The organism is Bradyrhizobium sp. WCU1 (assembly GCF_053474805.1).
The window spans coordinates 4482501-4540171 of the sequence record NZ_CM130280.1; the positions used below are offsets into that span (position 1 = coordinate 4482501).

The 57671-nt window shown below is 64.3% G+C and carries 47 protein-coding genes and 1 tRNA gene (2 of these 48 cut by a window edge); 20 read left to right on the forward strand and 28 right to left on the reverse strand.

The features are described from left to right. Positions 1–248: the end of an NAD-dependent epimerase/dehydratase family protein gene (locus ACTUWL_RS20700; RefSeq protein WP_021082196.1), read on the forward strand. Its footprint begins 838 nt before the window's first position; only the last 248 of its 1086 coding nucleotides appear in the window; its start codon lies beyond the left edge, outside the window; it ends in the stop codon at positions 246–248. Positions 249–446: 198 nt separating this feature from the next. On the opposite strand, the gene ACTUWL_RS20705 is transcribed toward ACTUWL_RS20700, so the two are convergent. The 5 genes from ACTUWL_RS20705 to ACTUWL_RS20725 form a co-directional block, all read right to left on the reverse strand. Next, positions 447–1754: an NAD(P)H-dependent oxidoreductase gene (locus ACTUWL_RS20705; protein ID WP_021081890.1), complete on the reverse strand. Its 1308-nt coding sequence runs from the start codon at positions 1752–1754 to the stop codon at positions 447–449. 166 nt (positions 1755–1920) lie between these two features. Continuing rightward, positions 1921–2721, reverse strand: coding sequence for a phytanoyl-CoA dioxygenase family protein (locus ACTUWL_RS20710; RefSeq protein ID WP_021081889.1), 801 nt, complete (start codon positions 2719–2721; stop codon positions 1921–1923). 57 nt (positions 2722–2778) lie between these two features. After that, positions 2779–3453 (reverse strand): GntR family transcriptional regulator, encoded by a 675-nt coding sequence (locus ACTUWL_RS20715; RefSeq protein ID WP_021081888.1) that lies wholly within the window; start codon positions 3451–3453, stop codon positions 2779–2781. 405 nt (positions 3454–3858) lie between these two features. Then, on the reverse strand, positions 3859–5115 hold the full coding sequence (locus ACTUWL_RS20720; RefSeq protein ID WP_021081887.1) for a M20/M25/M40 family metallo-hydrolase: 1257 nt from the start codon (positions 5113–5115) through the stop codon (positions 3859–3861). A gap of 112 nt (positions 5116–5227) precedes the next feature. Further along, on the reverse strand, positions 5228–6037 hold the full coding sequence (locus ACTUWL_RS20725) for an alpha/beta fold hydrolase (protein ID WP_021081886.1): 810 nt from the start codon (positions 6035–6037) through the stop codon (positions 5228–5230). Between the two features lie 146 nt (positions 6038–6183). Here ACTUWL_RS20725 and ACTUWL_RS20730 point away from each other — a divergent pair, with 146 nt between their 5' ends. Continuing rightward, complete coding sequence (locus tag ACTUWL_RS20730; protein ID WP_021081885.1) at positions 6184–6726, forward strand: methylated-DNA--[protein]-cysteine S-methyltransferase; 543 nt, start codon at positions 6184–6186, stop codon at positions 6724–6726. A gap of 88 nt (positions 6727–6814) precedes the next feature. Here ACTUWL_RS20730 and ACTUWL_RS20735 read toward each other — a convergent pair whose 3' ends face one another. From ACTUWL_RS20735 to ACTUWL_RS20755, 5 genes are all read right to left on the reverse strand, one after another. Continuing rightward, a complete protein-coding gene (locus ACTUWL_RS20735; protein ID WP_021081884.1) occupies positions 6815–7684 on the reverse strand; it encodes an MBL fold metallo-hydrolase in 870 nt (289 codons plus the stop codon). A 74-nt stretch (positions 7685–7758) separates the two neighbouring features. Continuing rightward, complete coding sequence (locus ACTUWL_RS20740) at positions 7759–8949, reverse strand: serine hydrolase domain-containing protein (protein WP_021081883.1); 1191 nt, start codon at positions 8947–8949, stop codon at positions 7759–7761. Between the two features lie 22 nt (positions 8950–8971). Next, positions 8972–9586, reverse strand: coding sequence for a glutathione S-transferase family protein (locus ACTUWL_RS20745; RefSeq protein WP_021081882.1), 615 nt, complete (start codon positions 9584–9586; stop codon positions 8972–8974). 127 nt (positions 9587–9713) lie between these two features. Further along, on the reverse strand, positions 9714–10556 hold the full coding sequence (locus ACTUWL_RS20750) for a fumarylacetoacetate hydrolase family protein (protein ID WP_021081881.1): 843 nt from the start codon (positions 10554–10556) through the stop codon (positions 9714–9716). A gap of 156 nt (positions 10557–10712) precedes the next feature. Continuing rightward, positions 10713–11261 (reverse strand): TetR/AcrR family transcriptional regulator, encoded by a 549-nt coding sequence (locus ACTUWL_RS20755; RefSeq protein ID WP_291736946.1) that lies wholly within the window; start codon positions 11259–11261, stop codon positions 10713–10715. A 228-nt stretch (positions 11262–11489) separates the two neighbouring features. Between ACTUWL_RS20755 and ACTUWL_RS20760 the strand changes: the two genes are divergently transcribed. Together ACTUWL_RS20760 and ACTUWL_RS20765 are read left to right on the forward strand one after the other, a co-directional pair. Next, entirely contained in the window at positions 11490–13010 is a 1521-nt protein-coding gene (locus ACTUWL_RS20760) for an MFS transporter (RefSeq protein ID WP_021081879.1), read from the forward strand. 32 nt (positions 13011–13042) lie between these two features. Further along, on the forward strand, positions 13043–13414 hold the full coding sequence (locus ACTUWL_RS20765; protein ID WP_021081878.1) for a hypothetical protein: 372 nt from the start codon (positions 13043–13045) through the stop codon (positions 13412–13414). 1 nt (position 13415) lies between these two features. On the opposite strand, the gene ACTUWL_RS20770 is transcribed toward ACTUWL_RS20765, so the two are convergent. The 7 genes from ACTUWL_RS20770 to ACTUWL_RS20800 all read right to left on the reverse strand — a co-directional run bounded on the left by ACTUWL_RS20770 (position 13416) and on the right by ACTUWL_RS20800 (position 20156). After that, positions 13416–14267 (reverse strand): MBL fold metallo-hydrolase, encoded by an 852-nt coding sequence (locus ACTUWL_RS20770; RefSeq protein WP_021081877.1) that lies wholly within the window; start codon positions 14265–14267, stop codon positions 13416–13418. 21 nt (positions 14268–14288) lie between these two features. Continuing rightward, positions 14289–15278: an NADPH:quinone reductase gene (locus ACTUWL_RS20775; protein WP_021081876.1), complete on the reverse strand. Its 990-nt coding sequence runs from the start codon at positions 15276–15278 to the stop codon at positions 14289–14291. Then, entirely contained in the window at positions 15275–16057 is a 783-nt protein-coding gene (locus ACTUWL_RS20780) for an SDR family oxidoreductase (RefSeq protein ID WP_021081875.1), read from the reverse strand. Before ACTUWL_RS20780 ends, ACTUWL_RS20775 begins: the two co-directional genes overlap by 4 nt. 136 nt (positions 16058–16193) lie before the next feature. After that, on the reverse strand, positions 16194–16709 hold the full coding sequence (locus ACTUWL_RS20785; RefSeq protein WP_021081874.1) for a CvpA family protein: 516 nt from the start codon (positions 16707–16709) through the stop codon (positions 16194–16196). Between the two features lie 115 nt (positions 16710–16824). Next, positions 16825–16986 carry a hypothetical protein gene (locus ACTUWL_RS20790; protein ID WP_158267776.1) on the reverse strand — a complete coding sequence of 54 codons (162 nt, stop codon included), beginning with the start codon at positions 16984–16986 and terminating at the stop codon, positions 16825–16827. After that, complete coding sequence (locus tag ACTUWL_RS20795) at positions 16983–18590, reverse strand: GMC family oxidoreductase (RefSeq protein ID WP_021081873.1); 1608 nt, start codon at positions 18588–18590, stop codon at positions 16983–16985. Before ACTUWL_RS20795 ends, ACTUWL_RS20790 begins: the two co-directional genes overlap by 4 nt. A gap of 132 nt (positions 18591–18722) precedes the next feature. Continuing rightward, on the reverse strand, positions 18723–20156 hold the full coding sequence (locus tag ACTUWL_RS20800) for an aldehyde dehydrogenase family protein (protein WP_021081872.1): 1434 nt from the start codon (positions 20154–20156) through the stop codon (positions 18723–18725). Between the two features lie 316 nt (positions 20157–20472). Between ACTUWL_RS20800 and ACTUWL_RS20805 the strand changes: the two genes are divergently transcribed. Beyond that, a tRNA-Met gene (locus tag ACTUWL_RS20805) sits at positions 20473–20549 on the forward strand. A 72-nt stretch (positions 20550–20621) separates the two neighbouring features. On the opposite strand, the gene ACTUWL_RS20810 is transcribed toward ACTUWL_RS20805, so the two are convergent. Continuing rightward, on the reverse strand, positions 20622–23621 hold the full coding sequence (locus tag ACTUWL_RS20810; protein ID WP_415027994.1) for a hypothetical protein: 3000 nt from the start codon (positions 23619–23621) through the stop codon (positions 20622–20624). Positions 23622–24075: 454 nt separating this feature from the next. Between ACTUWL_RS20810 and ACTUWL_RS20815 the strand changes: the two genes are divergently transcribed. Both ACTUWL_RS20815 and ACTUWL_RS20820 read left to right on the forward strand, forming a co-directional pair. Then, on the forward strand, positions 24076–26217 hold the full coding sequence (locus ACTUWL_RS20815; protein ID WP_021082234.1) for a type I secretion system permease/ATPase: 2142 nt from the start codon (positions 24076–24078) through the stop codon (positions 26215–26217). Then, positions 26201–27616 (forward strand): HlyD family type I secretion periplasmic adaptor subunit, encoded by a 1416-nt coding sequence (locus tag ACTUWL_RS20820; protein WP_021082233.1) that lies wholly within the window; start codon positions 26201–26203, stop codon positions 27614–27616. The genes ACTUWL_RS20815 and ACTUWL_RS20820 overlap by 17 nt, the downstream gene beginning before the upstream one ends. Before the next feature lie 22 nt (positions 27617–27638). Here ACTUWL_RS20820 and ACTUWL_RS20825 read toward each other — a convergent pair whose 3' ends face one another. Next, positions 27639–28442, reverse strand: a complete 804-nt coding sequence (locus tag ACTUWL_RS20825; RefSeq protein ID WP_021082232.1) for an FkbM family methyltransferase — start codon at positions 28440–28442, stop codon at positions 27639–27641. Between the two features lie 149 nt (positions 28443–28591). Between ACTUWL_RS20825 and ACTUWL_RS20830 the strand changes: the two genes are divergently transcribed. Both ACTUWL_RS20830 and ACTUWL_RS20835 read left to right on the forward strand, forming a co-directional pair. After that, positions 28592–29902: an autotransporter strand-loop-strand O-heptosyltransferase gene (locus ACTUWL_RS20830; RefSeq protein WP_021082231.1), complete on the forward strand. Its 1311-nt coding sequence runs from the start codon at positions 28592–28594 to the stop codon at positions 29900–29902. A gap of 51 nt (positions 29903–29953) precedes the next feature. Continuing rightward, positions 29954–36841, forward strand: a complete 6888-nt coding sequence (locus tag ACTUWL_RS20835; RefSeq protein WP_106940387.1) for a hypothetical protein — start codon at positions 29954–29956, stop codon at positions 36839–36841. A 164-nt stretch (positions 36842–37005) separates the two neighbouring features. Here the strand turns inward: ACTUWL_RS20835 and ACTUWL_RS20840 are convergent, their stop codons facing one another. The 5 genes from ACTUWL_RS20840 to ACTUWL_RS20860 all read right to left on the reverse strand — a co-directional run bounded on the left by ACTUWL_RS20840 (position 37006) and on the right by ACTUWL_RS20860 (position 41228). Then, on the reverse strand, positions 37006–38517 hold the full coding sequence (locus tag ACTUWL_RS20840; RefSeq protein WP_021078642.1) for an ATP-binding protein: 1512 nt from the start codon (positions 38515–38517) through the stop codon (positions 37006–37008). A 145-nt stretch (positions 38518–38662) separates the two neighbouring features. After that, positions 38663–39205, reverse strand: coding sequence for an alanyl-tRNA editing protein (locus tag ACTUWL_RS20845; RefSeq protein WP_021078641.1), 543 nt, complete (start codon positions 39203–39205; stop codon positions 38663–38665). A gap of 23 nt (positions 39206–39228) precedes the next feature. Beyond that, positions 39229–39372 (reverse strand): hypothetical protein, encoded by a 144-nt coding sequence (locus tag ACTUWL_RS20850; RefSeq protein WP_021078640.1) that lies wholly within the window; start codon positions 39370–39372, stop codon positions 39229–39231. 64 nt (positions 39373–39436) lie between these two features. After that, on the reverse strand, positions 39437–40609 hold the full coding sequence (locus tag ACTUWL_RS20855; protein ID WP_021078639.1) for an OpgC domain-containing protein: 1173 nt from the start codon (positions 40607–40609) through the stop codon (positions 39437–39439). A 307-nt stretch (positions 40610–40916) separates the two neighbouring features. Then, positions 40917–41228: a TetR/AcrR family transcriptional regulator gene (locus ACTUWL_RS20860; protein WP_021078638.1), complete on the reverse strand. Its 312-nt coding sequence runs from the start codon at positions 41226–41228 to the stop codon at positions 40917–40919. A gap of 18 nt (positions 41229–41246) precedes the next feature. Here ACTUWL_RS20860 and ACTUWL_RS20865 point away from each other — a divergent pair, with 18 nt between their 5' ends. Next, on the forward strand, positions 41247–42053 hold the full coding sequence (locus ACTUWL_RS20865; RefSeq protein ID WP_021078637.1) for a tRNA modification GTPase: 807 nt from the start codon (positions 41247–41249) through the stop codon (positions 42051–42053). An 89-nt stretch (positions 42054–42142) separates the two neighbouring features. Then, positions 42143–44008: a molecular chaperone HtpG gene (gene htpG, locus ACTUWL_RS20870; RefSeq protein WP_021078636.1), complete on the forward strand. Its 1866-nt coding sequence runs from the start codon at positions 42143–42145 to the stop codon at positions 44006–44008. 6 nt (positions 44009–44014) lie between these two features. On the opposite strand, the gene ACTUWL_RS20875 is transcribed toward htpG, so the two are convergent. After that, entirely contained in the window at positions 44015–44680 is a 666-nt protein-coding gene (locus ACTUWL_RS20875; protein WP_021078635.1) for a DUF2278 family protein, read from the reverse strand. Between the two features lie 259 nt (positions 44681–44939). Here ACTUWL_RS20875 and zigA point away from each other — a divergent pair, with 259 nt between their 5' ends. Beyond that, positions 44940–46145 (forward strand): zinc metallochaperone GTPase ZigA, encoded by a 1206-nt coding sequence (zigA, locus tag ACTUWL_RS20880; RefSeq protein WP_021078634.1) that lies wholly within the window; start codon positions 44940–44942, stop codon positions 46143–46145. A 295-nt stretch (positions 46146–46440) separates the two neighbouring features. After that, positions 46441–47589 (forward strand): DUF3095 domain-containing protein, encoded by a 1149-nt coding sequence (locus tag ACTUWL_RS20885; RefSeq protein WP_021078633.1) that lies wholly within the window; start codon positions 46441–46443, stop codon positions 47587–47589. A gap of 82 nt (positions 47590–47671) precedes the next feature. On the opposite strand, the gene ACTUWL_RS20890 is transcribed toward ACTUWL_RS20885, so the two are convergent. From ACTUWL_RS20890 to ACTUWL_RS20900, 3 genes are all read right to left on the reverse strand, one after another. Beyond that, positions 47672–48115, reverse strand: a complete 444-nt coding sequence (locus ACTUWL_RS20890) for a DUF2147 domain-containing protein (protein WP_021078632.1) — start codon at positions 48113–48115, stop codon at positions 47672–47674. Between the two features lie 135 nt (positions 48116–48250). Beyond that, a complete protein-coding gene (locus ACTUWL_RS20895) occupies positions 48251–49636 on the reverse strand; it encodes an MATE family efflux transporter (protein WP_021078631.1) in 1386 nt (461 codons plus the stop codon). A 140-nt stretch (positions 49637–49776) separates the two neighbouring features. Beyond that, positions 49777–50307, reverse strand: a complete 531-nt coding sequence (locus tag ACTUWL_RS20900) for a GNAT family N-acetyltransferase (RefSeq protein ID WP_021078630.1) — start codon at positions 50305–50307, stop codon at positions 49777–49779. Between the two features lie 139 nt (positions 50308–50446). Here ACTUWL_RS20900 and ACTUWL_RS20905 point away from each other — a divergent pair, with 139 nt between their 5' ends. The 7 genes from ACTUWL_RS20905 to ACTUWL_RS20935 form a co-directional block, all read left to right on the forward strand. Then, the gene (locus ACTUWL_RS20905) at positions 50447–51046 is read left to right on the forward strand and encodes a superoxide dismutase (RefSeq protein WP_021078629.1); all 600 of its coding nucleotides are present in this window, start codon (positions 50447–50449) and stop codon (positions 51044–51046) included. Between the two features lie 162 nt (positions 51047–51208). After that, complete coding sequence (gene crcB / locus ACTUWL_RS20910; protein WP_021078628.1) at positions 51209–51595, forward strand: fluoride efflux transporter CrcB; 387 nt, start codon at positions 51209–51211, stop codon at positions 51593–51595. Between the two features lie 595 nt (positions 51596–52190). Then, entirely contained in the window at positions 52191–52904 is a 714-nt protein-coding gene (gene tolQ / locus ACTUWL_RS20915; protein WP_016846954.1) for a protein TolQ, read from the forward strand. 34 nt (positions 52905–52938) lie between these two features. After that, the gene (locus ACTUWL_RS20920; protein WP_021078627.1) at positions 52939–53406 is read left to right on the forward strand and encodes a biopolymer transporter ExbD; all 468 of its coding nucleotides are present in this window, start codon (positions 52939–52941) and stop codon (positions 53404–53406) included. Positions 53407–53440: 34 nt separating this feature from the next. After that, positions 53441–54376: a cell envelope integrity/translocation protein TolA gene (locus ACTUWL_RS20925; protein ID WP_035651126.1), complete on the forward strand. Its 936-nt coding sequence runs from the start codon at positions 53441–53443 to the stop codon at positions 54374–54376. A 73-nt stretch (positions 54377–54449) separates the two neighbouring features. Further along, positions 54450–55793 (forward strand): Tol-Pal system beta propeller repeat protein TolB, encoded by a 1344-nt coding sequence (tolB, locus tag ACTUWL_RS20930; RefSeq protein WP_035651124.1) that lies wholly within the window; start codon positions 54450–54452, stop codon positions 55791–55793. Positions 55794–55976: 183 nt separating this feature from the next. After that, positions 55977–57671, forward strand: partial view of an EAL domain-containing protein gene (locus ACTUWL_RS20935; RefSeq protein WP_035651121.1) — the 5' portion only. 630 nt of this gene lie beyond the right edge of the window; 1695 of the gene's 2325 nt are visible here — the first part of the coding sequence; it begins with the start codon at positions 55977–55979; its stop codon lies beyond the right edge, outside the window.

Sequence of the window (57671 nt, forward strand, 5' to 3'; positions counted from 1 at the left end):
AATGGATTCCGCTCTGGGACGAGCTGCGCAGGACGCACGATCTGATCGCGCCTGGCCTCGAGGAGTTCGTCGGCCTGTCGTTCCAGTATGCCGATTACAGCATGCGCCATGGGCAGACCGAATCCGGTCCGCCGTCGATCGTGTCGACGGTCAAGATCAACCAGGCCGGCTTCACCGAGATGATGGATACCGAGGTGATGTTCCGGAAGTGGTTCAAGCTGGCGAAGGCGAGCCGGTTGTTGCCGTAGTTGGTCGGTGCGCGCTCTCTCTTCTCCCTCGCCCCGCTCTTGCGGGGAGAGGGTTGGGGTGAGGGGCTTCCATCCGGTGAGCACTTCGCCGCTTGTTGAGCAGCGTGCCTCGCCCCTCACCCGGATCGCATCTGCGATGCGATCCGACCTCTCCCCGCAAAGAGCGGGGAGAGGTGAAGAGCTGAGTGAAAGAGAGCGCTACCGCGAAAACGCGCGCTCCATCGCCTTGCGGGTCTTGATCGTGTCGTTCGCCTCATCGACCTCGACGTCGTTCCAGCGCACCACGGCGCCATGGGCGACGTCGTTCTTCAGCTTGACGCGATGCGCGAGCCCGATCGGCAGTGCGCCGGCGGCGAGGCTGGCGGAGGCGGGCATCAATTTGCCCCACACCGTGTAGCCGCCTTCGCCGTCGAGCATCTCGCCGGCGCGCAGATTGCGTTTGGCCACCGCTGCGACGTCGCCGCGGAAGCCGCGCGGCTGGCCGGTCGGCTCATTGCGCAGCGCCGCCGACAGCACCGAAATGTTCAGCTCGAGCCCGATCAGGTGATAGGGCTTGTACATCGCCGCATAGCGCCCGGATGCGTCAGTCTTGAGGCCGTACTGCCTGAAGCAATCGGCGGCATAGTCGTTCGGCGCTTCCAGCACGACGTAGACGCCCCAACGCAGATCGCGGAACACCGGGCGGCCGTCGCGCTCCAGCGACGACACCACCTCGACGATGCCGGATTTCTCCAGCACGCCGCCCTTGTCGCGCGGCCGCATCACATGCGGCAGATCGTCGACGCCGCACGGCGGAAACAACAATCCCTCCGACGGCACGTCGAGCGTGCAGGCGTTGGCGATCGCCGCCATCTCGATCGCGGATTTGGTGCCGTCGAGGAAGGAGTTGAACATCTGCGGATTCATGCCGGCGGATTGCGCCTCGCCCGCGGTGAGCCCGTAATGCTGCCACACGCCCTCCGGCGTCACGTCGTGATAGGCCGGCAGATATTTGGTGCCCTTGCCGGCGGCGACGACGTGGAAGCCGGTGGCGCGCGCCCAGTCGACCATTTCCGCGGTCAGCGCCGGCTGGTCGCCATAGGCGAGCGAATAGACCACGCCGGCCTTGCGCGCCTCTTCGGCGAGCAGCGGGCCGGCCAGCACGTCGGCCTCGACATTGACCATCACGACATGCTTGCCGGCCGCGATGGCCGCGCGGGCATGGCGGATGCCGACGGCGGGATTGCCGGTCGCTTCGACCACGACATCGAATGCGCCGCCGGCGATCGCGCGCGCGCCATCGTCGGTGAAGGTGGTCGCGCTAATCCGCGCGTCGTCCCAGCCGACGGTGCGGCACGCCTCGCGGGCACGCTCGCGGTCGAGATCGACAATCACGGGCACCTCGAGCCCCGGCGTATGCGGCACCTGCGACAGGAACATCGAGCCGAATTTTCCGGCGCCGATCAGGACGACGCGCACCGGCTTGCCGGCGGCGGCGCGGGTTTTGAGGAGGTGATGCAGGTTCATGATGCTTGTTACCGATGGTGTGGTCGCGCAGGACGCGACAAATTCAGAATTCGTCATTCCGGGGCGCGACAAAGTCGCGAGCCCGGAATCCATCTCACAACAAGTGCGCGGTCAAATGGATTCCGGGCTCGCCGCTGCGCGTTGCCCCGGAATGACAGTTGCGCGTTTACTCCGCCGCCTGCCGCGGCGCACGGGCGAGCCGCAGCAGCGCGTCGTCGGCGACCGTCTGGATCGGCGTGAAGTCGCGATGCGCGATGTAGTCCGGCCGCGTCGGGGTGCGGATGTAGTTCGAGACCGCGTTCAGCGTCAAATAGACGATCTTGCGCGGATAGGGCGTGATGTTGCCGCTCGACCCATGCACCAGATTGCCGTGGAACATCAGCATGCCGCCGGGCTTGCCGGTCGGCGCGACGATGCCGCCCTGCTTGACGAGGCGGGTCACCGTCTCCTCGTCCAGCGTCCACAGCGGATAGGACGTGGTTTCGAGATCGTGCGAGGCCTTGAGGTCGCCCGCGGTCTGGCTCTGCGGCACCAGCATCAGCGGGCCGTTGATCGGCATCACCTCGTCGAGGAAGATCGCGATGTTCATCGCGCGCGGCTCCGGCATGCCGTCGTCGCGCTTCCAGGTGCCGTAATCCTGGTGCCACTGCCAGACGTCGCCGGTGAAGGCCGCCTTGGCGTTGATCTTGAACTGGTGCATGTAGACCTTCTCGCCGAACAGCTGCTCGATCGGGTCGATCATGCGCGGATGCGCGCCGAGGATGCCGAACGCCTCGTTGTAGAGATGCGCGGCGAAGGCGGTGCGCGGCGCGCCGCTCTTCTCGCGCCACACCTCGGGGCGGTTGGCGTCATAGATCGCGACCGCCTCGCGGGCGAGGAAATCGACCTCTTCCTGGCTGAACAGCTCGGGCAGGAACAGCCAGCCTTCGCGATGGAAAAATTCGACCTGCTCTTGGGTCAGTTTCATGGTGCTTTCCTCCCTTGATTATTGGTCTTCGTTCTTGCGGCGCCGTCAGGTTCGGGTTCACGCCGCCACGTCGGTCGCTCTCAATCTCTCTTCGGTCATCCGTCCAGCCGTCTGCGCATGCGCCAGCGCGGCAGCCTCCGCGGCGGCGGCATTGCCGGAAAAAATCTGCGCGGCGATGGTCTCGTGCTCGGTCCAGGCACTGTCGCGGTAATCGAGTTCGGCGAGCACGGTCGCCATCGAGCGGCGCATATGCGGCCATTGCGGCGCGATCATCTCCTCGATCGCGGAATTGCCGGCGAGCCGATAGATCGCGCTGTGGAAGTCGACATCGAGCGCGATCAGGCGCGCCAGCGGTGCGTGGTCATCGATCGCGCGCCCGGCTTCGAGCGCGCTCTCGAGCTGCGCGCGGGCCGCGGCATCCTCCTTCACGCGCGTCGCGGCAAGCCGCGCCGCGAGCGCGTCGATCGCACCGCGCACTTCATAGAGCTCGCGAATGCGCTGCGGATCGAGCTGCGTCACCTCGAAGCCGCGCTTGCCGCTTTCCGCGACCAGGCCCTGGCGATGCAGCAGATGCAGCGCGTGCGAGATCGGCTGACGCGAGACGCCGAGCCGATCGGCCAGCTCGTTCTGGGTAATGCGCTGCCCGGGCAGCAGCGTGCGGTCGATGATCGCCTCGAGCAACCGCCCGTAGACTTGGTCGATGAGGTTCGGAAGCGGGTCCAACGGGATCATGCCGGCTGTCCAATTCGGAATACAGAATTCCGTATTCGGAAACAGACTACTGCCGGTTGTGCGTCCGGTCAAGGCTCCAGGTGATTGGGTCTAAGCGTTTGAAAGTGAGAAACTTTCCTGCGGCTTGAACGTGCCAGACGTTCTCACCGGGTCTGGCGCCCAGTCAACCTCGAGCTACTGTGCATGGGGTTGTTTTCGATATTTTGGCAATCCGCCTCCCGCAAGTGACGGTTGGGGGAGAGGGGGTGCCCCAGTGCCGGCGGATGATTAGCTAAGTGAGGCGAGCGCATGGGTTGGGCTCCCTCCCCCCTTGCGGGGGAGGGTGGGGAGAGGGGGGGGGGCCCGGGCGCTGGCCTAAAAGATCGGTGCTACCGTCTCAGCGCCATTGCCGCTGATCTCGCCCCGCTACTTCGCCTTGCCCAGCTCCATCAGCATCCGCGTCATCAGATAGAGCCGCGGCACGATCGAGTTGGTGTCGATGTATTCGTCGCGCGCGTGATAGCCCCAGCCGGCGAGCCCGAAGCTCTCGACGACCACCGCCTTGCCGCTGCGCGCGGCGTATCCGGCATCGGTCGCGCCGCCGGTCATCTCCGCGATATCCAGCGTGCGGTCGAGCTCGGCGTAGATCGCCTGTCCCTGCTTGGCGAGCGCGCGGCCGCGATCGTCAGCGACGAAGGGCGGGCGGCCCGCGGCGACCTTCACCGTTACCTCGGTGTCCGCGATCAGCCTGTCCTTCACCTTCTCGTCGAGCGCCGCCTGCAGCTTCTGCACGCCGTCCGGAATGGTGAGGCGGATGTCGGCACCGGCAGAGGCATGATCGGGGATCTGGTTGCGCACGGTGCCGGCCGTCGCGGTGGTCCAGTTCAGCTGCGTGCCCGGAATCGATTTCGCGACGTCCTGGGTCTGCAGCAATTGATGCGCGAGCTCGATCAGCGCGTTGCGGCCGAGCTGCGGCGCGGCGCCGGCATGCGAGGCCTTGCCCTTCACGTCCAGCGTGCCGGTCGCGGTGCCGCTGGCGCCGAGCAGCAGGCTTTCATTCTTGGCCACCGGCGGTGCGACCGTCGGCTCGCAGGACAGCACCACGTCGTGCTGGTCGGCGAGCTCGGCGATGATCTCGCCGGAGCCGATCGAGCCGACCTCTTCATCCGGATTGAACGACACCGTGAGCTTGGCGTAGTCGCGCCAGCCGGCATCGTTCAGGATCTTCAGGGAATGCAGGATGACGGCGATGCCGCCCTTGTCGTCGGCAATGCCGGGTCCATAGATCTTGTTGCCGTCGACCTTGTAGGGCTGGGTGTCGAGGATGCCGTGCTCGTAGACCGTGTCCATATGCGCGATCAGCATCAGCTTCCTGCTGCCGGTGCCTTCGAAGGTGCCGATCACCATATCGGCGCCGGCGCCCTTGGTGGTCTTGCGGCGCTCGGTCTTGGCGCCAAGCGCCTTGAGCCGCGCCTCGGTGTAGTCGGCCATCTTCTTCAGGCCTTCGACATCGCCGGAGCCCGACTCGATCAGCACCATGTCGTGCAGGCTTTCGATCACCGCCGGTTGGGCCTGTTCGGCGGCCGCGCGCAGCTTTTCATCCGCGGCGGCAAGGGCGTGGGACGAGGCGAGGGCGAGCGAAAGCAGACCGGCCGACGCGAGCAATTTGACGGATAATTTCATGATTGTCCTCCCAGGCATGAGCGGAAGGAGACACTAACGCATGATCCGGAAAAGTGCGAACAGGCGGACGATACCTCGCCCCGCAAGCGACGAGGTTCGTGCGCGCGGGCGGTCAGCTTGCCAGAAACTCCAGCACGATCTCGCAATAGCGCTGCGGGGCCTGCTCGAACATCGGATGCGTGGTGCCCGGGATCATCTCGGTGCGTGATCCCCGCACGTTTGCGGCGAGGGCGTGCAGCACCTTCGGCAGCACGCCCTTGGTGTTGGCGCCGCCGATTAACAGCGTCGGCGTCCTGATCGCCTCTGCATCGGCCTTCGAGAAGGGCGGTCGCTGGTCGCGGGTCTGGCCGATCAGCGTGGTCGCGTTGTCGCGCAACAGCTGCTTGGAGGTCGCCGGAATCCGTTTCCAGGCACCGGGACCTTCGAGCGCATCCATGAAGATCTGCAGGCCGCCGTCGATGTCGCCCTTGGCGATTTCCGCGGCGCATGCCGCGAAACGTGCCGCCAGCGGCGAGGGGCCCGGCTTGAAGTCGGGATCAAGGCTCTCGTCGAGCTCGCCGCCGGGCTCGGCCAGGATCAGCCTGCGCAGCAGGTCCGGCCGCCGCTGCGCGGCGCGGAAGCAGATATGCCCGCCGCGGGAATGCCCCATCAGGTCGACCGGTTTGGTATCGAAGGCCTCGATGAAGGCGATCACGTCGTCGACATGCTGCGCGATCGAATAGGTGTCGCCGACGCCGTCCCAATGCTCGGGGAAGAAATGCCGCAGGCTGACCGCGATCACGCGATGGTGGCGGATCAGCGGGCCGAGCACGGCCGACCAGATCCGGAAGTCGCACAGCGAACCATGCACGCAGACCAGCGGCGGCCCCGCTCCGATATCGAGATAGGGCATGTCGAAACCGTTGACGTGGAGGCTGTGCATTTGAAGGGCTCGCGGAGGGCAGGAGATGTTGTTGATTGAGCCCAAGTTCCCACGGAATTCGGGTGGATAGCAACATTCTCCAAGCCTAGATTTCAGATCAACAGCAGGCTTCAGTTTGTGAGCCTAACGAATATCTGGAGTGAGCCATGACCGGCCAGCATTTTGCAATCTTCGAGACCATGATCGGCGCCTGCGGCGTCGTCTGGGGCGAGCATGGCGTTACCGGCGTGCAGCTGCCGATGGGCAACGAAGAGAAGACCCGCAAGCGGATTGCCCAGCGTAACGGCGACCTCACCGAGGCGGCGCCGCCGGCCGAGGTGCAGCACGCGATCGACGGCATGATCGAGCTGCTCGCCGGCAAGCCGAACGATCTCGCCGACATCGTGCTCGATCTCGACGGCGTGCCGGAGTTCAACCGCGGCGTCTACGACATCGCGCGGAAGATTCCGCCGGGCAAGACCGTGACCTATGGCGACATCGCCAAGCAGCTCGGCGGCGTCGAGCTGTCGCGCGACGTCGGCCAGGCGCTCGGCCGCAACCCGTGCCCGATCGTGGTGCCCTGCCACCGGGTGCTGGCGGCGGGCAACAAGCCGGGCGGCTTCTCGGCCAATGGCGGCGTGGTCACCAAGCTGAAGATGCTGCAGATCGAAGGCGCGGCGGTGAACCACACGCCGAGTTTGTTTGATTGAGCGAATGCTCTTCTATCCTCCCCTGGAGGGCGAGAAACGATCCCTCCAGGGTTGAGTGGTTGCGAGTTCGCCGCGAATTCAGCTCACCTCACGCCGTCTCGCACACAAACCCATTCCCCTTCCGCCTGATCTTGCCGACCGATGGCGAGGGGAAGTGCGCGGGACAGCACAGCGTGTCGGTGTCGCAATAGCGCTCGAGGAAGCTGCGACGTGTCTTCGCCGCCTGCGCCGGGTCGACGTCGAATTTCGGCGACAGTTCCGGATAGAGCGTCTGGATCGGCGAGTGCATCAAATCGCCGGCAAACACCGCGTCGTCCTTGCCGCGACCGAAGGTGAAGGCGAGATGGCCCGGCGTGTGGCCGGGCGTCGGCAGGATGCGCATGTGGTCGCCGATCGCGAAATCATTGCCGACCAGCTCGGCCCGCTTGGCTTCGACCACCGGCAGCACGCTGTCGACGAATGGCGGGACTTCCGCCTTGGCATTGGTCTCGGTCCAGTAGTCGAACTCGGTCTTGTCGAACACATAGCGCGCGTTCGGGAAGGTCGGCACCCAGCGGCCGTTCTCGAGCCGCGTATTCCAGCCGACATGGTCGACATGCAGATGCGTGCACATCACGTAGTCGATGTCGCCGACCGAGAAGCCGGCGGACGCAAGGCCGCGCAGATAGCTGTCGTCGGTCTTCATGTTCCAGCTCGGCCGACCCGGCCGCGGCTTGTGATTGCCGATGCAGCTGTCGATCAGGATGGTGTGGTGCGGCGTCTTCACGACGTAGGACTGGAACGCAAGGATCAACGTGTCGCTGTCGTCGAGCGCCCGGGCCGCTTTCATCCAGGCTCGGTTCTCCGCAAGCAGCTCCGGTGTCAGTTCGGGCAACATGTCTTGCGCAGGCAGGAACTTGCCTTCCTCCTCCACGATGCGATGAATGGTGAGATCGCCGGCCGCAAATTTCAGGCTCATGGGTGATTCCTTGGCGTTAGCGTTTTCGAGCGAAGTGGAGTCCGGTTCGCGTGAAGAAAACGCGTAGAAAAGGGTCAGTGCGCGTCGCGCACGGCGGGAATGATGATGTTGGCAAGGATGTCCATCGCCGCAAGCCCTTCCTTGGGCTGGCCGTACTGGGCTGCCGTCGTCATCATCACAAGATCGAGATCGGGCACGACGATGATGCGTTGACCGCCCCAGCCAAAGGCGCCGACCCATTTCACTTCCTTGCCGTCGGACAGCGAGCGGCCCATCCACCACTGATAGCCATAGAACAGCGTGCCGCCGAAATAGCCGACGGCCTGGAAGCGCGGCACGATCGATTGCGCGATCCACTCGGCCGAGATGATCTGCTGTCCGTTCCATTTCCCGCCATTGAGCAAGAGCTGGCCGATTTTCGCGGCATCGCGCGGCCGCAAGCGGAGGCCGGCAGCGGCGGCAATCTTGCCGTTCTTCGGATAGGTCTTCCACTCAAGATCGGTGATGCCGAGCGGCTGGAACAGCGTCTCCCGCGCGAAGGCTTCGAGCGGTTTGCCGGAGACCTGTTCAATGATGTTGCCGAGCAGATCCGTGCCGCCGCCATTGTAGGTCCAGAGCGTGTCCGGCGACGCTGCGATCGGCTTGGCCAGGACATAGCCGATCGGATCGGCATCGAAGGCGAGATGCGGCTCGTCGTTGTCGGGATGGGTCCAGGGCAGCGTCTCGTCCCATTTGATGCCTGACGACATCGTCAAGAGATGGCGCAGCGTGATCGCGTCCCATCCGGCCGACTTTACCGACCGGTGTTCGGGGAAGAATTTCACCACGGGCTCGTCAACGCCGGCGATCAGCTTGCGGTCGATGGCGGTGCCGACCAGCAGCGACGTCACGCTCTTCGATGCCGAACGTATGTCGTGCCTGGTCGTCGCCGTGAATTCGGTGCGGCCTTCCTTGTACCCCCATGGCTGGTCGATGCCGGCGAAATATTGCTCGAACACCAGTCTGCCGTGCCGCGCCACAACGACGGAATGCACCTCGCTGCTGCGCAGGCCGAGCCGCGCGGCGATGCCGCACAGCCGCTCGCCATCCATGCCGACGCTGTCGGGTGACGCGATCGGCCAGCCATCGTCGAGCGCGGTCGGCGACCCGCAGGGCTGGTCATGTCCAGCTTTCATGTCGTCGGCCCTCAGTGTGGTGATGGAGGCCGTCAACGCGAGCACGAGGCTCGCGCCGATAAGCAGCAGGCGGGGGAGGCGATGGCGCATCCTCATCCCCCCACCTTGCACGCTATGCCGCTGGCGGCGCGGAAATCTTCACCGACGGCCGCTCCAGCATGCGCTGGTAGAACGCGTCGAGCTTCGGATAGGCCTTGCGCCAGCCGCAATCGGCGAAGCGGAAGTCGGCGTAGCCGAGCACGCAGACGAGGCCGATCTGCGCGATGTCGAACGACGAGCCGTCCAGCACGTCGGGGCGCTGCTCGAATCGCGCCATGCCGGCCCAGGCCCTGTTCCAGTGATCGTCATGCCAAGCCTGCCACAGCGAGCCCTGCGGTCGCACCATCTTCTCGTAACGGCACAGCAGCATGGAATCGAGCATGCCGTTGATCAGCGAATGATCGGTCTTCAGCTTCCAGCGCCGCGGGCCGTAACCCGGGATCAGCCGGCCGCCGCCGATCTCGTTGAGGTATTCGACGATGACGTAGGAATCCAAAATCACGTCGCCATGATCGAGGATCAGTACCGGCAGTTTCTTCAGCGGCGAGATCTTCGAGTATTCCTCGTTGGCCGTGCCCGGTGCGACGCTGGCCGGCACCAGCTCGATCTTGTCGATCAGGCCGAGCTCGATCGCCGCGATGCGCACCTTGCGAGCGAACGGGGAGGCGGGAGAGAAGGTGAGTTTCATGGGAGGCCCCTATGCTGTCGGATTGAACCGTCATTGCGAGCGAAGCAATCCATCTGCCCACACGCGCGGATGAATGGATTGCTTCGTCGCTTCGCTCCTCGCAATGACGGCTGGTGCTAACAGGACCTCAAGCCGCGACGATTTCCTGGCGCTGCTCGCCGAGGCCCTCGATGCCGAGCGTCACGACGTCGCCGACATTGAGGAAGGTCGGCGGCTTCATGCCGAGGCCGACGCCGGGCGGGGTGCCCGTCGTGATGATGTCGCCGGGCAGCAGCGTCATGAACTGCGAAACGTAGGAGATGCATTTCGCCATCGTGAAGATCATGGTCTTGGTCGAGCCGGTCTGGCGGCGCTGGCCGTTGACGTCGAGCCACATCGACAGGTTCTGCACGTCGGCGATTTCATCCTTGGTGACGAGCCAAGGGCCGACCGGTCCGAACGTGTCGTGCGACTTGCCCTTGGTCCATTGTCCGAGCCGCTCGGTCTGGAAGTTGCGCTCGGAGACGTCGTTGCAGACGCAATAGCCGGCGACGTGGTTGAGCGCGTCGGCTTCCGAGACGTACTTGGCGCGGCTGCCGATGATCGCGGCGATCTCGACTTCCCAGTCAAGCTTGGTCGAGCCGCGCGGCTTCTCGACCGCATCGTTCGGGCCGGACAGCGAGGTGTTCGCCTTCATGAAGATGATCGGTTCGGTCGGGATCGCTGCGCCGGTTTCCTTGGCGTGGTCGGAATAGTTCAGGCCGATCGCGACGAACTTCGAGATGCCGGTGACCGGGGCGCCGAAGCGCGGCTTGCCGGAGACGGCGGGCAGGGAGGCGGGATCGAGGGCAGCAAGCTTCTTCAGCGATTCCGGCGCGTAGGCGTCGCCGGTCAGGTCTTTCAGATGGGCCGAGAGGTCGCGCAGCTGGCCGGATTTATCGATCAGACCGGGCTTTTCCGCACCCTTTTCGCCATAACGAACAAGCTTCATGTTGATCACTCCCTACGGTGTCCTGAGGATTGTTGCTGGTATACCTCGACACGCTTCATGGAACAGCGCGGGCGGAAATTCAACCGCTTCACGGTCGCGGCATTGCAGCCATCACCTCCCAGCGTGGCGGCCTTGAACGGTTTGTTCAAATGCCTGTCATGATTGCTGGCGCGGCGCCGCCAGCATCCGTGTGAACATGTCTTCCAGCAGCCGGCATGGCGGCTCCGGATCGCGCGTGCCGGCGACGATCGCATCGTCGGCCACTGCGTGCATTCCGTCGAACACGATCAACGCTGCGCTGCGGGCATCCGGGAAGGCCCAGATGCCGGCCTTCCGGCCATCCTCCAGCACAGCAACGATCTGGGCGATCACGTCGTCCTTTTCCTGCGACTGACGCTGATGATGCGGGAAATCGTGAAACACGACGTCGTGCAGTTCGACATTGGCGAGATAGGTTCCAACCGCGCCACGCAGCCATGCCGACAGCCGCCCAGCATGATCGTCGGGAGCACGCTCGGCGATCGACGCCGCGACGCGGGCGAGGAAGTCCTGCGAGAAGCGTGCGCGCAGGCCGATGATCACGTCGGCCTTGGTCGAGAAGTAATGATAGAAGGTGCCCTTAGCGACGCCGGCTCGGGCGACGATGTCGTCGATCGTGGTGGCCTCGATGCCCTTCGCGATGAACAGGGCGGCTGCCGCCGACATCAGGTCGTCCACCCTGACCTCGGCGGGCTGAGTCCGTCTCCAACGCTGCGCTGCGCCGCGTGGCGCCGCCGTCTGCCGCTTCCCGATCATGCCGTCAGCATCCACCTGCGCCTGATGTCCGATTTTGAATCGCATATTTAGAATGACTTTGAAATAGCTTGGTTATATTGACCGACCGTCAGTCAATACGTATTTGTGCCGCCGTGTCCAACAATCGGCGGCATGCCCATGTCCCTGTCCCGCAAATCCGCGGCCGTTCTTGCGGTCTATCTCGGCACCTGCATGGCAACGGTTGCGATCAGCATCGTCACCGTGGCGCTGCCTGCCATCCAAGCCGGCCTCGGGGCTGAGCTTGCCGGGTTGCAGTGGGTGGTCGGTGCCTACGCGCTGAGCCTGTCCGCCTGCATGCTCTCGGCCGGGCCGATCGGCGATCGCTACGGCCGCAAGCGCGCCTGGCTGTTCGGCGTCGTGCTGTTCACGCTCGGCTCGGCCACCTCCGTGACCGCGCCGTCGCTTGCGGTCCTGATTGCCGGCTGCGCGCTACAGGGCGTTGCCGGCGCGCTGGTCATTCCGGGCGCCTTGTCGATCCTGGCCCAGGCGTTCCCCGATCCGGCCGGACGCGCGCATGCGATCGGCGGCTGGTCGTCCTTCAGCGCCGTGTCGCTCATCCTTGGCCCGATGCTGGGCGGCATCCTGGTCGACACCGTCGATTGGCGGAGCGTGTTCCTGATCAACCTGCCGGTCGGCGCGGTCGCACTCGGCCTCGGACTATACGGCATCGACGAGAGCGCCGATCCCGACCACGCCGAGCTCGATCCGGCCGGCCAAGTCTTGAGCGTCGTGTTTCTCGGCGCGCTGACCTACGCCTTTATCGCCGCCGGCGGTGGCTGGACTGCGCCGGCCACCTTGACGGCCTTCGCCGTCGCGGCAGCTGCGCTGGCGCTGTTCGTCATGGTCGAGCGGCGCGCCGCGCGCCCGTTGGTGCCGGTCGATCTGTTTCGCGATCTCGCCTTCGCGGCGGTGAACTTCGCCTCGTTCGCGCTCGGCTTTTCCGGCTACAGCAGCCTGTTCCCGTTCTCTCTGTTCTTGCAGCAAGCGCAGGGCTGGTCGGCCGCCCAGGCTGGCAGCGGAATCGCGCCGGTGTTTGTCGTCGCGGCGACTGGATCGCTGCTGTTCGGCCGCTGGGCGGCGCGTTTCGGGCTGCGCCGGCTGATGATCGTTGGGTATGTTCTGCTTGGCGTTGCCATGCTCGGCATGAGCTCGTTCACGGAAGCGACGCCCTATGCCGTGATCGCACCACTGTTCGCGCTGCTCGGTGCGGGCCTGGGGCTCTCGGTGCCGGCGACGGGCGCTGCGACCATGGCGGTGGCGCCGCGCGAGCGCAGTGGTATCGCGTCCGCGACGATGAACGCCCTGCGGCAGAGCGGCATGACGATCTCCATCTCCCTGCTCGGCACAGTGCTGGCCACCACCGCAACTGCGTCGCTCACGACCGCCCTGATGAATGCCAAGGTCGGCAACGCGGCTGAACTTGCCTCCATCGCGATCCGGCGTCACGAAATGCCGGGCGGTCTCGGCATAGCACCGGACACCTTTCACGCCATGCTGGCGAGTGCGCTCGCCCGCGGTTTTTCCGCCGCGGCCACGCTGGCCGGTCTGTTCGCGCTGCTGGCGGCGGCAACGCTTGCAGCCGCTGCGTTGCAGGCGCGGCGGACACTGCCGGGATCTGCGTTCGCCAGAAAGTCATGATCACACCTCATCCGCACCAAGGAGTCTCGCCCATGAAATTCTTTCACGAAGCCGAACCCGGCATCTTCATCGCGACCGGCTGCTTGCAGACCGAGCAGGATGGTTGTGACTGGACCGTGGAATATTCCGAGCTGCTGGCCGCGAACCGGCCGCTCGCCGTGATCGTCAACGTCAACGATCAGCCGGAGGTCGCCGCCGGCAAGCCGATGGTGCTGTGGATGAAGGCGCACAAGGCCGAGCTCGGCCGGTTGATCCGGGTCACGGTCTATATCGCTGATGACGACGAGGAACGCGCGGAGCTCGAGCGCAGCCTGCCCGGCCGTGCCAAGGCCTTGCCCTATCCGGCAGCGATCGCGGCCAGCGAGGCCGACGCGCTGTTCCTCGCGCGTGCCAGTCTGAGTTAGCTCAGCTCTCGGGCGCGATGAACCTGAATGCGTCGCCATCGCGCTTGATGTGCCCGGCGTCGAAATGTCCGCCGATCACCAGCGTCGGCGTGTCGGCAAAGCGCGAGAACAGGTCGCGCCGCGTAGCCGCCGATTGCTTCTGGTCGGAATCCGCGGTCGACGACCAGTCGAGATGGTACATCTGGCAGGGATGATGCGCGACGTCGCCGGTCAGCAGCCCTTCCTCTCCGGCCGACTTGATGTGGATGCTCACATGGCCGGGGCTGTGTCCCGGCGTCGGGATCAGCGTGATCTCTTCGGTCAGCCGGTGGTCGCTCGGCACCAGCTCGGCCTTGCCGGCATCCGCGATCGGCTTCACTGAATCGGCGAACACGGCGGCATGCGCCGCATCGTCGCTGTGGTCGCGCCAGTGCTCATACTCGGTCTTGCCGAACACGTAGCGCGCATTGGCGAAGGTCGGCACCCAGTTGCCGCCGGCGAGCTTGGTGTTCCAGCCGACATGGTCGACATGCAGATGCGTGCACAGCACGGTGTCGATGCTGTCGGGGGCAAATCCCGCCGCGGTCAGTTTCTCCAGGAACGGATCGCTGCGGTTGTTCCAGGTCGGCACGTTGCGGCCCTGCTTGTCGTTGCCGAGCCCAGTGTCGACGATGATGCGGTGCTCCGGGGTCTCCACCAGCAGCGAATGGATCGACATTTTCAGCCGGCCGTCCTCATTGGCGAAATGCGGGATCAGCCAGGGCAGGCTCTGGATCTCCTCTCGGCCCGCGAGCGGCAGGATGAAGCGTGTGCTGCCGACGGTCTCGAGTTCGACGACCTTGGTGATTTTGACCTTGCCTACGGTCCAGTGCATGCGGCGTATCCTCGGTTCTTGTTATCTGGCGCAGTCGACGATCACCGTGCCGATCTTGTCGCCCTTCTCGACGGCGAGATGGGCATCGGCGGTCTCGGCAAGCGCGAATTGCCCGGCGATGTTGTGCACGCGGGTGCCCGATTCCAGCCATTTCGTGATGTCGGCCTGCGCGGCGGCGAGCAGCGGCGGCGGCAGCGCGAACAGCACCAGCGAGCGCACCGTGATGCACTTCTCCATCAATTCGCGCACCGGCAGCGTGGGTGTACGGTTGCCGTTGGTGGCGTAGACCGCGATGGTCGAGTTCAGCGCCATGAGTTTCAGCGTGGTCGCGAGGTTGCCGCCGAAATCGACGTCGATGACGCGGTCGACGCCGCGGTTCTCGGTGAACGCCATCACCCTGGAGACGACGTCCTCGGTCCGATAGTTGACGACCATGTCGGCGCCGCCAAGCCGCGCCTCGACGTCTTTGACCTGCGAACTCACGGTCGCGATCACCCGCGCGCCGCCCCACTTCGCCAGTTGCACGGCGTAGTGGCCGACCGCGCCGGCGCCGCCGGTGACCAGTACCGTCTGGCCCGCGACCGGACCGTCGGCAAACAGCGCGCACCATGCCGTCATGCAGGGAATGCCGAGCGTGGCTCCTGCCGCGAACGACACGTCATGTGGCAGCGGCGTCACCAGATAGTCGGCGAGCGTGATGTATTCGGCTGCGGTGCCGAAGGCACGGCCGTTGCGCTGGCCGTTGAACAGCCAGACACGGTCGCCGACGGCAAAGCGCGTCACGCCTTCGCCGATCTGGTCGACGATCCCGGCGCCGTCGCTGTTCGGGATCACGCGGGGAAACTCCATCGCGCGATAATTGCCGCTGCGCCGGCCGACATCGGCCGGATTGACGCCGGAGGCCTCGAGGCGAACCCGGACCTCGCCGGGACCTGCGTCGGGCGTCGGCATCTCGCCGACGGTGAGCACCGTCGGCGCCGCGCCGGTTCGCTCGTACCAGACGGCTCTCATAACGTGCCCGGGAAGGCGCCGCCATCGAGCAGGATGTTCTGCCCGGTGATGAAGCCGGCCTTGTCACCGCACAGGAAGGCGCAGGCATAGCCGAACTCGTCGGGACGGCCGAAGCGGCCGGCGGGGTTCAGATTGGCGCGCTCGCTCAGGACCTGGTCGGCCGAGATGCCGCGCTTCTCGGCCTCGGGCTTGGCGGTGCCGCGCAGGCGGTCGGTGTCGAACGGGCCTGGCAGCAGGCCGTTGATGGTGACGTTGTTGATCACGGTCTTGCGCGACAGGCCGGCGACGAAGCCGGTGAGGCCGGCGCGGGCGCCGTTGGACAGGCCGAGAATCTCGATCGGCGCCTTCACCGCCGCCGAAGTGATGTTGACGATGCGGCCGAACTTGCGCGCCATCATGCCGTCGACGGTCGCCTTGATCAGCTCGATCGGTGTCAGCATGTTGGCGTCGATCGCCTTGATCCAGTCGTCGCGGGTCCAGTTGCGGAAATCGCCGGGCGGCGGGCCGCCGGCATTGTTGATCAAGATGTCCGGTTCAGGGCAGGCCTTGAGCACGGCTTCGCGACCCGCCGGCGTCGTGATGTCGCCGACGATCTCGGTCACGGTGACGGACGGATGCGCCTTGCGGATCTCGTCGGCGGTCTGCTTCAGCGCCTCGGCGCCGCGCGCCGTCAGGGTGACATGCACCCCCTCATTGGCGAGCGCGATCGCGCAGGCGCGGCCCAGTCCCTTGCTCGATGCGCAGACGATGGCACGGCGGCCTTTGATTCCAAGATCCACGAGTTCGCTCCCTGTGATGTCGGGTCGGTTTGTAAAGGTTTGATGGATGCATTCTAGCCAAGCTAGGCAGCGCCGATAAGGGATGTGCAATGCATAAGTGCATGCCGGGCAGGAACAGCCGGGCGAACGCGGCGAGCTAGATGCGCTGCTCGCGCCGCAGCCGCTCGATCGCCATGGTGGCTTCGGGCAGCAGCGACCGGAAGCCGGCCTGTCCGGCCGCGGAGAACCAGGGGCGCAATTGTGATCCGTTGAGGAATTGCGGCTGTCTCGCCAGCGGCACCAGCTGGTCGAACACCAGCACCAGCGTGGTCACGACGAGGCCGACCCTGACGGCGCCAAGCAGCGCGCCGCCGAGTCGGTCGCCGATCCCGATCTCTGCGCCCATCGTGTCGTCGAGCATTGTCCGCGCCATCTTTCCGAGGATGACGCCGATCACGAGGAACAGGCCGAACAGCAGCACGCCGTTGGGCGGAAAGGGCGAGGACGGCAGCGTCGCGATGTGGGGCCCGATCATCGCCAGCGCTGCGACCGCGAGCGGCATCGCAACGAGATAGGCCAGGATGGTGACCGCGCTGCGCAGCAGGCCGGTCGTGAAGCCGGTCACGACCGCAAACAGCAAGCCGATGGTCACGGCGAGGTCGAAGAGGTTCATGGGTAAGGATTTCCTGCCCGATCTCCTACGGTTCCCGGGTTGATGAAACCGGTTTTGCATCAAGGACAATTGTAGCGATCAATCGCCCGCTTCCGGCAACCTGTCGATGTCTGGCCTATTCGATGCCGGTAAAGAAATCATCCTCGTCGCCGACGCTCGCCGTCATTCCGGGGCGCGCGTCAGCGCGAGCCCGGAATCCATTGGGCCGCAGGTTCGGTGGATGAATGGATTCCGGGTTCTCGCCTACGGCGAGCCCCGGAATGACGAAGGAAATCACCCCGCGCGCATCTCTGCCCGGATCATGTCCGCGGCCTTCTCGCCGATCATGATGGTCGGCGCATTGGTGTTGCCGCCGATCAGCGTCGGCATGATCGAGGCATCGACCACGCGCAGGCCCTCGATCCCATGCACGCGCAGCGTCGGATCGACCACCGCGAGCGGATCATTGGTGCCCATCTTGCAGGTGCCGACCGGGTGATAGACGGTGTCCGAGCGCGCCCGCAGGATGCCGCGGATGTCGTCGTCGGTGCGGACATCCGCGGTGAACATGTCCTTCTGCTGCAGCGCGCGCAGCGCCGGCGCGTCGAGCAGCCGCTTCGTCATCTTGAAGCCGGCGACCATGGTCTCGACGTCGCTGTCCTCGCCGAAGAAATTCGGATCGATCGCGGGCGCTGCGAGCGGGTCGGCGCTGTTCAGCCACACGCTGCCGCGGCTTGCCGGGCGCAGCAGGCAGACATGGCAGGAGAAGCCGGTGCCCCAGCGCGGCTTGCGGCCATGGTCTTCCACCATGGCCATGCAGAAATGCAGCTGAATGTCGGGGATGTCGAGGTCAGGCCGCGTCTTCAGGAAGCCGCCGCATTCGGCGACGTTCGAGGTCATCGGGCCGCGCCGCTCGCGCCGGTATTGCCCGATGCCCTTGATGATCCGGCCGATGCCGCCCCACGACAGTCCCGAGAAATAAGGTGCGTCGGAGGCGAAGCCGAACACGAAATCAGGGTGATCCTGCAGGTTCTGTCCGACACCCGGCAGGTGATGCACGCTGGCGATCCCGTGCTTGCCGAGCGCTGCGGCATCGCCGACGCCCGACAGCATCATCAGTTGCGGCGACTGGAACGCGCCGGCCGAGAGGATGACCTCGCGCTTTGCGCGCAGCACCTTCTTCTCCTTGCCTTGCATGTATTCGACGGCGACGGCACGCTTGCCCTCGAAGATGATGCGGGTCGCATGTGCCTGGGTCTCGATGCGCAGATTGGGCCGGCGGCCCATGTGCGGATGGATGTAGCCGCGCGCCGCGCTCCAGCGCTCTCCATTCTTCTGGGTCACCTGATAGATGCCTAATCCTTCCTGTTCGGCGCCGTTGAAATCGTCGCGGATCCGGAACTGCGCCTCGCGCGCGCCCTGCAGGAACATCTCCTTGACCGGATTGTCGGACTGCAGGCCGGTGACGTTGAGCGGCCCGCCCTTGCCGTGATACTCGCCGTCGAGCTCGGTGTTGTTCTCCGAGCGCTTGAAGTAGGGCAGCACGTCGGCGTAGCTCCAGCCGGTATTGCCGAGCGAAGCCCAGTGGTCGTAGTCGGCGCGATGGCCGCGGATGTAGACCATGGCATTGATGGCCGACGAGCCGCCGAGGCCCTTGCCGCGCGGCTGATAGCCGATGCGGCCGTTCAAGCCTTTCTGCGGCACCGTGTCGAACGCCCAGTTGTTGAGCTTGCTCGAGAGCATCAGAATGATGGCGCCGGGCGTGGTCACCACCCAATTGTCGTTCTTTCCGCCGGCATCGAGCATCGCCACCGAGGTCGCCGGATCCTCCGACAACCGCCCTGCCACCGCGCAGCCGCCGGAGCCTCCGCCCACCACCACGAAATCGAATGTGTCAGTCATTCTTGTTTCCCCATGCTTACTTTTATTTGTCATTCCGGGGCGATGCGAAGCATCGAGCCCGGAATCCATCGCGTTGCAGTGACGTGGATGAATGGATTCCGGGCTCGCGCTGCGCGCGTCCCGGAATGACTGCTAAGACAACAACCGCATCAGCTTCTCCAGCCGCGCGACCTTCGCGCCATAGGGCGGATAGAGATCAGCGAGCCGGTTGAAGCGCGAGCGGTAGAACACCGGCTTCAGCTTGGTCAGCGTCCTGAATCCCCATTCGCCGTGATAGGCGCCGCTGCCTGAGGCGCCGACGCCGCCCATTGGCTGATAGGCCTGCGCGAAATGGAACAGGCAGTCATTGACGGTGACGCCACCGGACACCGTGCGCGCCAGCACCGCGTCGCGGGCGGCGTGATCGGTGCCGAACCAGTACAGCGCGAGCGGGCGGTCGCGCTTGTTGATGAAGGCGATCGCTTCCGCTGCGTCGCGGGTACCGACGACCGGCAACACCGGCCCAAAGATCTCTTCCTGCATCACGGTCATGTCGGGCGTCGCATCGACGATGACCGTCGGCGGGAATTTGCGCCGCTCCTTCCACTCGGGATCGTTCGGCGCAGCCGGCTGCATGATGGTCGCGCCCTTCGCGGCGGCGTCGGCGACGAGGGCCTCGAGCCGGGCGTAATGCCGGTCGGAGACGATCGAGCTGTAGTCGGGATTTTTCGGATCGGTGCCGAACATGTGCTGCATGTGGCCCTGCAACCGCATCGCGAACGGCTGCACCGAGGCTTGCGGCACCAGCACGTAGTCGGGCGCGATGCAGGTCTGGCCGGCATTGAGCAGCTTGCCGTAGGCGATGCGTTGCGCGGCCTCGTCGATGTCGGCGGAGCCGTCGACGATCGCGGGCGATTTGCCGCCGAGCTCGAGCGTGACCGGTGTGAGGTTGCGGCCGGCGGCCTCGGCGACCAGCCGGCCGATCCGGGTCGATCCGGTGAAGATCAGATGATCGAACGGCAGCGCGGCAAAGGCTTTCGCGATGTCGTCGTCGATATCGGTGACCGCGAGTTCGGCGGTGTCGAATTTCTTCGCGATCGCCTCCATCAGCAATTCGGAGAACCGCGGCACCAGCTCGCTCGGCTTGATGATGGCGCGGTTGCCGGCTGCGATCGCCGCGACCGCGGGCGCCAGCGTCAGCTGCAGCGGATAATTCCACGGCGCGATGATCCCGACCACGCCGAGCGGCTGCGGGATCAGCCGGTTCTTGGCCGGCGCGAACTGTACCGTGGTCGGGATCCTTTCGGGCGCCATCCAGCCCTTGAGGTGCTTGGCGGCATGCTTGATCTCGCCGAGCACCAGCATGGTCTCTGCGATCGCGGTCTCGACGGTGGAGCGGTGGCCGAAATCGGCCGAGATCGCGGCCGCGAATCGGGCCTCGTTTTCGGTCAGCGCGGCGCGCAGGCGCCGCAGCCGGTCCAGCCGCGCCTGCAAGGTCGGCGCCGGCTCGCTGCGCGACAGCTCGAATTGGCGGTGAAAGGCCTCCTCAAGCGCGTGCAGCCCCGGGCTCTTCAATGGCCGGTCCATCAGCGTTTCCCCTCGGATGACGTTTCCTTGACGGATTTTGTTGGCGCCAAGCTCCGCTTTTACGCACGATCTGGCAAGGCCCGGTTCCCGGCGGTAAATTTGTCAGGAAAACCGGTGATTTGGACGTCACAAAATCCTCAAAAACCCGCATCCGGGGCTTTCCAAACCGGGCACACGTTGATACATACGCCCCGCACCCGACGGCTTCGGCCTGGGTCGCCTTCTCAGGAAGCTCTCCGGACGGATCGATCGGCGCCGTTAGCAGCGTTGGCCGGCAGGTTCGGGCACTCTTTCTGCAAGGCATGCAACGGTTTAACGCGGGGTGGAGCAGCCCGGTAGCTCGTCAGGCTCATAACCTGAAGGTCATAGGTTCAAATCCTATCCCCGCAACCAAGTTCGGACCCAACGGTTCCGATGAAATGGCCCGCATCTCGCGGGCCATTTTTGTTTGGCTCGAGCCTCCCGCTAGACGATGAAATGAAATTCCTGCCAGGCGCTCCACATCATGCCGTCGTTGGCGCGAACCCAGAGGTCGTCAGTCACGGTGCCGCCCTGGAAGGTCGTGCCGGCGAGCTGGGCGGGGCTGACGTTGATAGCGGTGCTGGCGGGCTGCGCGACGCCGCCGATGCTCCAGTGGCCGCTGCCGGCTGACGATGTCGAATCCCAGACTTGATATTGGGTGATGCTGTCCCCGTCGGCGTCGGCGACCGAGAACAGGCTGGTGGCGGCCACGTTCTGGTTGAGGACGGTCGCGTGGAAGTCAGCTGCGGTGACGACAGGAGCATGGTCAAGCGGTGCGTTGACGTGGAATTCTTTCCAGGCCCCCCATGTGAAACCGTCATTGGCCCGCACCCACAGGTCATCCGAACCGGAGCCCGACTGGAACGAGGTGCTCGTCAACTGAGCCGGCGACACATTGATCGCGATGCCGGCGGCCTGCGCCACACCGCCGACCACCCAATGACCGCTGGCGGGATCGCTGGTCGAATCCCAAAGCTGATAGGCGGTGATCGTGTCGCCATCGGCATCGCTGACCGTGAACAGGTTCGACGCGGCGATGTCCTGACCATGCGTGGCGGTCACATCAGACGCGCTGGCCACGGGACCCTGGTCGATCGGAGCGGTGACGTGGAATTCTTTCCAGGCCCCCCATGTGATGCCATCGAAGGCTCGCGCCCAGAGGTCATCCGAACCGGAGCCCGACTGGAACGAGGTGCTCGTCAACTGAGCCGGCGACACATTGATCGCGATGCCGGCAGCCTGCGCGACGCCACCGACCACCCAGTGCCCGCTGGCGGGATCACTCGTTGAATCCCAGAGCTGATAGGCTGTGATAGAGTCCCCATCGGCATCGCTGACCGTGAACAGGTTCGACGCGGCGATGTCCTGACCATGTGTGGCGGTCACATCAGACGCGCTGGCCACGGGACCCTGGTCGATCGGCGCGGTGACGTGGAATTCTTTCCAGGCCCCCCATGTGATGCCGTCATTGGCCCGCGCCCAGAGGTCATCCGAACCGGAGCCCGACTGGAACGAGGTGCTCGTCAACTGAGCGGGCGACACATCGATCGCGATGCCGGCAGCCTGCGCGACGCCGCCGACCACCCAGTGCCCGCTGGCGGGATCACTCGTTGAATCCCAGAGTTGATAGGCGGTGATCGTGTCGTTGTCGGCATCGTTGACGCTGAACAGATGGGACGCGGCGATGTCCTGACCGTGTGTGGCGGTGGCATCAGACGCGCTGACCACCGGTGCATGATTCGGACCTGGCGTGGCCGTGAACGGGACCCATGCTCCCCAGAGATATCCATCATAGGCCCTCGCCCAGAGCTGGTCTGGAGCCTGGCCAAACTGGTAGCTGGTCTGGGCAAGCTGCGCCGCGGTGATGTCGATTTCCACTTCGGTGGCCTGAACGGCACCGTTCACCACCCAGTGGCCGTTGCCGTTGCTGTCCCAGAGTGCGTATTGGGTGATCGCATCGTGATCCTGGTCGGTGGCGCTGAACAGCCCGGAAGCCGCGACCGAAGCTTGTCCGTGCGCCGCCGTGAAGCCGGAAGCCGAGACGACCGGAGGGTGATCCACATTTTGCGTGGCCGTGAACGGGACCCATGCTCCCCAGAGATATCCATCATAGGCCCGGACCCAGAGCGTGTCCGGGGCCGTTCCGAATACATAGCTCACCTGTGAGAGGCTGGCCGCCGAGACGTCGATCTCGGCGTCGGTGGCTTGCGCAACGCCGCCGATCATCCAGTACCCGTGACCCTCGGTGTCCCACAGCCCATATTTGGTGATCGTGTCGCCGTCTGAGTCGCTGGCGGAGAACAGGGACGAACCGGTCGCCGCGAGTTGCGTGTATGGAACGGTGACGTTCGCCGCCGTGACCACCGGCGCGTGATCGGCCGGCGAGATCACAAAGGATTTCCAGTCGCTCCACAAATAGCCGTCGAAGGCTCTTACCCACAAAGTGTCGGCGCCGGGTCCAGCCTGATAGCTCGTTTGCGCCAGCTGCGACGCGCTGATGTCGATCTCGGTCTTGGTGCCCTGGACTGTTCCTCCCACCGTCCAGTGACCGTTGCCGTTGCTGTCCCAAAAGGAATATTCGGTAACGGAATCGCCGGCGGCCATGTTCACCGAGAACAGCGATGAGGCCGCGAAAACCTGATTTCGGCCCGCGGCCTGATCGCCGGCCGTCACGACCGGTGTCGTCCGGATGCTGTATCCGAGATCCTTCAGAATTCCGATGTCCAGGTTGGAGATCGCGTACTGGTAATCGGAGAAGAAAACGATCCCGTTCATCAAGTCCAGCGTGAGCGGGTCCTTGACCGTCGACGGGGTGGCGTAGAGGTCGGATTGCTGGTTGCCGAAATGGTAGTAGTTCTGGGTGGTGCTGTTCGTGGTCAGGGGCACCGGGCCACCGTAGGCGGCCTCGGCATTCGCGCCGACGAAGTAGGCGCCCATGCCGCTCTTTTGGATCAGGGTGTCGAACGTCGATTCGTAGGCGCCGGGCAGCTGGCCGCTCTGGTTGTACCAGCCCGTCATGCCGAAGCCGTGCATGAGCTCATGAAGAAAAACGTCGATCGGATTGATCACGTTTGCGGGCACCTGACTGGCGTAGGTCAGGCCATAATCCATGTCGATATATTGGAAGTAGCCGGGATCGATGTTGATGGTGATGTCGCTTGTGGTGCCGGCGACATGCTGTCCGGTGGTCAGCTCGTACTGGCTTGACGGCTCATACACCGCGAGCCCGCCGTTTGTGCCGACGTTGTAGCTCGAGGTAGGCCCGCCATCGGCGCGGCCAACGGTGGTGGGCAGGATGTTGAGCTGCACCACCAGGGTGCCATTGCCCAGGATGTATCGCTGCCAGACATTGAGGGCCTGCTCGAGATCGTAAACGAGAGAGGCCTCGGCCGATCCGCCTGCGCTCGAAGAATCATTCAACGTTACGGAATAATTCCAAGTCATATTGGTCGAGCCTTCAATCTATGGTAGCGTACCAATAATAATTAATATTCATGTGACCAGTCATTTCTGTATCCTGCAAGACCAGAAAGGCATGCTCTCTATTGCACCGAACGGCCGACGAGCTCATCCGGGTGACCCCGTTGGAGGCGATATCAAGCACGGCGACCCGTAAGACTACGGAGCCTGCTTCGGCTGCGAACGGTTCCAACGATCGATTCTGGGATCGGCATGATGTTGTTCGCGAATTCTGCTTGGTCGCGGACAACGCCAATTGCATCTCGCCGGAGAGCCATAGTACTCTGGCCGTCATATTCATCTGCTGCTCTACCGGTTCGTTACGAATAGTCAGCTTGCGCTGACGGCGAGGCCGAAAGGGCAGGGGGCGCGCTCACGACAGTGTCGGCTCGCGTTCGACGGCAGTCATTTTCAGCTACTGAGCAGATTAAATCGTGAGATGATTGAAACGCGGAGTGGTACGGCAGCAGACAGCGGGATCGTTGCACTCGCGATGCTGCTGCGTTTTCACGGCATCGCGGCCGATGTCGACCAGATTCGTCATCAAGTCGGCAATGGCCCGTTCGGAACGCCGGAGATGCTGCGCCACGCGCGCTCGACCGGCGTCAAGGCCCGGGAGGTGACCACCAACTGGCTAAGGCTGGAGAAGGCGCCGCTTCCCGCCATCGCGTTGTTGCGCGACGGTGGTCATTTGATCCTTGCCAAGGTGGGCGCCGACAAGATCCTCGTTCAATCGCCGCTGTCGGAGCGCCCGGAGTTGATAACGCGGGCTGATCTGGAGGCAGTGTGGACCGGCCAGTTGATCCTGGTGAGCCGCCGGGCGGGGCTGGTCAATCTTGCACGCCGCTTCGACCTGTCATGGTTTCTGGGAGCGATCCACAAATATCGGTACCATTTCGTGGAGGTGCTGATCGCCTCTTTTTTCCTGCAGCTGTTTGCGCTGGTGTCGCCGCTGTTCTTTCAGGTGGTGATCGACAAGGTCCTGGTCAATCACACACTCAGCACACTCGATGTGCTCGTCGTAGGCTTGATCGGCATCGCGGTTTTCGAGACGGCCCTCGCAATATTGAGGACCTACCTGTTCTCCCATGTGACGAACAGGATCGATGTCGAACTGGGGGCCCGCTTGTTTCGGCACCTGATCGGACTGCCCATTGCCTATTTTCAGGCTCGCCGGGTCGGCGATTCGGTTGCGCGGGTCCGCGAGCTCGAGAACATCCGCAACTTCCTGACCGGCTCGGCCCTGACGGTCGTGATCGACCTGTTCTTCACCGTCGTCTTCATCGCGGTGATGTTCGTCTACTCGCCGATCCTGACCTGGATCGTGCTCGGATCCTTCCCGCTCTATGTCGGCATCTCCGCCGGCGCGACGCCGCTGTTCCGTCAGCGGCTGGACACCAAATTCGAGCGCGGGGCCGAGAACCAGGCGTTTCTGGTCGAGAGCGTGACCGGGGTCGAAACCATCAAGGCGATGGCGCTCGAGCCGCAGATGCAGCGCCGCTGGGAGGAGCAGCTTGCCGAATACGTGGCGGCGAGTTTCCGTGTGCTCAGCCTCGCCAATGTTGCGAGCCAGTCGGTCCAGTTCGTGAGCAAGCTCGTCACCGCGGTGATCCTTTATGCCGGCGCCAAACTGGTGATCGACGGCAGCCTCACGGTCGGCGAGCTGATCGCCTTCAACATGTTCGCGTCACGCGTCAGCGCGCCGGTTCTGAGGCTGGCGCAGCTCTGGCAGGACTTCCATCAGGCCAGGCTCTCGATCGCGCGGCTCGGCGATATCCTGAACACGCCGGCGGAGCAGACGTTCAACCCCGGTCGCGCCGTGCCGCCCCCCATCAAGGGGCAGGTCACGCTCGAGCACGTGTCCTTCCGGTATCGAGTGGATGGACCCGAGGTGCTGCACGAGATCAACATCAACATTCCAGCCGGCCAGGTCGTCGGCATCGTCGGCCCGTCCGGTTCAGGCAAGAGCACCTTCACGAAGCTCGTTCAGCGCCTTTACGTTCCGGAGAAGGGCAGGGTCCTCGTCGACGGCGTCGACCTTGCGATGGTCGATCCGGCGTGGCTGCGCCGCCAGGTCGGCGTCGTGCTGCAGGAAAACGTGCTGTTCAATCGCAGCGTCCGGGAAAACATCGCGCTCGCCGACCCGGCCGCTCCGATGCAGCAGGTGATCGCCGCGGCCCAGCTTGCGGGAGCCCACGAATTCATTCTTGAGCTCCCCGAAGGCTACGACACCGTCGTGGGCGAGCGCGGCTCCAGTCTGTCGGGAGGGCAACGGCAGCGCATCGCGATCGCGCGCGCCCTGATCACCGATCCGCGCATCCTGATCTTCGACGAAGCGACCAGTTCGCTGGACTACGAAAGCGAACGAGTCATTCAGGACAATATGAACCGGATCGTGAAGGGGCGAACGGTCTTTGTCATTGCGCATCGGCTGTCCGCCGTGCGGCGTACTGATCGAATCATCACCATCGATCGCGGCAGGCTGGTTGAACAGGGGTCCCACGAGGAGCTGCTGAGCTCGGGCGGAAGATACGCGTCGCTTTACCGGTTGCAGGCGGGGATCCATGAAGTCGGCTCGTGAAGCGCCTGCGGCCGGGCGCAAAACCCGGGACGAGCTGGCTTTCCTGCCGGCCGCCCTCGAAATCGTCGAGACGCCGCCATCGCCCACTGCCAGGCTGACTGCCGTCTTGCTGGCTGCCCTGTTCTGTTGCGCCGTGGCCTGGGCCGGCCTCGGCAAGATCGACATCGTGGCCTCCGCCCCCGGCAAGATCGTGCCGGGCGACCGCGTCAAGCTGGTCCAGCCGCTCGAGATCGGGGTGGTGCGGGCGATTCACGTCCGCGACGGCCAAACCGTCAAGGCCGGCGAGATTCTGATCGAGCTGGATCCGACCAGCAACCAGGCGGAGCTTCAGCACCAGAAAAACGATCTTCTCGCCGCATTGCTGGACATCGCACGCACGCGTTCCGCGCTTGATGGAAACACGAGCGGGCTTGACGGCGCGCCGGACGACGCGCCGCCCGCCCTGGTCCAAATGCACATGGAATACCTGCGAAGTCAGGATTCCGAGCAGCGCGCCAAATTGTCCGAGCTGGATCGGCAGCGGGTGCAGAAGGTGGCGGAGACCAAGACGATCGACGCCAGCATCGCCAAGATCGAAGCTCTGCTGCCGGTGCTGCAGGAGCGCGTCAGCGTTCGCAAGTATCTGGCGGACCGGGAGTACGGCTCAAAGCTGCAATATTTGCAGGAGCTTCAGGAACTGGTCGGGATGCAGCAGGACATCCTGGTGCAGCGGAGCAAGCTCCAGGAAGCCGACGCAGCCGTGGCCGCACTCGATGAGACGCGCGCCAAGCTTGTCTCGGAGTACCGCCACCGCCTGTACGACGATCTGGCCAAGGCGACGCAGAAGGCCGGCAGCCTCAAGGACGAGGTGTCCAAAGCCGAGCACCGGACCAACCTTCAGAAGCTCGCGGCGCCGATCGACGGCGTGGTGCAGCAATTGGCCGTGCACACTGTCGGCGGTGTCGTCACGCCGGCCCAGACGCTTGCGGTGGTCGTGCCGAGCGACAATCTGATTGAAATCGAAGCGATGGTCTCAAATCGCGATATCGGCTTTGTGCACCCGGGCCAGGACGCCGAAATCAAGGTCGATACCTTCAACTTCACGCGTTACGGCCTGCTGCACGGCAAGATCGTCAGCGTCTCGCCCGATTCCGTCTCCCGCGACAAGGCGCGGGATTCCGCCCGCGAGCCCAATGGCGCAGCGACGGAGGGGAGCAGCAGCGAGCCAAAGGGACAGGGGCCGGTCTATATCGCGCATGTCTCGATCGACCGGACCAAGATGGTCGTCGATGACAAGGAGATCAATCTTTCGCCGGGAATGACCGTCACCGTCGAAATCAGGACGGGCGCCCGCAGCATCATGAGCTATTTGCTGTCGCCGATCGTGCGCTACCGGCAGGATGCTCTGCGAGAGCGGTGATGGAGTGCAGCAAGTCAGGCAGTCACGACGTGGTTCGGGCTTCCACGTGGCTCAGGCTTGGATCGGATTCATGGATCGCAAGGCAGTTTTGGCCGGCGTCGTATGTCCGGTATCCTTGATCGTTCAGCTTGTGAACGAGTGCGGCCTTGTCGGTCTTGATGAATTCCGCATGAATGATGGGGTGATGCTGCCGGATCGTGACGCTGGCCCCCTCCAGCACCTTCAACTCCATCCCTTCGACGTCGATCTTGATCAGGTCACAGCGGCTCAAATTCAGGGAGTCCAGGGTGACCATCGCCGTTTCGGTGCCGCTGGCCGCTGAATAATCGATCTTCTGACCGATCTGCTCCGTGGCGGAGCGTTGCGTTATCTCCAGGCTGCCGAAACTGGCGGGCTCTTGATGACTGAGAGTCGGCACCCAAGTTTTCCCGGTTTCCGACGAAATCACCGCGTGCATCGCCCGCGCATTGAAGCAGTTGTTGACGGCGATATTGCCGGCAAGCGCGTAGTAGACCCGTTCCTGCGCCTCGATGGCAACGACCGAGCCCCAGCCGTCCATGTGCTTGGACCATTCGATGGTGTGAACACCGATGTTCGCCCCGCAGTCGATCGCGACCACGCCATCGCCCCGGTAGGTTCTTCGCAGTGCAAGAAGACCCTTCGTCAGCTCGATTTCAGTGACGTCGAACGCGCCATGCTCGAGAATCTGAATCCCGACTCCAAAAGTGTGGCCGCCCGCCGTGTGATAGTCCAGCCGGTTGACGATCAGCGGGCCATGCGCCGATGCTGCGATCACAAACGGGATCTTGCTGGGAGTGCGGCTCATCGTGGTGTGTTTCTTTGTGTATGCCGTTAAGGAACGGCTGCGAAGGGGTACCCGCTAAGGTTTTCGTCCGTTGACGCGGTTGTCAATCTCGCTTACCTTCCATGCACTTTTTAAGAGGCTGTTTATTATTTCAGGGCAGGGGATATTTCGTGAATGCCATTGCCGTTGCGCCGGCGATTGGGCTGAAGCGCTCGATTGACGATGTCACCGACCAACCCAAAATAATCGTCGATCGTTCGACGAGCGCTATATCGGGCAAGTCGGAAGCCGTTTCGTCGGGTGCCGACGCGCCGAAGCCTGCCTATCCCCCTGCAGCCGAACAGCCGACCCAATTGGGTCCGAAGGGGCTGCGCTTCGACTTCAACGACGGCGCCCGGGTGTTTTGTCCCCAGGGAGAAATCCCATGGCGCGTGCGGCTCTGGGACGCCGAGACCGGCAACCTTCTCTTCGAGACGCAGTTCGCGGGCGGTCGCGTCAACAGCTCAAAGCGCTACTACATTCGCTTCCGCATCGAAGTCTTGCAGGGCGATGATGTCGTCTTCTCGCACGAGTACAACGCGACGGATCGTCACGTTTTGATCCAGCTTCCGATCGGGACGCTGGGAGATACGATCGGCTGGTTTCCCTATGTGGCGAAGTTCAGGGAAGCTCACAATTGCAGGCTGACCTGTGCAATGGCGGAAAAGTTGATTCCGCTGTTTCGGGATGCGTACCCCGACATCAACTTCGTCACGCACGAGGAGATTCAAACCGACCGCTACTACGCCACCTACAGCGTCGGATTGTTTTTCGACGACAAGAACTTCGTCTATCAACCATGCGACTTCCGCTTTGTCGGACTGCACCGGACCGCCGGATATATCCTCGGCGTCGATCCGACTGAAGTCGCGCCGCGCATCTCGCTGGCCGATGACCAAAGGCCGATCCCCGAGCCTTACGTCTGCATCGCGGTACAGAGTACCACGCAATGCAAGTACTGGAATAACCCCAACGGCTGGCGTGAGCTGACCAGTTTTCTCAAAGAGGCCGGCTATCGCGTGATCTGCATCGATCAGAAGCCGACGCACGGTCACGAACTGGTATGGAATCACATTCCGAACGGCGCGGAGGACTGGACCGGTGACCGGCCGATTCAGGAGCGCGCGAATCTCATCAAGCACGCGGAATTTTTTGTCGGTCTATCGAGCGGACTTGCGTGGCTGGCCTGGGCGGTCGGCACGCCGGTGGTCATGATCTCGGGCTTCACGCATCCGACAAACGAATTTGCTACGCCCTATCGCGTCGTCAACTATCACGCCTGCAACAGCTGCTGGAACGATCCGGCAGTTCGCTTCGACCACAAGGATTTCTTCTGGTGTCCCCGCCACAAGGGGACGCCGCGTCAGTTCGAGTGCACAAGGCTGATCACGGTGGATCACGTCAAATCGGTGATCAGGACTATTCCCGGATTCAAGCTCTAGCCGATTTTTTCAAGAACTGACTAGCCTTTTTCATTGGGGGGGCGCGCTGCCATGAGCACCACTTTCGTAAGCTCGGGTGTTACCAGCTCAGGTTTGATCGAAACGGGCGGCAACACGCTCGAAGTCCTCAACGGAGGCTCGGCGGTCTCGACGACGCTGAGCAGCGGTGGTCAGCTCCTGGTCGATTCCGGCGGCTACGCAGCCGCGACCACGATTTCGAGCGGCGGCAGCGCGACGATCAGCGCCGGCGGCGCGATGAGCGGCACCGGCAGCGGCAGCACAGGCGTTTTCAACAGCGACAACGGCACTGTCAACGTGCTGGCCGGCGGCGTGGTGGATCATATCCGCGTCGGCGGCGGCGGCGTGCTGAACATATCGTCGGGCGGCTCTACCAGCGGTGGTATCGGTTCGGGCACCGGCGTTTTTTCAGGTGGCGTGGAGAACGTCCTGGCCGGTGGTTCCGCGGCTTTTATCGCGGTCTATGGCGGCGGTGTCCTGAACGTCGCCGGCGAAACGCTGAGCACCGTCGGTATTTCGGGAGGCGTCGAGAACGTCCTTTCGGGCGGCTTCATCAGTGGCGCCCCGCATTCGGGCACGGGGGTTTATGCGGGAGGCACCCTGAACATCTCTGCCGGCGGGTCGGGAGCCTTTGTGGGCGTGAACAGCGGCGGCACGGCGAATGTGGCCGGCGTCATTCTCAGCAATAGTGTGATCTCGAGCGGTGGCGTCGAGAACGTGTTGTCGGGCGGCTTGATCTCAGGGTCGGGCGGCACGTTCACGGGCGATTACGGTACGCTCAATCTCCAGGCAGGCGGCTCGGCGACGCGTTTCGATGTATTTTCCGGTGGCATCGCCAATGTTGCCGGATCGGCGGGCAGCATCGGCGTCTGGGGCGGCACGGTCGAGCTCCAGGTTGGCGGCTCCGCCGGCGAGTTTGACTTCTCCGGGCCTGGCGTTTCCGGTGGGACCGGGTTCTCGGGCAATGGCGGCAAGCTGGAGATTGATGGCACCACGATGCCCGGAGCCACCATCTCCGGCTTCGTCGTCGGCGACACGATCAACCTTACCAGCGAGAGCGCTTCGCACGTCACCAGCGTGGGCCTCGGCGCGAACAACGTTCTTCAGATAGCGACCACCGATAACGGCACGCTGACGCTTCAGCTGGACCCGAGCCAGACCTTTACCAATCCGTTCGGCCGCGCGGGCGATGCCACCGGCACCGACATCTTCCTCTTCACCAGCAGCGGTGGCAGCGGCAACATCACCGTGAGCAGCGGCCAGACCGACGTGGGGCTGGTCATCAGCAGCGGTCAGACGCTCAACGTCCTGTCCGGCGGAACGACGGTCGGCACCGTACTCAGTGGTGGCACCGAGAATGTCTTCGGAGCCGAGCAAAACGCCGTTGTCAGCAACGGCGGTGTGCTCAACGTCTCCGCCGGCGGTACGGCGCACGCCGTCCTGGTGTCGAGCGGCGGCACCTTGAATGTCGCGGGCATGATGACCAGCAACACGGCGGTCTTCGGCGGCGGTGTCGAGAACGTCCTGTCCGGCGGATTCATCTCGGGCACGTTCGGCTCCGGAACGGGAATTTCGGGCGGCACTGTCAATGTGTCGGCGGGCGGTTCGGCCGCTTTCATCAAGGCGTATAGTGGCGGCACCCTGAACGTCGCGGGCACGGTCGTCAGCGAGGGCGGCGTCGCCAGCGGCGGTGTCGAGAACGTGCTGTCAGGCGGGCTGATTTCCGGAGCCACGAGTTCCGGAACCGGCGTCTCCGCCGGAGGCGTGTTGAACTTGCTGGCCGGCGGTTCGGCTACGCATGTTGGTGTGTCGAGCGGCGGCACATTCAACGTCTTCGGCAATGTGCTGAGTAATGCCGCCGTTTACAGCGGCGGCGTCGAGAACGTGTCGTCAGGCGGATCTATCTCCGGGGCGATCGGGTCTGGAACGGGAGTTTCGGGCGGTACGCTCAACGTGTTGGCCGGCGGCTCGGCGGCATTCGTCGGCGTGTCTAGCGGCGGCATCTTCAACGTTGCGGGCACGGTGCTCAGCAATGTGAGCGTCGTTAGCGGCGGTGTTGAGAATGTCCTCTCCGGTGGTGTTGTTACTGGCGTGCCCGGCTCTGGGACAGGTGTGTCCGGCGGCACCGTCAATGTGTTTGCGGGCGGAGCACTGGATCATCTGACCGTTTCGAGCGGCACGATGAATGTGTCCGCCGGGGGCACGGCGCACAACGTGGTGGTGTCGAGCGGCACGCTCAACGTTGCCGGCACCATGACCAGCAACGTGACGGTCTCGAGCGGCGGTGTCGAGAACGTGCTGTCCGGTGGATTGATCTCCGGCACGTTCGGCTCGGGGACTCTCATTTCCGCTGCCGGCACCGTGAATGTTCTGGCCGGTGGTACCGGGGCCTTCCTGACCGTTTCGAGCGGCGGCACGTTCAACGTGGCGGGCACCGTGCTCAGCAACGTGACCGTATCTTCCGGCGCCATCGAGAACGTCCTCGCGGGTGGCGTTGTCGGAGGCGCGTCGGGCTCGGGGACCGCCATTTCCGGCGGCACACTCAACGTGTCGTCAGGCGGTTCGCTTGCTTACGTGACGGCCTGGAACGGTGGCGTTCTGAACGTCTCCGCCGGTGGTACGGCGCACAACATTACGGTGTCGAGTGGCGTCACCATGAATGTTGCAGGCACGATCACCAGCAACACGTACGTCACGGACACCGGCGTCGAGAACGTCCTGTCCGGCGGACTGATCTCCGGTGTCACGAGCTCGGGAACCGGAGTTGCCTCCGGAGGCATCCTGAACGTTTCGGCCGGCGGGTCGGCTGTTCACATCGGTGTGTCGAGCGGCGGCACCTTCAATGTTGCAGGCCAGGTGCTCAGCAACACAGCCGTCTACAGCGGCGGCATCGAGAACGTGTTGTCGGGCGGATCGATTTCCGGCGCGAGCGGTTCCGGCACCGGCATTTCGGGCGGTACGGTCAACGTATCGGCAGGCGGTTCGGCCAGCTATGTCGGCGTGTCGAGCGGCGGCATCTTCAACGTGGCCGGCACGACGCTCAGCATGGTCGGGGTCCGCGCCGGCGGCGTCGAGAACGTGCTGTCGGGCGGTCTCATTTCCGGCGCGATCGGCTCGGGCACCGGCGTCTCCGCCGGCGGTATCTTGAACGTTCTGGCCGGTGGTTCAGCGGCGTTCGTCGGTGTTTCGAGCGGCGGTGTGCTCAATGTTGCCGGCGCGGTGACGAACAACATCGGGGTGTTCGCCGGAGGTATCGAGCTGGTATCGTCGGGCGGCTCCACGGGGCCTGTCACGATTGCCGGCGGCCAGGTTGAATTGCAGGCGGGAAGCGTCGCGAGCGGCGGCATCACCTTCAGCGGTTCCGGCGGGCAGCTCAAGATTGACGGCACGTCGATGCCGACCACTACGATCAGCGGGCTGGTGCTGGGCGACAGCATCGATCTGGCCGGCGTCACTTTCTCTTCCGGCGGCTCGGCGACCTTGCTCCCGGGCAATGTCCTGCGGGTCACGGAGGGTGGTTCTTCCTACAGTCTGCAGCTCGATCAGACACCCGCTGTGCGGTTCAGCGTCAGCGTGGACACGGGCGGTACCGGCACTCTGGTCACGACGCATGCAGATAACCCGCCGGTTACGACGGCAGCCAATGTCACGGCAATCCTTGGTGAGAGCTCCGTGCTGTCCTCCGCCCTCTTCAGCGTCTCGGACGCCGATGGCGATGTCATCACCCAATATGCGTTCTGGGACACGCAAGGTAACGGACACTGGGCTATCAACGGCGTCACCCAGGCTACCAACCAGGAGATCGATGTTCCCGCGGCGAACCTGTCGCAGGTGAGCTACGTGTTCGGTCCGAGCGGTTCGACCGATACGCTGTTCGTACGGGCCAATGACGGCACGGCCTGGGGCGGCTGGACTCAATTCACGGCCAAGGCGTTTGTCGATACGCCGCCGACCGTGATCGCCAACAACAGCAACGTCACTGCGGCGCACGGCCAAACGTCGGTTGCGGCATCGACCCTGTTCACAGTGACCGATCCGGATGTTGGGCAATCGATCACCCAGTTCGCGTTCTGGGACACGGGCGGTAACGGCCACTGGGTGGTGAACGGCATCACCGAGCTGGCAAACACCGAGATCGATGTGTTGGCGGCGAACCTGTCGCAGGTGAGCTATGTCTTCGGGCCGACAGGGTCGGCGCCCGATACGCTGTACATAAGAGCGAACGACGGAATGCTGTGGGGCGCCTGGACCGGATTCACGGCGACGCCGGGGCCTGACCAGGCTCCGGTTGTGACGGCGCCGAACGTGACAGCAATCCATGGAGAGGCATCGGCGCTCGCCACGAGCCTGTTCACAGCCACGGATGCCGACCACGACGCCATCACCACGTACGCGTTCTGGGACACCGGCGGCAATGGCCACTGGACGGTGAATGGTGTTGCGCAGGCAGCGAACACCGAGATCGATGTGTCGGCGGCGAACCTGTCGCAGTTGAGCTACGTGTTCGGACCAACAGGCTCGGCACCCGATACGCTGTATATCAGGGCCAACGATGGATTCTTGTGGGGCGCCTGGACGGCGTTCACGGCAACACCGGGGCCTGACCAGGCGCCGGTTGTGACGGCGCCGAACGTGACGGTAACCCAGGGAGAGACGACAGTACTCGCCTCGAACCTGTTCACGACCACGGACGCCGACCACGACGCGATCACCCAGTACGGGTTCTGGGACACCGGCGGCAATGGCCACTGGGTGGTGAATGGTGTCGCGCAGGCGGCCAACACCGAGATCGATGTGTCGGCGGCGAACCTGTCGCAGGTGAGCTATGTGTTCGGTGCGCCCGGCTCGATGCCCGATACGCTGTACGTCAGGGCCAATGATGGCTACCTGTGGGGCGCCTGGACGGCGTTCACGGCGCCACCGGGGGCCGACACTCCGCCGGTGGTTACGGCGCAGAACGTGACCGCGATCCATGGAGAGACGTCAGCGCTCGCCACGAGCCTGTTCTCGGCCACGGGCAACGCCATCACCCAGTACGCGTTCTGGGACACCGGCGGCAATGGCCACTGGGTGGTGAATGGTGTCGCGCAGGCAGCCAACACCGAGATCGATGTGTCGGCGGCGAACCTGTCGCAGGTGAGCTATGTGTTCGGACCGACAGGGTCGACACCCGATACGCTGTACGTTAGGGCCAACGATGGCTTCTTGTGGGGCGCCTGGACGGCGTTCACGGCAACACCGGGGCCTGATCAGGCGCCGGTTGTAACGGCGCCGAACGTGACCGTAACCGCAGGAGAGACGTCAGTACTCGCCTCGAACCTGTTCTCGGTGACGGACGCCGATCACGACGCCATCACCCAGTACGCGTTCTGGGACACCGGCGGCAATGGCCATTGGGTCGTGAATGGTGTCGCGCAGGCGGCCAGCACCGAGATCGATGTGTCGGCGGCGAACCTGTCGCAGGTGAGCTACGTATTCGGGCCGTCGGGGGCGCCATCCGATACCTTGTACATCAGGGCCAACGATGGCTACTTGTGGGGCGCCTGGACGGCGTTCACGGCACCGTCAGGGTCCGATCATCCGCCGGTCGTGACGGCGCCGAACGTGGCAGCAGTCCACGGAGAGACGTCAGCGCTTGCCACGAGCCTGTTCACGGCCACGGATGCCGACCACAACGCCATTACCCAGTACGCGTTCTGGGACACCGGCGGCAACGGCCACTGGGCAGTGAATGGTGTCGCGCAGGCAGCCAACACCGAGATCGACGTGTCGGCGGCGAACCTGTCGCAGGTGAGCTACGTGTTCGGGCCGACCGGCACCCCGCCCGACCTCCTATACGTCAGGGCCAACGATGGCCTTTTGTGGGGCAGCTGGACGGCGTTCACGGCAACACCGGGGCCCGACCAGGCTCCGGTCGTGACGGCGTCGAGCGCGACCGGGATTCACGACCATTCGGTCGCGGCTACCAGCCTGTTCACGGCCACGGACGCCGACAACGACGCGATCGCCAAGTATGCGTTCTGGGACACCGGCGGCAACGGTCACTGGGTGGTGAATGGTGTCGCGCAGGCGGCCAACACCGAGATCGATGTGTCGGCGGCGAACCTGTCGCAGGTGAGCTACGTGTTCGGCCCCGGCGGTTCGCCGGCGGATCTGCTCTACGTGCGCGCCAATGACGGCATGTTGTGGGGGAACTGGACGGCGTTCTCGGCGACCGCAACCAACCAGGCGCCGACGGTGTCGGCCTCGAACGTGGTGACGGTCTCCGGCCAGACCTTCGCCGCATCGAGCCTGTTCAGCGCGACCGACGCGGATGGCGATACCATAACGAAATATGCGTTGTGGGATTCCAACACGAACGGAGCGTGGATCGTCAACAACGCGACGCAGCCGGCGAACACCGAGATCGACCTCACCGCGGCACAACTTGCCACGGCGACCTATCTGGCCGGCTCGGGCACCGATCAGCTCTGGATCCGGGCCAATGACGGCATCGCGTGGGGGGCCTGGCAGCCATTCAACGTGACGGGGGAGAGCTCCAGCAATGCGACCATCGCATCGGGTGCCACGCTGGAATTGCCGGGGGCTTCGAACGCCACCGTGTTGTTCCAGAGCTCGACAGGAACGCTGAAGCTCGACAATTCCGCGAGCTTTAACGGCACCGTCGCCGGCATGATGGGTTCGGACGCGATCGATTTCGCGAACATCAGTTTTGCGAATGTTCACACGCCGACCTTCAGCGGAAACACCACGCGAGGAACGCTCACGGTGACGGACGGCACCGTCACGGCAAGTGTTGCGCTGCTGGGCAACTACATGGCCTCGACATTCACGGCCTCGAGTGATGGCCATGGCGGCACCCTGGTTGTCGATCCGCCGGCGACGCAGGTCAGTCAGCTGGCGCAGCCACAGCACGCGTGAAGGTTTGAAGGATAGGCATGCGGGGCCGCCACCAAGGTAGGTGGTTCCGCCCGTCGGCAGAGACAAAAGGCCCACCACTCGGTGGGCCTTTTCGTTTCATGTTCGTCTCATGCCGTGCTTCCGGGGTACGCACCGTGCCCGGCGGCGCGCGGCTCACCGTTCGATCACAGCGGCGAGCTGGCCGCCTCCGTTGCCACGTCGTCGGCGTTCGGGTCGGCGGCCGCGGTCGCCCAGGCCAGTTCCACCAGCGTCACGATCCGCCTTCCGGCGCCGTCGAGCTGGCAGACGATCAGGCCCTGCTCTTCGATATAGGTCAGAAGATGCCGCGCGCGGCGCAGCGAGTGCGTGCCGTAGGCGCGGGCGATCGCGGCATCGCTCGGGCAGGGCCAGCCTTCCTTCGCAGCGCGCGCGATCATCATGAAGACGCCCTGCATGTCCTCGGGCAGGATCGCGGCGCGCAGCTGCACATCCTGCCAGGCGTCGTCTTCCGCCATCTCGGTGCCAAGTCCGGCGCGGGCGCGCGTCAGCATGCGGCGGAAATCGGTCAGCTCCGGCACCACGGCTCCGAGACCCTCGATCCGGCAGCGCACCACGAACTCCTGATAGAGCACGCCGATGGCGCGGAAGCCGGCATCGGGCTCGGCGAGAATGGCGCGCAGGATACGATCCAGCCGCTCACGCCGCTCGGCCAGTTGCTCGGCGCTCGGCGACGGCTCCGCGGCCTCGGGATCGAACTCCGGCACCGCCGGCCTGGCGGCCATCAGCTGGCTGAGCAGGTCGGGTGCCGGCGCCCGGCGCGGCGGCCTGGCGGTCGTTTCGGGCGGCGGGGCCGCGAGGATGATGGCGCGCGCGTCCTCCAGTGTCGCTTCAGGCAGCGGCATCAGGCGCGGGGCCGCATTGCGCGGCTGTGTGTCGGTCGGACCGATGCGCAGGCCGAGCGGTCGGCGCGAAAGCGCCGGTCCCAGCGCCATGAATTGTCCGCGCTCGAGATCGCGGAAGGCTTCCGCCTGCCGCCGCTCCATGCCGAGCAGATCGGCGGCGCGCGCCATGTCGATATCCAGGAAGGTCCGGCCCATCAGGAAGTTCGAGGCCTCGGCCGCGACGTTCTTGGCGAGCTTCGCCAGCCGCTGGGTCGCGATGATCCCGGCAAGCCCGCGCTTGCGGCCGCGGCACATCAAATTGGTCATCGCACCAAGCGACAGCTTGCGCGCCTCGTCGGACACCTCGCCTGCGATCGCGGGCGCGAACAGCTGCGCCTCGTCCACCACCACGAGCATCGGATACCAGTGGTCGCGGGCAACGTCGAACAAGCCGCCGAGGAAGGCCGCAGCGCGCCGCATCTGATTCTCGGCGTCGAGCCCCTCGAGATTGAGTACCGTGGAGACGCGATGGATGCGTACCCGTTCGCCGGCGACCTGCAGGCTGCGCTCGGTGTGATCCTCGGCGTCGATCACGAGGTGACCGAATCGCTCAGCCAGGGTCACGAAGTCGCCCTCGGGATCGATGATGGTCTGCTGCACCCAGGGCGCGCTCTGCTCCAGCAGACGGCGCAACAGATGGGACTTGCCGGAACCCGAATTGCCCTGCACCAGCAGGCGCGTGGCCAATAGCTCCTCGAGGTCGATGGCCGCCGCGGCGCCGGCCGTCGTTTGTCCCATCTCGATCGCTACGGTCATGTCCTCGACTCAAATCATCCTTGCGAAGACGCGACTTAACAAGCCGATCGCGCCCCGTCGAGCACCCGCTCGCAACGCCGTCCCCAGGCACGACCAGGACGTTGGTGGCGTAAGGGTTGCTCGGTGCAAGGCTTGCCGGGGCCGGTCAGACCGCGAGCTTGATCCTGCGGTTCTGGCGGCCCTTGTTGTCGATCTTGACGATACGCGCAGGGCGCGATTGCCCGGTCGAGGCCAGATGGGTGCCGCCGCAGGCCTGCCGGTCGAGACCGAGGATCTCGACGATCCGGACGAGGCCGTCTTCGCCGACCGGCGGCGCGACGGCCTTGCTGCGGAACAATCCGGGGATGGCTTGCGCCTCGGTATGCGCCATGAAGGCGGCACTGACCGGAAGGTCCTGCCGGATGATGTCGTTCAGCGGCGCCTCGAGCGCCCGCAGGCCTTCATTGTCGGCGCCGGGCAGGTCGAAATCGACCCGGAAGGTGCCGTCGGCATTGAGTTGCGCCCCGGTCAGAAGCGCGCCGCCGAACCGCGTGTAGACCAGCGCGTTGATGACATGGGCGAGCGTGTGCAGCTCGCACATCAACGCGCGAAATGTCGGCTCGATCTCGAGCATGACCTTGCCGAAGATCAGGCGATCATCCTCCACCATGTGCCAGAGGCCGCGTTCGTCACGCGCGAGCCCGGTCACCAACAGCTCGCCGCCCGACCATCTCAGAACCCGCGGTCGGCGAGTTGGCCGCCACCGCCCGGAAAGAACGGCGAGTGTTCGACCAGGATTGCGCCGGGCCGTGCGTCGAGCACGTCGGCTTCGAGTTGCAGGATGTCGGGATGGTCGTGAACAAAGGCGCGGGACATCCCACCACTCTAGCGCATCGAGAGCGCCGCTGGCCACCCGCGCCGGCCTTGAGAGGCCTGCCGGCTATTCCGCCGGATTTGCGGCCGCCGGCGCCTGCGCAGCCACTTGCTTCTTCGCGGGCGCCTTGTCGACCTTCTTCGACCAGGAGCGGTAATAAGCGAGCACGGTCATCAGCACGATGCCGACAATGCTCACCACGATCTGCATCCAGAGGCTGCCGGACACCTCGACCAGCACCACATGCGCGACCACCGCGAGGAAGACGCCGGTGCAGAACACTTCGAGCGACTGCTGACCGCATTTGATGATCGGCTGCATGATCGGCCATTCGTAGCCCGGCCATTCGCGCGGCAGGAAGCGCGTGACGAAGAAGGCGAGCACCACGAAGTGCAGCACGCGATAGGGGGCGAGGTTGGTCTTGTCGTTCGGGTTGAACGCATCATAGAGCCAGGGCGGCATCGCCTGGCCGAGTTCGGGGAAGCGGCCCGCCAGGGTCATGACCAGTGCGAACAGCAGATAGGCGCCGCCGAGCCACAGGAAGGCGCGCGAGCGGATGAAATTGATCGATTCGCTGGCGCCGCCGAGCGCGAACCAGCCGCCGAACACGAACAGGAACTGCCAGCAGAACGGGTTGAAGTACCATGTGCCGGACGGATAGGCCGGCAGGTTCCAGCCGAAATGGCGTGCGGCGAGATAGAGCAGGAACGAGGCTGCCAGCGTCAGATTGAGCTTCCGCAGCATTGCCCACAGCACCAGCGGATAGACCAGCATCAGCGCGATATAGAGCGGCAGCACGTCCATGTTGACCGGCTTGAACGCCAGGATCAGGCCCTGATAGAGCGTCTCGGCCGGATTCTGCATGAAGCCCGCGACGTTGAATTCGTTCTCCAGATTGGGGTCGTGGTAGCGCTGCGCGAGGTAGCCGATCTCGGCGATGTAGATCACGAACAGCAGGACGTGCGCGACATAGATCTGCCAGGCCCGCTTGATCAGTCGGGTGGCGCCGATCACCGTCCCGCGTTCGAGCATCATGCGCGCGTAGACGAAGGATGCGGTGTAGCCGGAGATGAACACGAACAGATCGGCCGCGTCGCTGAAGCCGAAGTTCTTCTGCGTGATCCAGTTCACCGCGTTGTTCGGGATGTGATCGAGATAGATCGCCCAATTGGCGAAGCCGCGCAGAAGATCGAGCCGATAGTCGCGGCCTCGCGGCGGCAGAACAGCCTTGACGTCCATCGGTTCGCTCCCATCCCCGGTGCCCGCGCGTCCGGCCGCGGGGCGTCGCCGTGTCACACTAGAACATGATCGGCAAGACTGTGTAACGATTTTCTGCAACGATCGCTTGTACCAAACCGTCGTCATTTGCACGGCCGGCGCGTCGAGGGCACGCCTAAAGCATGACCCGGAAAAGTGCGAAGCGGTTTTCCGAAAAGATCATGCTCAAGCAACGAACCAAAGCGCGATGACGATTCAACCCAACCTCTCGCGCTTTAGTGCTGAACGAACCCGTTGTGCAGGGTGGTGAACAGCGTCCCGCCCTTCTTCACCAGGTCGTATTTGCGGCCGTGATGCGAAGCTGCTCGACCGGGTCGCCGCCCTTCACCAGCAGCGGCTCGGTCTTCTGATACAGCGCTTCGTAATTGCCTTCGGGCACGTCGAGCACCAGCGCGCGCTTGTCCTCGAAATAGTCGTAGATGCTGGAGAGCGGTACTTTCGCCACCCCAGCGACGTCGGTGAGCGAGGTGCCGTCGATACCCCACTGGCCGAACAGCTTGGTCGCCGAGATGCAGATGGAACTGGGGCGCCGGCATTGAACGTCTTCCGCTGCTGACGTACAGCAGGCGTACGGCTTCACCCCAACGCGTGTGCTCTCATGCCTCTCTGGACCTGCGAACAATGCGGCGCCCAATTTCCCGAAACCGCGGCGCCGCCGCCGTGCTGCCCGATCTGCGAGGACGAGCGGCAATATGTCAACTGGAACGGGCAGGCGTGGCTGACTCGCGAGCAGCTCGCAGGCCGGCACAAGCTCGTCTGGCGCGACGATCTCGGCCTCGTCGGGTTGGCGCTCGAGCCGTCATTTGCGATCGGGCAGCGCGCGCTGCTGGTGCCGGATCGCGGCGGCTGCGTGATGTGGGACTGCGTGCCGCTGGCGACAGCCGAGGCGATCGCACATGTCAGATCGCTCGGCGGGCTGAAGGCGATCGCGATCTCGCATCCGCATTATTATGGTGCGGTCGCCGACTGGAGCGCCGCGTTCGACGACGCGCCGGTCTATCTGCACGGCGACGACGCGCAATGGGTGACGCGGCCCTATCGGTCGATCGTACCGTGGCAGGGTGACAGCCATCGCATCTCCGACGACATCGTGCTGGTGCGGGCCGGGGGGCATTTCGCCGGCGCCACCATGCTGCATTGGCGCAGGGGCGCCGACGGGCGCGGTGCGCTGCTCACCGGCGACATTGCGATGGTGGCGATGGACCGCCGCTCGGTCAGTTTCATGTATTCCTATCCGAACTACATCCCGCTCAATGCGTCAGCGGTCCGCCGCGTCGCGCGCGCGGTCGAGCTGTTGGCGTATGATCGCATCTACGGCGCCTGGTGGGGCAAGAACATCGCCTCCGATGCCAAGGCAGCGTTCGACCGATCGGTGCAGCGCTATCTCTCCGCGATATCGGATTGACGGTTCCCTCGGCTCGCAAATCTTGCCACGGGGCGCGATCGCGCTATATCAGGGCTTTCCGCCACCTCACGTTTGTCCGAGTTTCCCGCATGACCACAACTGCCGCCGCTGAATCCCAGCCGTTCCAGGCCGAGGTTGCCGAATTGCTGCACCTGATGGTGCATTCGGTCTATTCCGAGACCGACATCTTCCTGCGCGAATTGATCTCGAACGCGTCTGATGCCTGCGACAAGCTGCGCTATGAGGCGATTGCCAATCCCGGCCTGATCACCGATGGCACGCCGCCGGAGATCAGGATCATCCCGAACAAGGCGGCCGACACGCTGTCCGTGGTCGATACCGGCATCGGCATGGAGCGGGCGGAGCTGATCGACAATCTCGGTACCATCGCGCGCTCCGGCACCAAATCGTTCCTGTCGAAGCTGACCGAAGCCAAGGACGGCGCCAATCTGATCGGCCAGTTCGGCGTCGGCTTCTATGCCGCCTTCATGGTCGCCGACAAAATCATCGTCACCAGCCGCCGCGCCGGCTCCGACGAGGTCTGGGTGTGGACGTCGGAAGGCGGCAGCGGTTTCGAGATCGCGCCGGCCAGCGAGGAGGCAGCCCAGCGCGTCGCGCGCGGCACCGAGATCGTGCTGCATCTGAAGAAGGACGCCGCCAAATATCTCGAGGCTTACGAGATCGAGCGCATCGTCCGCGAATATTCCGACAACATCCAGTTTCCGATCCTGCTGGTGCCGGAGGAGGGCGAGCCGCGCCAGATCAATTCGGCGAGCGCGCTGTGGCAGCGCTCGAAATCCGAGCTGAAGCCGGAGGATTATGCGCAGGCCTACAAGCAGATCGCGGGCGCGTTCGACGAGCCGGCGATGACGCTGCATTACCGCGCCGAGGGCCGCCAGTCCTACGCGGTGCTGCTGTTCGCGCCGTCGCAAAAGCCGTTCGACCTGTTCCAGGTCGAGCGCAAGGGCAAGGTCAAGCTCTATGTCCGCCGCGTCTTCATCGCCGACGACGCCGAGCTGCTGCCGGCCTACCTGCGCTTCATCCGCGGCGTGATCGACAGCGAGGATCTGCCGCTCAACATCTCGCGCGAGATGCTGCAGAACAATCCGCAACTCGCGCAGATCCGCAAGGCGGTCACCAGCCGCGTCGTCGGCGAGCTGGAGACGCTCAGCGAGAAGGAGCCCGAGAGCTTCGGCAAGATCTGGGATGCGTTCGGCCCTGTCATCAAGGAAGGCCTGTGGGAGGATTTCGAGCGCCGCGAGAAGCTGCTGGCGCTTTCGCGCTTCACCACGACGTCGGGCGAGAACCGCTCGCTGAAGCAGATTGTCGACGACTTCAAGCCGAACCAGACTGAGATCTATTACCTGGTCGGCGACAGCGTCGAGCGGCTGAAATCGAACCCGAAGCTGGAATCGGCGCGCGCCCGCGGCATCGAAGTGCTGCTGCTGACCGATCCCGTCGATGCGTTCTGGACCTCGGCGCCGATCGATTTCGGCGGCAAGCCGCTGAAGTCGCTGAGCCAGGGCGATGTCGATTTCGGCCTGATTCCGCTCGCCGACGACAAGCAGGACAAGACGGACGAGCCCGCGGCCGATGCCGCGACCACGATCGCCGTGATCAAGGATGCGCTCGGCGAGCGCGTCTCTGACGTGCGCGCCTCGCAGCGGCTGACTGCGAGCGCGTCGTGCCTCGTCGCCGGTGGCGATGCGCGCGACCGCGCGCTCGAGCGGCTGCTGGCGCAGCAAAACCGCGGCGAGATCACCAAACCGATCCTCGAGATCAATCTGCGCCACCCGCTGGTCGCAGCGCTCGCGACCGACACGGCACAGGCAAAGGACCTCGCGCTGTTGCTGTTCGAGCAGGCGCAGATCCTCGACGGTGAGATGCCTGCCGACCCCGCCGCGTTCGCCAGCCGTATGAACCAGCTAGTGCTGCGCGGCTTGGGGAAGGGGTAGCCCTGTTCAGCCGATCGTGGTTGCGTCCGGCTGCGGATTGCCGAGATCGTCGGTCGGTACCAACTGCTGGGTGAAGGCGGAGAAATAGGCCGCCCATTCCGGCTCGCCGAGATCGACCATGACGGCGCCGTCCTGCCAGATGTCGTTGTGGTCGTTGGAGTCATCGCCCGGGCGATGGATGAAACCCTTGCTCGAGCCCTGGTTGAGATGGACGTCGTGCAGGCCGTCGCCCTGCGCGTAGAAGCGGCCGAAGATGTAGACGTCGCGGCTCTCCCGATGCGCGCGCGACAGCAGCCGCTTCAGCGTCGCCGCCGGCTCGGTGTCGTCGGAGCCGTCCATCACGTCGCTGTCGCGCCATTTGCCGGTGTTGTCGAGCAGGTTGCTGCGCAGGAAATCGAGCGCCGGCAATTTCCTTTGCCCGGTTAGATCCTGCGAACCGCCGGCCGCAGCCGCAAGCGTCTGGATGACCGGATGGCGGAAGTCGAACACCAGCTTGTATTTCAGCAGATCGTCCGCGTCATTGGTGCCGACATTGATTGCAACGTCCCATTGCTCGCCGTCGACATCGAGATTGCAGTGCAGGTGATATTGCGTCTCGTGCCCGTGGCGTGACGGCTTCAGCGTGGGCTCGGAGGTCACCTTGGTCTTGACGAATCCGTAGGCGAGGGTCACGGCGTGTTCCTTTCGGGTTCAGGCGGGCATTCTTCCAAACCTACAACCTGAGATGAGACGCGCGCGTGAAGCGGCCCACATTTGAGTGGATGCTTTTCGCGACGGGGCCGGTGCGCGCATTCGACAAGCCGCCGTCTCCGCTGAAGGCAGCTTCCATCTTGACAAGGCCGTGGACTATTGTTGTTATGTTATAACATTACATCTAGTGAATGCCGCATGTCCCGCCGCCGCCTGTCCCTCCAGCAACTGTTTGATCTCGATGCAAAAACTCCCCGTCACCATCTTGTCCGGCTTCCTCGGGGCTGGAAAGACCACTTTGCTGAACCACGTCCTGAACAACCGCCGCGGCCTGAAGGTTGCGGTGATTGTGAACGACATGAGCGAGGTGAACATCGACGCCGACCTCGTTCGCGATGGCGGTGCGAACCTGTCCCGGACTGACGAGAAACTGGTCGAGATGAGCAACGGCTGCATCTGCTGCACCCTGCGCGACGATCTCCTGAAGGAGGTGCGCGCGCTCGCCGAGAGCGGCCGGTTCGACTATCTGCTGATCGAGTCCACCGGGATCTCCGAGCCGCTGCCGGTCGCTGCGACCTTCGAGTTTCGCGACGAGGATGGGCAGAGCCTGTCCGACGTCGCGCGGCTCGACACCATGGTCACGGTGGTCGACGCCGCCAACCTGCTGAAGGACTATGCCTCGACCGATTTCCTCAGCCAGCGCGGCGAGGCGCTCGACGGCGACAAGCGCACGCTGGTCGACCTGCTGGTCGAGCAGATCGAGTTCGCCGACGTCATCGTGCTGAACAAGATCGATGCGGCAACCCCGGCGCAGCGCGAGGCCGCGGCTACGATCGTGCGCGCGCTCAACCCGGATGCCGACATTGTCGAGGCGAGCTTCGCGAACATCCCGTTCGACCGTGTGCTCGACACCGGCCGCTTCGACCATGAGCGCGCGCAGCAGCACCCGCTCTGGCACAAGGAGCTTTATGGGTTCGCCGGGCATGTGCCGGAGACCGAGGAATACGGCATCACAAGCTTCGTCTATCGCGCGCGGCGGCCGTTCGATCCGGTGCGTTTCCATGCCTTCCTGCGCGAAAGCTGGCAGGGCGTGATCCGCGCCAAGGGCCATTTCTGGATCGCGACCCGCCCGGACTGGTGCGGCGAGATGAGCCAGGCCGGCGCGATCGTGCGTACCGAAGGCCTCGGCTCGTGGTGGGCCGCGATCCCGCGCGAGCGCTGGCCGGATCAGCCGGATTGGCGGCTGATGATGCAGCGGAGCTGGAACGATCTCTATGGCGACCGCCGCCAGGAGCTGGTCTTCATCGGCTCCGGGATGAGCGAAGACGACATTCGCCGCCGGCTCGATGCCTGCCTCGTCACCGGCAAGCCCGGCATGGACCCGCAGGCATGGCAGAAGCTGCGCGATCCGTTTCCGCCGTGGCGGCGGGCGGGCGAGGCGGCGTGACGCCACCAAATTCATCGACATGGTCGGATGCCTTGTCCCGCGGATGGTGCAAGTCCCGTCATCCTGAGGCGCGAGCCTTGCGGGCACTTGCGCCGCTGGACGAGCCTCGAAGGATGAATCGGCCCGGCTGGTGGCTGTCGATCCTTCGAGACGCCGCTTCGCGGCTCCTCCAGCGACAAAGGCGAAGCCTTTGCGCGGGGATGACGGGACCGGGCTACGCGGCAAAACCCCGCCCCAATTCCCCGCGTATCTGCTAGAGAGTCTGCTCTGGGCAAGGAAACAACACGGCGTTGCGATGGCGGGCGGCAGCGAGGTCTTCTACAGCGGCATTCCGGTGTTTCGCGGCTTCGCGCGCCTGATGGATCCGGCGCTGTATGCGCCGCTGCCCGGTGACTGGACGGTCGGCGTCGCCGACATCGTGGAATCGACCAAGGCGATCGCAGCGCAGCGCTACAAGGCGGTCAACATGGCCGGTGCCGCGGTGGTCGCTTCCGTCACCAATGCGCTGGAGGGTCGCGATTTTCCGTTCGTGTTCGGTGGCGACGGTGCGAGCTTCGCGGTTGCGCCCGCCGATCTCGAGCGAGCGCGCGAAGCGCTGGCCGCGACCGCGCGCTGGGTGCGCGACGACCTCGACCTGGTGCTGCGGGTGGCGCTGGTGCCGATGTCCGCGATCCGCGCCGCGGGCTTCGATGTGCGCGTCGCGCGGTTCGGGCCGTCGGCCAATCTCTCCTATGCGATGTTCTCCGGCGGCGGTCTGGCTTACGCCGATGCCGCGATGAAGCGCGGTGAGTTCGCGGTCGATCCGGCGCCGCCCGGTACGCAGCCCGATCTGTCGGGCCTGTCCTGCCGTTTCGAGGTGATGCCCTCGGCGCGTGGTGTCATCCTCTCGGTACTGGTGCTGCCGGCGAAGGGTGCCGATCCGGATTCCTTCCGCAGGGTGATCGAGGACATCGTCGGGCGCGTCGAGAAAAGTCCCGATGCCGGACGGCCGGTGCCCGCCAATGGCCCGCCGCTGCGCTGGCCGCCGCAAGGGCTGGAATACGAAGCGCGTGCGCGGCGCGGTGGCTCGCTCGCGCTGCGGCGTGCGGTCGTGCTCGCTTTCACGCTGTGGGCGTACACGTTGATGCGGTTCAACATCCCGGTCGGCAAATTTGTGCCGAAGGCCTATGTGCGGCAGCTGGTCGAGAATTCCGACTTCCGCAAGTTTGACGACGGCCTGCGCATGATCCTGGACTGCACGGCGGAGCTCGCCGCGGAGCTCGAGCAGCGCCTCGTCGCCGCAGCCGCGCAGGGCGTCGTGCGCTACGGCCTGCACGAACAGGATGCGGCGATGATGACCTGCTTTACGCCGTCGGTGATGCGCGCCGACCACGTTCACTTCATCGACGGCGCCCGCGGCGGTTATGCCTCCGCCGCTACCGTGCTGAAGGCACGCGCGATTTAGTTTCGATTGATGCCGCAAACTCGACGCACCTCCCCCGCAAGCGGGAGAGGGAGCGCACCTTCTTCGCGGTCCTAGCCAGAAATCACCGTCCCACCCGCGTCCAGGTCTCGCCGCCGCACAGGGCCCCGACGCAGCCTTCGACGCGCAGCGTGCTCTCGCTGGTGACCGAGACGCTGCTCGCATAGGTGCCGCCATCGTCGGCATTGTAGATCTGGCCGGACCATTTGCCCGCGGCGACCGGCTGCATGGCGGAGAACAACGACAGTCCGATGATCGGCCGGTTGGCCAGCGACGGGTTGGGATTCTTGTTGTCGACCTGCGGCTTGCCGGTCATCGGATCGATCGGGTCACGCAGGCTCACCACCACGCCGCAGATGCCGCCGCCGCATTTGCTGATCTTGACGCGGGCGTCGCCCGCCTGGGTCTGCCAGACGCCGAAAGGTTCAGGCGCGCCCTGTGCATGCGCGACAGGTACGGCAAGCGCCGTTGCGATGATTGCGATCACGAATCCGAGTTTGCAGGTCATGGCAATTCCCCAAAAGGTCGGCCTGCATAACAAGTCGAAAGATTTCTGCAATGTCATATTCGCGCGATCAGGCGCGTATGATCCAAAAAATTCTGTAGATAGTTTCCGCGGCCGCCATGCTCAGGTAAGGCGATGCTATTCCCAGCGGGTTAGCCGAATCGATATGATGGTAGCGAGGCCGAATGCCATCATCGCCGCCCCGACCAGCGCAAACAGCGTCCAAGCCGGGGCGCTCGCGGTTGCGAGCCACCAGCCGCCGATGCCGACCATGAACAGACGGATGGTGCCGGCCAGCACGGGCCCGCCGACCTTGGCCGCGCCTTGTGAGGAGAAATAAAGACAAACGCCGACGCCGAAGAAGCCGAAGCCCGGTCCGGCCAGCGCGAAGTACGACGAAGCCGCGGCCGTCACGCCGGGATCGGTGGTGAACAGCGCGATCCACAGCGTCGGCTTGAGGGCGACCACAAGCCCGACCAATCCGACGACAAGTCCGGCGACCGTGCCGGCGGTCCACGCCACCTTGCGGGCCCGCGTGACAAGTCCGGCGCCGATCGCCATGCCGACCATCGGCACGGAGGCGACGCCGACCGCGAATGCGATCGGGATCAACAGAAATTCAAGCCGGGAGCCCATGCCGTATCCGGCCAGCGTCTCGGTGCCGAAGCCCGCCAGGATCTTGGTGAAGATCAGGATGGTCAGCACGCTCTGCAGCGGCGACAGACAGGAGATCGCGCCGACCTTGAGGATGTCGAGAAACATCGCGCGCTGGAATCTGAAGGCGGCGATGTCGAGCTTCAGGCGGCTGCGGCCAGAGGCGAGATACCAGGCCAGGAAGATCGCGCCACACGTGAAGGCGGTGAGCTGGCCGGCAGCGACGCCGCGCATACCGAAGCTCGGCACGCCGAACAGCCCGAGCCCGAGCACACCGCCGACCGCGATCTGGACCATCGAAACCGTGATCAGCGTCATCGAGGGAATTCGCATGTCGCCGGTGCCGCGTACGACGGAGGCCAGCGTGTTGACCAGCCAGATCGAGATCGCGCCGGAGAACAGCACCTGCGAGTAATGCAAGGACTGTTCGAGCACGCCGCCGCGTCCGCCGAGCAGCGCGTAGAAGTTGCTGCCGAAGCCCAGCATCATCACGGTGAAGAACAGGCCGAGGCCAACCCCGATGATCGCCGCATGCAGCGCCAGGTCGGCCGCGCGGTCACGGTCGCCGGCGCCGAGCGCGCGGCTGATCGCCGAGGAGACGCCGCCGCCCATCGCGCCTGCCGACATCATCTGGTTCAGCATCGCGAACGGAAACACCAGCGCGATGCCGGCCAGCGGCTCGGTGCCGAGCCGGCCGATATAGGAGGTCTCGGCGACCGCAACCAGCGTCGAGCCGAACATCGCGATGGTGTTGGGGACCGCGAGCCTTAGAAGCGTCGGCAGGATCGGTGCGGTGAGCAGGTGATCGACCGCTACCGCAGGCGCGGCCGCGGCGGAACGTGCATCGTCGATCGAGGCTTCAATGGTCATGCGTCGGCGACCCGCGGGAGAGGGGGCATGTTGCCGATGCGGGCGCTGTTCGACGTCAATCGATCATCTCGGAATCAATAAATGATGATCGACATGTTACGGTGCGCGGCCTCCGCGAACCACCCGCGCGCGTGCAGGGGTCACCACGGCAGGCCGCATAGGTCGATCCTGCCCTGGCGCGGGGCGCGGACGATGTCGTTGACGAACGGCGCCATTGCCTCGAACCGAATCTGCCCAGAGGGCTGTTCGCAAGTGACTTCGCCGCTGAAGGGATGCCAGCCGCGCGCCTCGTAGAACGCGAAATTGTGCGGCTCGCAGAATAAGATTGCAAATTTCACCGCGTCATTGGCACGAATGGTGTGTACGGCGGCGTCGAGCGCGAGCGACGCATAGCCGCGTCGTCGGCAGTCCTCGCGGGTCGCAACTCCGCCGATGCCGCCGACATGCACCTTGTGGCCATTCCAGGTGATGGTCCGGAAATAGATACCGACATGGCAGGCCAGCCCGCTGTCGTCGGGCGCATCGAGCAGCACGCGCAAATCCGCGTGAGCCCATCTGATATCGGCCCAGCTCTTATTCCGCATGACTTCCGGGCTCCAGACCGCCCGAAGCAGCGGCTCGGCGCGCTGCCATGACGCATCTCCGTTGAGAATGTCGATTTCGATGCTCATCGTCGCCGTCCTGGGTGTGGTCTCGGGCTCTGCCGGCCAGTCATACACGATCTGAAAATGCGGTGTTTCTCCGCCGTGGAACCTTCTATAAGGGGGACCCGTTAAGTGTAGTCTCCCACCCTCTGTTGGACATTACCCCATGACCTTCACGCTACCCGATCTGCCCTACGCCCACGACGCCCTTGCGCCCTACATGTCCAAGGAAACGCTGGAGTTTCACCACGACAAGCATCACCAGGCCTACGTCACCAACGGCAACAACGCGATCAAGGGGACCGAATTCGAAGGCAAGTCCCTCGAGGAGATCGTGAAGGGCTCGTTCGGCAAGAACGCGGCCGTCTTCAACAATGCCGGTCAGCACTACAACCACATCCATTTCTGGAAGTGGATGAAGCCGAATGGCGGCGGCAGCAAGCTGCCCGGCCGGCTCGAGAAGAAGATCAACGAAGACCTCGGCGGCTTCGAGAAGTTCAAGACCGACTTCGCCGCCGCCGGCGTCGGCCAGTTCGGCTCCGGCTGGGCCTGGCTGCAGGTCAAGGGCGGCAAGCTCGAGATCGCCAAGACCCCGAACGGCGAGAACCCGCTGGTCCACGGCGCGGTGCCGATCCTCGGCGTCGACGTCTGGGAGCACTCCTACTACATCGACTACCGCAACCGCCGTCCGGACTATCTGAAGGCGTTCGTCGACAGCCTCGTCAACTGGGACTACGTCGACGAGCTGTTCGGCAAGGCCGGCTAAACACATCGGCTGTCATTCCGGGTTCGGTCCTGCGGACCGCCCTCAGGTGCGCAATTGCGCACCGGGGAATGACGACGAGATTTTTTGGAAGAGGGCGGCATCATCGATTGCCGCCCTTTTTGTTTTCTTGCGACATCGGCCGCCATGCGGCACAAAGCCCTCATGGGGCAACTGACAAGCTATCTCCTCGTCTTCTTCGGCGGCGGTCTCGGCGCGACGTTGCGTCATCTGGTCAACGTCACCTGTGCGCGCTCCATCGGCACCGCATTTCCTTGGGGCACCTTCATCATCAACATCACCGGCTCGACCGTGATGGGCCTGATCGCCGGCTATCTCGCCTTCAGGGGCGAGGCCTCGCAGCCCTGGCGGCTGTTCCTGATGACCGGCATCCTCGGCGGCTACACCACCTTCTCCGCCTTCTCGCTCGACACCGCACTGCTCTATGAGCGCGGCGAGCTGGGGCTGGCGGCGCTGTATGTCGTGGGCTCGGTGGCGCTGTCGATCATGGGGCTGTTTGCCGGATTGGCGATTGTGCGGCATTTGACCTGAGCCGAGGTTAGCGAGGCGATCACCATTCCGTCGTCGTTCCGGGGCTTGCGAAGCGAGAGCCCGGAATCGATCAGGCGGCGCATCGGATGGATGAATGGATTCCGGGACACCGGTGGTGTGGCAGTGGGATCGCGACCATTCCACCACCGTCGTCCTGGCGAAAGCCAGGACCCATTACCCAAATCTCAATTGCTGCGCGATGCCGGGTCCACGATCCCGTCCGTTACCGAATGCGGTGGTTATGGGTCCTGGCTTTCGCCAGGACGACGGGGAGCCACCCCGCCACCCGGCGGCAAACCGTTCATCCCGGGAACTCGCCAACGCCCTCCGCCGGCGGCGTTTCCCGCCTCCAAATTTCCCTTTGGTAACCTCGCCTTAACCATGATTAGCGTCTGGTTAGGGTCGGAATGACGCGTGAAAAGCCCTCGTTTTGACATGTTGGCAGGGGAAGCAAGGCCCGGCTTTGGACGGGCCCCCCATGCGACAGATGTAAGAGGCTCTCGCGCAGTTTTGCCGCGCCGGGCGCGTGGCCGTGGAAGGGGCGCCGATTGGCGGCCCGCCGAATTGGGACACTTGCGTTGAGAGGATATTGCCGATGAATCCCGCCGATGTGGCTCAGTCAACTCTGCCACTGGCATCGAGCGATGTGTCGCTCATCGCGTTGTTTTGGCAGGCCCATTGGGTCGTCAAATGCGTGATGCTGGGACTTCTGTCCTGCTCGGTGTGGGTTTGGGCGATCGCGATCGACAAGATCCTGCTCTACGCCCGCACCAAGCGGGCGATGGACAAGTTCGAGCAGGCGTTCTGGTCCGGCCAGTCGATCGAGGAACTCTACCGGGCGCTCTCGGCCAAGCCGACCCAGTCGATGGCGGCCTGTTTCGTGGCCGCAATGCGCGAATGGAAGCGCTCCTTCGAGAGCCAGTCGCGGTCGTTTGCCGGCCTGCAGGCCAGAATCGAGAAGGTCATGAACGTCTCGATCGCCCGCGAGGTGGAGCGGCTGGAACGCCGGCTCCTGGTGCTCGCTACCGTCGGCTCGGCCGGCCCCTTCGTTGGCCTGTTCGGCACCGTCTGGGGCATCATGTCGAGCTTCCAGTCGATCGCGGCCTCGAAAAATACCTCTTTGGCGGTGGTGGCGCCCGGCATCGCCGAGGCGCTGTTTGCGACCGCAATCGGCCTGATTGCCGCAATTCCGGCGACTATTTTCTACAATAAGTTCACCTCGGAGGTGAACCGGCAGGCCGCGCGCCTGGAGGGGTTCGCCGACGAGTTCTCGGCCATCCTGTCGCGTCAGATCGACGAGCGGGGCTGAGACCAATGATGGTCACTGTTGTGAGCGCACGATCATGGCGATGAGCATGGCAGGGTCCGGCGGTGGCGGCAGGCGCCGCCGCGGGCGCAAGCCGGTGATGGCCGAGATCAACGTCACGCCGATGGTCGACGTGATGCTGGTGCTCTTGATCATCTTCATGGTGGCGGCGCCGCTGATGACGTCGAACATCGACATCGACCTGCCGGTCGCGAGCGGCGGCAAGTCGATCTCGTCGAACCAGCCGCCGCTGACATTGTCGGTCAAGCGGACCGGCGGCGGCTGCAACTCGAATGTCGAGCTGTATCTCGGCGACGCGCCGGTCACGGCAGTCGATTTCCCGGCCAAGATCAAGGCGATCGGAGACGCCCGGTCGGACGCTGAAAAAGTGGTCTATCTGCGCGGCGACAAGGACGTCTGTTACACGGATATGATGAAACTGCTCGGGGAAGTCCGGGCCGCGGGATTCAAGGCGAACATCGTCATCATCCCGGAAGGCGGATAACCACCATGTGCGACAAGGCACGGGGAAGCCTGATTTGAAGGTCAAGGTCGACAAGACTCTGGCGGCATCGATTGTCCTGCACGTCCTCGTGATCGGGTGGGGCTTGGTGTCGTTTTCGACCAGGGCCTTCGTCATGCCGGAAGAGGACGCGGTCGCGGTCGACGTGATCGACGCCAGCCAGCTCTCCAAAGCCATGGCCGGCCAAAAGGACGGCAAGAAGGAAAATCCCAAGCCGTTGGTCGAGAAGGTCGCCGAAGCCAAGCCGGTTGACGATGCCGTCGGCAAGATCGAGGACAAGAAGCCGCCGGTGGTGACCGATATGGCCCCGGCGCCGACACCGAAGGTGGAGAAGCCGGAAGACAGGAAGCCGGATCCGCCGAAGAAGGTCGAGAACAAGCCGAAGGAAGAGCCGAAGCCGGTCGAGAAGAAGCCCGATCCGGTGAAGCCAGATCCGATCGCGGAAGCGATCAAGAAGGAAGAGAAGAAGCCGCCGCCTAAGCCGGTCCAGCAGGCCGCCAAGCCGCCACAGGAGCAGAAGCCGAAGGATCGCGTGTTCGACCAGAGCAAGATCGCGGCTCTACTCGACAAGCGCGATCCGACACGCGCGTCGATCACCGGTGACACAATGAACGCCAACGCGGCGCTCGGTACGGCAAAGGGCAAGTCCGCCGACAATTCCGCCAGCTGGGGCGCGATGTTCAGGCAGCAGGTCGAACGCTGCTGGAAAAACAAACCTTACGGCAGTCTCGAGGAGCAGCGGACCCAGGTGGTGTTCGATATCGATCTGAAGCGCGACGGCACGCTCGCACGCATGCCGGTAGCAGTAGACACGCCGGCGACGCCCTATATGCGCGTTTATCAGGAAAGCGCCATGCGCGCGATTATCGCCTGCCAGCCGTACAATCTGCCCGCGGGCTGGTACGACGAATGGAAGGCATTCGCACCAGTGTTCAAAGAGAATAATACGTGAGATTAGCGGCGATGCTTTTGCCAACATCAACCAAAGTCTACCGACGATGACAGACAAGAATAATTGGTGCGCGATGAGAGATCGCCTCAACCGCCGACAGATGATTTCCGGCATGGCCGCGCTTGGAGCGCTGGCTGGCGGCCCCTTCCGTCAAGCCATCGGACAGGAGGGTGGGCGCAAGCAGATTCAGATTCCAGGAGGCGAGTTTGCCCCGGTGCCGATCGCAATTCCGAATTTCGCTGCCGGCACGCCCGGCGATGCCGAAGTCGGCGTCGGCGTCACGCAGGTGATCACCAACAATCTGAAACGCAGCGGATTGTTCGCGCCGATCGATCAGGCCGCCTATCTCGAGAAGCAGATCAACATCGACGCGGCGCCGAACTTCAACAATTGGAAGAGCATCAACGCGCAGGCGCTGGTGACCGGCCGGATGACGCGCCAGGGCAGCGGCCGCGTGAAGGCGGAATTCCGGCTCTGGGACGTCAACACCGGCCAGCAGCTGGCCGGCCAGCAGTATGACACCTCGGCCGAATACTGGCGCCGCATCGCGCACATCATCTCCGACCAGATCTACGAGCGCATGACCGGCGAGAAGGGTTATTTCGATACCCGCGTCGTGTTCGTCGACGAGAGCGGCGCGGCGGATCGCCGCGTCAAGCGGCTCGCGCTGATGGACCAGGACGGCGCCAATGTGCGCTATCTCACTCGCGGCTCGGATCTCGTGCTGACGCCGCGCTTCTCGCCGTCGACCCAGGAAATCACCTATATGGAGTTCGGGCAGGGCGACCCGCGCGTCTATCTGCTCAACATCGAGACCGGCCAGCGCGAGATCGTCGGCAACTTCCCGGGCATGTCGTTCTCGCCGCGCTTCTCGCCCGACGGCCAGCGCGTCATCATGAGCCTGCAGCAGGGCGGCAACTCCAATTTGTTCGTGATGGATCTGCGCTCGAAGTCGATGACGCGGCTGACCGACACGCCGGCGATCGACACTTCGCCGTCCTACGCACCCGACGGCACCCGGCTGTGCTTCGAGTCCGATCGCGGCGGCAAGCCGCAGATCTATGTGATGGCGGCAACCGGCGGCCAGGCGCAGCGCATCTCGTTCGGCGACGGCACCTATTCGACGCCGGTGTGGTCGCCGCGCGGCGACTACATCGCCTTCACCAAGCAGGGCGGCGGGCAGTTCGCGATCGGCATCATGAAGCCGGACGGCTCGGGCGAGCGCATCCTGACCTCGGGCTTCCACAATGAGGGTCCGACGTTTGCGCCGAACGGGCGCGTCGTGATGTTCTTCCGCGATCCGGGCGGTAACAGCGGACCGTCGCTGTTCACCATCGACGTCTCCGGGCGCAACGAGCTGCGGGTGCCGACCCCGGGTTTTGCCTCCGATCCCGCCTGGTCGCCGCTGTTGTCATGAGCTTTCGTCGACGGCCACGGGGAACCACGGTAGCCGTCGGCGCTTATCATCTAGCGCACTGAATTTAATGGTGTATTCCGGCCTTTGGCGGTCCATTGCAAGGACTCGCTAACGATATTCCCTCAGAAAGACTTCACCAGCGACCAGTAAGAGTGCGAGCTGAAAAGGACATGCGCTCTCACAATGCAGTTTGCAAGTCAGACGGGAGAACCGGACCAGTCGATGTCGCCGACGATCTCCGCGGCGCTGGTCGATTCCCTGTTCATGAACCCTGCGCCCATGATCTTCGGCGCTTTCGGCCCTGCGATCGCGGGCGCCGTGATTGCGTTCGTCACCGGAAATCTGTTGTCCTGGCTGTGCGTGCCGCTGTTCATCGTGGTCGGTCTGGCGCGCGCGTGGCAGATGTACCGCTACCAGCAGCGCAATTCCCGGCTCACCGTCGAAGAATCCGTGACGTGGGAGAAGCGCTACCGGATCGGCAGCCTCGCCTACGGCATTGCGCTCGGCCTGTGGGGCGCTGCCGTCTTGGTCACTACCAACGATGCCGCAGCCCATATGCTCTGCGTGACCACGGTGGTCGCTTATACCTCGGCGGGGGTCGGACGGACCTTCGGCCGGCCGCAGATTTTCCATCTGCATCTGTTGATGTCGATCGGTCCCCTGATCGCCGCGCTGATGTATGTCGGCGGTCCCTATCACATCGCGCTTGCGCTGCTCAGCCTGGTATTCTTCAGCGCCATCCGCCACCTCACCACGAGCCTGCAGCGCATCTACGTCAATGCCTGGATCGCCAAGGAGCGCGAGGCGGCGCTGGCGCATCAATTTGATACCGCGCTGAACAACATGCCGCACGGCTTGTGCATGTTCCGCGCCGACGGACGCCTTGCGGTGATGAACCACCGCTTCATCGAGATGATGGAGCTGTCCGACGACTTCGTGCAGCGCGGCGCCAGCGCAACCGACATCTGCAATGCGTGCGTGCTGTCCGGCGTGATCTCGGTCGCGGCCGCGCAACAGATTCTCTACGAGATCGAGAGTTCGCAGCGCGGCGACATCGTCACCAGCGATCCCGATCCGGCCCAGAACCGCTCGCTCGACTGGACGTTCCAGCCGATGGTCGGCGGCGGCATGGTGGTGCTGGTCGAGGACATCACCGAGCGCAAGGACGCCGAGGCGAGGATCAGCCACCTCGCACGTTACGACGAACTGACTGCGCTGCCCAACCGCGTCAATTTCCGCGACGAGATCGGCCGGCTGCTCGCCATGCAGCGCGGCGACCACCGCTCCGCCTTGCTGTTCGTCGACCTCGACCAGTTCAAGCAGGTCAACGATACGCTCGGCCATCCCTGCGGCGACCAGCTGCTCTGCGCGGTCGCCGAGCGGCTGCGCGAGATGCTGCGTCCGGAGGATTTCGTGGCGCGGTTCGGCGGCGACGAGTTCGTCGTGTTCCAGCAGAACATCCAATCGCACGAGGACGCCGCCGCACTGGCGCGGCGCATCGTCGACCGCCTCAGCGAGCGCTACAAGATCGACAACCACCTGGTCGAGATCGGCGCCAGCGTCGGCATCGCGATGACTGCGCCTGGTGTCAGCGCCGACACGTTGCTGAAGAACGCCGACATGGCGCTCTACCGCGCCAAGGCCGACGGCCGCGGCACCTTCTGCTTCTTCCGCGACGAGATGGCGCAAACCGTCGAGGCCCGCCGCATCCTCGAGCTCGACCTGCGCAAGGCGCTGGCCAACGAGGAATTCGAGCTGTTTTATCAGCCGCTGATCAATCTGAAGTCCGGCAAGGTGAGCACCTGCGAGGCGCTGCTGCGCTGGAACCATCCAGCGCGCGGCACCGTCTCTCCGGTCGACATCATTCCGGTCGCTGAG

Excerpts from the sequence above, each read along its gene's own strand:
- ACTUWL_RS20705 (WP_021081890.1), bottom strand. The coding sequence starts at position 1,754 with ATGAACCTGCATCACCTCCTCAAAACCCGCGCCGCCGCCGGCAAGCCG.
- ACTUWL_RS20710 (WP_021081889.1), bottom strand. The coding sequence starts at position 2,721 with ATGAAACTGACCCAAGAGCAGGTCGAATTTTTCCATCGCGAAGGCTGG.
- ACTUWL_RS20715 (WP_021081888.1), bottom strand. The coding sequence starts at position 3,453 with ATGATCCCGTTGGACCCGCTTCCGAACCTCATCGACCAAGTCTACGGG.
- ACTUWL_RS20720 (WP_021081887.1), bottom strand. The coding sequence starts at position 5,115 with ATGAAATTATCCGTCAAATTGCTCGCGTCGGCCGGTCTGCTTTCGCTC.
- ACTUWL_RS20725 (WP_021081886.1), bottom strand. The coding sequence starts at position 6,037 with ATGCACAGCCTCCACGTCAACGGTTTCGACATGCCCTATCTCGATATC.
- ACTUWL_RS20730 (WP_021081885.1), top strand. The coding sequence starts at position 6,184 with ATGACCGGCCAGCATTTTGCAATCTTCGAGACCATGATCGGCGCCTGC.
- ACTUWL_RS20735 (WP_021081884.1), bottom strand. The coding sequence starts at position 7,684 with ATGAGCCTGAAATTTGCGGCCGGCGATCTCACCATTCATCGCATCGTG.
- ACTUWL_RS20740 (WP_021081883.1), bottom strand. The coding sequence starts at position 8,949 with ATGCGCCATCGCCTCCCCCGCCTGCTGCTTATCGGCGCGAGCCTCGTG.
- ACTUWL_RS20745 (WP_021081882.1), bottom strand. The coding sequence starts at position 9,586 with ATGAAACTCACCTTCTCTCCCGCCTCCCCGTTCGCTCGCAAGGTGCGC.
- ACTUWL_RS20750 (WP_021081881.1), bottom strand. The coding sequence starts at position 10,556 with ATGAAGCTTGTTCGTTATGGCGAAAAGGGTGCGGAAAAGCCCGGTCTG.
- ACTUWL_RS20755 (WP_291736946.1), bottom strand. The coding sequence starts at position 11,261 with ATGTCGGCGGCAGCCGCCCTGTTCATCGCGAAGGGCATCGAGGCCACC.
- ACTUWL_RS20760 (WP_021081879.1), top strand. The coding sequence starts at position 11,490 with ATGTCCCTGTCCCGCAAATCCGCGGCCGTTCTTGCGGTCTATCTCGGC.
- ACTUWL_RS20765 (WP_021081878.1), top strand. The coding sequence starts at position 13,043 with ATGAAATTCTTTCACGAAGCCGAACCCGGCATCTTCATCGCGACCGGC.
- ACTUWL_RS20770 (WP_021081877.1), bottom strand. The coding sequence starts at position 14,267 with ATGCACTGGACCGTAGGCAAGGTCAAAATCACCAAGGTCGTCGAACTC.
- ACTUWL_RS20775 (WP_021081876.1), bottom strand. The coding sequence starts at position 15,278 with ATGAGAGCCGTCTGGTACGAGCGAACCGGCGCGGCGCCGACGGTGCTC.
- ACTUWL_RS20785 (WP_021081874.1), bottom strand. The coding sequence starts at position 16,709 with ATGAACCTCTTCGACCTCGCCGTGACCATCGGCTTGCTGTTTGCGGTC.
- ACTUWL_RS20795 (WP_021081873.1), bottom strand. The coding sequence starts at position 18,590 with ATGACTGACACATTCGATTTCGTGGTGGTGGGCGGAGGCTCCGGCGGC.
- ACTUWL_RS20800 (WP_021081872.1), bottom strand. The coding sequence starts at position 20,156 with ATGGACCGGCCATTGAAGAGCCCGGGGCTGCACGCGCTTGAGGAGGCC.
- ACTUWL_RS20810 (WP_415027994.1), bottom strand. The coding sequence starts at position 23,621 with ATGACTTGGAATTATTCCGTAACGTTGAATGATTCTTCGAGCGCAGGC.
- ACTUWL_RS20815 (WP_021082234.1), top strand. The coding sequence starts at position 24,076 with ATGATTGAAACGCGGAGTGGTACGGCAGCAGACAGCGGGATCGTTGCA.
- ACTUWL_RS20820 (WP_021082233.1), top strand. The coding sequence starts at position 26,201 with ATGAAGTCGGCTCGTGAAGCGCCTGCGGCCGGGCGCAAAACCCGGGAC.
- ACTUWL_RS20825 (WP_021082232.1), bottom strand. The coding sequence starts at position 28,442 with ATGAGCCGCACTCCCAGCAAGATCCCGTTTGTGATCGCAGCATCGGCG.
- ACTUWL_RS20835 (WP_106940387.1), top strand. The coding sequence starts at position 29,954 with ATGAGCACCACTTTCGTAAGCTCGGGTGTTACCAGCTCAGGTTTGATC.
- ACTUWL_RS20840 (WP_021078642.1), bottom strand. The coding sequence starts at position 38,517 with ATGACCGTAGCGATCGAGATGGGACAAACGACGGCCGGCGCCGCGGCG.
- ACTUWL_RS20850 (WP_021078640.1), bottom strand. The coding sequence starts at position 39,372 with ATGTCCCGCGCCTTTGTTCACGACCATCCCGACATCCTGCAACTCGAA.
- ACTUWL_RS20855 (WP_021078639.1), bottom strand. The coding sequence starts at position 40,609 with ATGGACGTCAAGGCTGTTCTGCCGCCGCGAGGCCGCGACTATCGGCTC.
- ACTUWL_RS20865 (WP_021078637.1), top strand. The coding sequence starts at position 41,247 with ATGCCTCTCTGGACCTGCGAACAATGCGGCGCCCAATTTCCCGAAACC.
- htpG (WP_021078636.1), top strand. The coding sequence starts at position 42,143 with ATGACCACAACTGCCGCCGCTGAATCCCAGCCGTTCCAGGCCGAGGTT.
- zigA (WP_021078634.1), top strand. The coding sequence starts at position 44,940 with ATGCAAAAACTCCCCGTCACCATCTTGTCCGGCTTCCTCGGGGCTGGA.
- ACTUWL_RS20885 (WP_021078633.1), top strand. The coding sequence starts at position 46,441 with ATGGCGGGCGGCAGCGAGGTCTTCTACAGCGGCATTCCGGTGTTTCGC.
- ACTUWL_RS20890 (WP_021078632.1), bottom strand. The coding sequence starts at position 48,115 with ATGACCTGCAAACTCGGATTCGTGATCGCAATCATCGCAACGGCGCTT.
- ACTUWL_RS20895 (WP_021078631.1), bottom strand. The coding sequence starts at position 49,636 with ATGACCATTGAAGCCTCGATCGACGATGCACGTTCCGCCGCGGCCGCG.
- ACTUWL_RS20900 (WP_021078630.1), bottom strand. The coding sequence starts at position 50,307 with ATGAGCATCGAAATCGACATTCTCAACGGAGATGCGTCATGGCAGCGC.
- ACTUWL_RS20905 (WP_021078629.1), top strand. The coding sequence starts at position 50,447 with ATGACCTTCACGCTACCCGATCTGCCCTACGCCCACGACGCCCTTGCG.
- crcB (WP_021078628.1), top strand. The coding sequence starts at position 51,209 with ATGGGGCAACTGACAAGCTATCTCCTCGTCTTCTTCGGCGGCGGTCTC.
- tolQ (WP_016846954.1), top strand. The coding sequence starts at position 52,191 with ATGAATCCCGCCGATGTGGCTCAGTCAACTCTGCCACTGGCATCGAGC.
- ACTUWL_RS20920 (WP_021078627.1), top strand. The coding sequence starts at position 52,939 with ATGGCGATGAGCATGGCAGGGTCCGGCGGTGGCGGCAGGCGCCGCCGC.
- tolB (WP_035651124.1), top strand. The coding sequence starts at position 54,450 with ATGAGAGATCGCCTCAACCGCCGACAGATGATTTCCGGCATGGCCGCG.